We start from the raw sequence: 57,671 nt of genomic DNA, 5'->3' as shown, positions 1-57,671 counted from the left end.
TTTTCTTTAGGCAGCTGCTTTTTCATCATTACGCCCCCCGTATCTGAATATGGTGAAGCAAGTGTACCACGGAGCGCCGGAGGCCGGCAACGTTCACGGTCCCAAAAAGCCGGTGGAAGGATTTTTCATATTAAAGGAGGGTGCCTGTGTGAAAAAATGGCTGGCGGTGTTCGGTTCGGCTTGCGCAGTCTTTTTGGCTGCCGGATTCGCTTTTACGAATCTGATTATGTTTATGAAGAAAAAGACGGATGAAGATATCATGAAAAAAGAAACGGCGGACGGGCATGATAGATTTGATTCCTTTCAGGCCATGGAAAAAGAAGAGGCCGTCATCCTGTCACGCCACGGGTATGAAATCAAAGGCTTTTACGTCGCCCCGCATCATACGGCAAACACCATGATTATTTGTCACGGCGTTACCGTAAATTCGTTCAATTCATTGAAATACATGGATTTATTTTTAGATTTAGGCTGGAATGTGCTCGTATATGACCACCGCGGGCACGGAAAAAGCGGCGGCAGAACGACGAGCTACGGCTATTTTGAAAAAGATGATTTGGAAGAAGCCGTGAATTGGGTGAGACACAAAACCGGAGACGGCGGTCAAATCGGCATCCACGGGGAATCGATGGGAGCGGTGACGGCCTTATTATACGCGGGCGGGCATCAGGATGAAAACGGCGCTGATTTTTATATTGCGGACTGTCCGTTCGCAAGCTTTCGCGATCAGCTCGCCTACAGGCTGAAGCGGGAGTTCCGGCTGCCTCCGTGGCCGCTTCTGCCTTTGGCTGATTTCTTTTTGCGGATGAGAGAAGGATACCGTATCCGTGATGTATCTCCTCTATCGGTTATCAGCCGCATCCGGCAGCCCGTGCTGTTTATTCACAGTAAGGAAGATGATTATATACCTCCCGCTTCTTCCGGATTGCTGCACCGCAGAAAACGCGGCCCTAAGATGCTCTATCTGGCCGAATCGGGCGGGCATGCCATGTCGTACACCAAAAATCCGGAGAGCTACCGCAAAGCCGTTCAAACCTTTTTAGATACCATGACGCAAACGTAAAAAAGCGAAAGAACGTATGCTGGTTCTTTCGCTTTCCCGTCATAAAACGTCGGTAATCCCGTCCATATTTTCTCCGATCCAGTCAATGGCGAGGTCGATTGTCGTAAACTCCTGCGCTTTGAAGGTCATCTCATCCTGAAGCAGCCAGACATCCTTCTGAACGGATTCAGCGCCTCCGATGGACCAGTGCAGCAGACTGTACGGGTGGTTGTTGTTCAGAAAGGATACCCACGTTTTATGCTGTGCCGTCTGTTTAATGGCTTTCAGCTTTTGATTCACTTTCCGTTTCTCCCTGCTTTACTAATATGCTCATTCTCGGGCTCAGCATCTCTGCCGGGCTTTTTAAGACGAGCGTTTTTGCCTTTTCATTGTAATCGATTGTCATTTCCTCGTCAAAAAACACTTTTTGTGAGGTCTGGATGTAAAGCGGAAGTCCGTTGGTTTCAATAGCTTCGCATTGTCCCGTTAATTCGTCCGCCAGCCAGATGGCCGGCACGCCGCTCACCGCGCACCCGCAGCCTTCTGCGTCATAGCGGAGCTGCGCTTTTTTCCCCGGGTTGGCGTCCATCGCCTGCTGAAGTGTGTGTTTCGCCGCATCCGTCACATGTATTTGCATAGATGATCCTCCGTTTTTCATTTTCGCCATTGTAGCATACCGAGCCGCTGTATGCATTGTTTCTGCTTTCTTTACAGCAGCCCGCTCTCCCAGTCCTTTGCCTCTTGTTCAGCCGCCTTGATCCAGTCATTTTTCCCTTCACTATACTTTGCCATATCGTATGGGTATGTCTCAGCGAGGTGCCGTTTCAGTTCCATGTATTGAGCCGCTTTTTCAGGCTTTGCAGTGAGGTAATCCCGGAACAGCAGATGAGGCTTCACGTCCGGATGGCCTGTTTCGTATATGTGAACGTGGTGTGTGCGCTTGTTGCCGCCTTTTTGAAAGAAACGCCGGCCCTCTATCCCGTTTTCCCCTTTCGCCTCATAGCCGAGTGCTTCCAGCTGCGGACTGAATCGGTCGGCATCCAAAATATCTTTGACCTCCGCCAGTATATCGATGACGGGTTTGGCGGCCATCTGCGGGATGGAGGTGCTGCCGATGTGGCTGACAGAATGAAGTGCTGGGCCGAAAATTCGGATCAAGTCCGCCTTCTCTCTTTCAAACATTTCTTTCCATTCCGGCTTGTACGGAACAACTTCCGCTTTCCTCTTCGGATAAAGATGAAAAAACGAGAGGGTCAGCCCTTCCGGCGTCTCAATCTGTCCGGCTTCCGTGAACCCGGTTTTTAAATAGAGAGAGACTGCCGGAACGTTTTGGCTGGCGGTAGCCGCCTCTATTTTTTGGGCGTCCCGGTTCTCGTCTATCACAAATTGAAGAAGCGCCCGTCCGATCCCTTTCCGAAAGCCGGACGGATGCACCGTCAGCCTGCATATGACAAGGTCATATCCCCTTTTTTCATACGAAATGACGCCTGCAAGCTGATCTTTTTCCTTGAAACCGGCAAACGTCTCCCGTGACCGCTGTATATCATCGGGTGTTTCATGCAGGGCGGGAATGCCGAAAAAACCGATCAGCTCGGCTTCTTTTTGATAAGAGCAGCGCTGAACCGCCGCAATTTCCCGCGCGGTCTGTTCTTGTGTATGCTGTAAAAATGTAATCAATCTTCCGCCCCTTTTGACGCAAACATCCGCTGTGACTCCGTCTTCGTAATGCGGACCGCGTACGCTTCATACCAGGCGCTTTTTCCTTTTTGTTTTGCCGCCTGGTGGTCCGTATGATCTTTCCACCTTTTAATCGCCTCCAGGCTGTCCCAGTAGGAAACCGTGATGCCGCAGCCGTTTTCCTCCCGAACGCTTTCCGCGCCTAAAAAGCCCGGCTGTCCGCCTGCCAAATTCATCATGCGCTCTGCCGTATGTTCATATTCCTCATCATATTTTCCCTTTATTGATGAAAAAATGACCGCATAATAGGGCGGTTTGGGCGTGTCAGCTAAAAAACCCATATTCATCCCCCTCTACATATATTTCACAAACAGAATCCGGTCTTCTCCCGGGCCGTCATAATTCGCAAAAACAGGGATTCCGTTTACGGTTTTGGTTCCTTTTTCAGCTTCAAAGCCTAATTTTGTATGATAAGCGATTGATACTTTATTGACAGGCGCCGTCACGCAATTGACTTTTGTGCAGCCCCTTTTCTTCACCGTCTCCATAAATCGGTCGTAGAGCTGTTTTCCAATTTGCATTTTTCTGAAATCCGGATGCACACCCGAAAAATGAATGTAGGCTGTCTCAGGGTCTGATTGTGACTGAAAACCGATTAAAAAACCGGTCATTCCCTCCAGCCCGTACGTGATAAAGCTTGTGTCCTGAAAATGTTCAAAAAACAAGCGCGGCAGTTTGGCTTTCATCTGCCTGCCGCCCCACCATTCATTCAAAACAGACGTAACCATTTCATAGTCTTCAGAGGTAATTGTTCGAATATCCATTATCGATTGACTCTCCTTTTCGTCCGGCAAAATGAATGTCAGCTCTTCTCATTGGAATATAAAAAATTATATGTGGGTTGTTTGCAATTGTAAATGATTTCTTTTCAAGCAAACGAATCAGCACGCCTTCCAGCCGGGGAATGATTTACCAGTATAAACGTGATCATTGTTCGGGTACAATGAAAAACAGAACAAATGTTCCCGGAGGTTTTTTTATGGCTGATATTCTTCTTGTTGATATGCAATCGTTTTATGCGTCTGTGGAAAAAGCGGAAGCGCCTCATCTCAAAAGCCGGCCCGTGATTGTCTCGGGAGATCCCGAAAGACGCAGCGGCGTCGTGCTTGCGGCTTGTCCGCTCGCCAAACGATACGGCGTAAAAAATGCCGAACGGCTGTGGGAAGCGCAGGCCAAATGTCCCGACGCCGTTATTGTCCGTCCGCGGATGCAGCGGTATATTGATGTATCCGTCATGATTACCGAACTGTTTGAACGGTATACCGATCTTGTAGAACCCTACTCCATCGATGAGCAGTTTCTCGACGTGACCGGAAGCAGGCGGCTGTTCGGTGATCCTTTTACAATTGCCAAAAGCATTCAGCAAGCGATTATGCGTGAATTCGGAATTTATGCCCGTGTCGGCATCGGGCCGAATAAGGCGCTCGCGAAAATGGCTTGCGACCATTTTGCCAAAAAAAACGCATCCGGCATCCACAGATTGGATATGTCAAATATCAGGCAGGATTTGTGGCCGCTGCCGGTCGGAAAATTATTCGGCATCGGAAAACGGATGGAGCATCATTTAAGACGGATGGGCATCAGCACAATCGGCGGGCTTGCCGGACACCCCGCCGAATTGCTGAAAAAACGCTGGGGCATTAACGGCGAATTGCTTCAGCGGACAGCCCGCGGCATCGATCCCTCTCCGGTCACCGTCAACACGCACAGCCGGCAAAAAGCGATCGGCCATAACATGACCCTCCCGAGAGACTACAGCCGCTTTGAGGATATCAAAGTCGTGCTGCTGGAGTTAAGCGAAGAAGTGGCCCGCCGCGCCCGTTTCAAACAATACATCGGCCATACGGTTTCGGTCAGCATCAGAGGCGCTGATTTTGAATTCCCTTCAGGTTTTCACAGACAGAGAAAGCTGGTGTCTCCGACTAATTTCGGAATGGATATTTTCAAATCGGCGGTCAAGCTCTTCAAAGAGCATTGGAACGGTGAGCCCGTCCGCAGCGCCGGCGTCTCCCTTTCCCAGCTGGAGCCTTGTGATTATGTTCAGCTGAGCCTGTTCGATGCCCAGGAAAAAAAGATCAGTCTCGGCAAAGTATTGGATGATATTCATGAGCGGTACGGCCCTGCGTCGCTCCTCCATGCCGCTTCACTGACAGAGGCCGGCCAAGCCTTTCACCGGGCTGAAAAAATCGGCGGGCATTACAAATAATTTGAGGTGATATACATGAATCCGAACAAATTAACACCCGGGTATAATGTCATGTGGGAATCAAGCCGGATGATGCTGCCCGAACATCGGGAGCAGCTGCTTGCGAAAAAACGAAAAGAACGGGAATTCCGGCCTCCGGAACTGAGCGAAGAGCAACTGAACGACATGAACCGCATCATTGCGGCGTCAATTGAAGAAGACAGGGCCATTTCGGTCACCTACGCTTCCGCACACGGCCCCCGCCGCTTTTGGGGCTGGGTAAAACAAGTGATGCATGACGAAAAACGTTTAAAAATCATAAACGATGAAGATGCGTTAACGCTGCCGTTTCATCGTATTCTCTCAGCTGAATTGGAATAAAATTCCTACCCCGGCCTGACAGAAAATATGATAGAAGAGTGGGAGGATCACATGATATTTAGTAGAATAAAGATGAATGACAAGAATAGGAGAATATATGATGGATCAATTTATAGAAAAAATGCTGGGACAAGCCCTCCGCCAGTATGGACGGAATGTGTCGACAGATCCGCTGAGCCCCTATGAAAAACAGAGTTTAAAAAAAGCTTTAGAAGAAAGAAGGAATGAAGAACCCGATGAGGATCTCCATGCCCATGTAGAAGATATTATCTACGATTACGTCACCAATCAGGGGCAGTTTTCCTGACACGGACGTTTATGCACCGGGCGATAAGGGAAACGTCCGAGAGTAAACCCTTAAAGATTGCGTGGTGCAGGATATGCCTGTCGGGCCTTATTTCAGGATCGGCTATGCCGTTCTTCTGTTATTTCTCATCATTTATCTCGGAACATTAATAGACTTTTTGTTCCAGCCTGTTGTGATTACGGTTAAAACCTTGTTTCCGCCTATTGTATTATCGGGCGTCCTTTACTATTTGTGCCGCCCGCTCGTCAGAGTGCTGCATGCGAAATTAAAGCTGCCCGAAGGAATCGCGATTTTAGCGATTTATGCGGGAACAGCCGGCCTTTTTGTCCTCTTCCTTTATACGGCGGGCCCTGCCGTTCAAAAACAGTTTACAGCCTTCACAGATCATATTCCGGAGCTTTCCGCAAAAGCTGAAAATTGGATCGGGCATCTCCAGGACAGCAAATGGTTTTCCCAGCTTCAGCATGGGGATTCCTTCAAAAAATTAGCAGACAAAGCCGCAAATTATTCCGGTTCAATCGCTGATTCTCTCAGCAGCCTGGCCGGTACGGCTGCCAATGCCGCCATCACCGCCGCCATTATTCCGTTTGCGCTGTATTACATGTTAAAAGAAGGACACAAAGCCCCCCGGCGACTGCTACGGCTTCTTCCGGAAAAACATCAAAAAGAAGGAAAACAAATCCTTCGGGACATGGATGAAGCTCTCAGTTCATACATACAAGGACAGCTGCTCGTCAGTTTTTGTGTCGGCGTTCTCGTCACAATCGGCTATTTTATAATCGGGCTCGATTATCCGCTCGTTCTGGGCGCGTTCGCCATGGTGACAAACCTGATTCCGTTTATCGGGCCTTGGATCGGCACATTTCCCGGAGTCATTGTCGGATTGTTCGATTCACCGACCGAGGCGGTGCTGGTGATTACGGTCGTCGTCATTGTCCAGCAGCTTGAAAGCCAGCTGATTTCCCCGCAAATTATGGGACGGAAGCTGGACATTCACCCGCTGACCATTATTTTTCTTCTGCTTGCCGCCGGCAAATTCTCAGGAATTGCCGGGATGCTGCTGGCCATTCCGGGATATGCGGCCGCAAAAGTGGTCATAAGCCACATGCAGAAACTATTCATTCTCAGAAAAACACAAAGCTAGGACTGATTCATCCCCCATGTCTTCACATCGGTCAAAATGCAAAAACGGCGGGCTGAAGAAGCCCGCCGCACACGGAGGTAAAAAAGATGAACATCGGTGATGTCATTTTTCAATTGATTTCATTTATTGCAGCCGCGGTTTTCTTGTTTGCCGTGATATACGTATTCAGAAGCTTGAAGCAGCGCCGCATACAATTGGACAGAATCGAAAAGAAACTCGACGCGCTGCGCGAAGAAAAAAACGAAAAGTTATAGTTCATTCAGAAGCAGGAGCAACGAGCTCCACTTTTATCCGATCCGGGTCCTCCGTGTATACGGCGTAATGCGCGCTTCCGCCTGCATATGGATGGCGGTCCCTGTAAAGCACGGGGCATCCTCTGGCAAGCAGCTTTTCTGTCATCTCGTCAACCTGCTCTCTTGATGCAGCATGAAAAGCCAGATGGTTCAGCCCGACCCGGCATCTGTGGTACTCCGGTGTTAAAAAACGCTCCTCTGTCTGTACAAGCACAACATAAAATCCTGCGTTTTTCCAGCTGATGCCGGAGTCCCAATTTTGAAATTCCCTATAACCGAGCTCACCTAAAAACCATCCCCAAAACCGGGCGGAGGCTTTCAAGTCAGATACATACAACTCAATATGATGTATCATAATATTCGCTTCCTCCTCACATCACACCCGCCTTACCAGCACCTCTTCAACTTTATGGCCATCACCTTTTCTCAAAATCAAATCCGATCTGAATTTTGTCGGCAGGATATTTTCATACAGATTCGGACGGTTGACGCTCTCCCAAATGGAGGCGGCCATGGTATCCGCTTCTGCATCAGACAAATCCTTAAATTTATGAAAATAAGAAGCCGGATCCTGAAAAGCGGTTTCTCTTAAGAGGCGGAAACGCTCCAAATACCACGTGAAAATCCGGCTTTCTTCGGCATCCACATAGATCGAAAAATCAAAGAAATCGGATACAAAAATCCGCGGATCTTCCCTGTCGTCCTCTAAGGTCGGCGACTGCAGGACATTGATTCCTTCGATAATAACGATATCCGCACCTTCGACAACCTCGACGGCGCCCTCTTCCCTGTCATACGTAAGATGGGAGTATACGGGCGCCTCCACTCTCTCTTTCCCTGACTTTATATCGTTCAGAAATTCAAGCAGCGCTTTCACGTCGTAGCTTTCCGGGAATCCCTTTCTGGACAGAAGGTTTTTCCTTTTTAATTCCGCCGTCGGATACAAGAAACCGTCAGTTGTCACCAGGCTCACCTTCGGCCTGTCCGGCAGACGGGAAAGAAGCTTTTGCAAAATTCTCGCCGTCGTGCTTTTGCCGACGGCGACGCTGCCCGCGATTCCGATGATAAACGGGATTTTCGCTGAATGCGGATGCTTCAGAAACACATTGACATGCTGATTCCGTCTTGCGGCAGACATGACATGAAGATGGAGCAGGCGCACAAGCGGAATGTAAATCGTTTCCACTTCTTCCACCGACAGGTAGTCGTTCAGCCCCTCTACGGCCTTGGCTTCTTCCTCTGAAACGGCAATGGAAAGATGGCCGCCGAATCCGGCCCACGACTCGCGGCTGTGCTGCGTATACAATGTATGTAAGTTCAATTCTTTACTTTTCACAATTCACACCAATCTCTCTGTATGGCTTTCCGATAAAAAAACAAACGCTTACAAAGATTGTAACGGAAAACCGCTTCACTGTCTGCCCATTTTTTTCACAAATGAGGAACCGATCCGGCTGTACTCTTCCATTTCCTCCTCCGGAACCATGCTTCCGCCGGTGCTCCACACAAGGTGCACGGCATTTTCCATCTCAAGCCCCCGTTCTTTTATATAACGGTTTCCGGCTTCGGTCTGAACAAACTTGACGGCTCCGGCCATACCGGCGAGTGCAGAGGGTTCAAGGCTCTTATTCTCGGCCGCTCTCAATTGATAAAGCAGCGAAAAAAGCGTGCAGTCATCGGCGGTATAACAGCCGCTGAGTATAGGTTCCATCAGAGGGCCGGCCAGTCCGGACGGCCTTCCCACCGCAAGTCCGTCGGCGGCCGTTTGATTATCAAGACCGATATCCTGCACGCTGATTCCGTCATGCAAGCCGGAAAACAGTCCTAACAGCATACACGGTGAATGCGTCGGCTCACCGAAAAAAATATGGACATGCTCGCCATAGATCAGCTTTAGCGCAAGCGCGACGCCGCCCGGGCCTCCTCCGACCCCGCACGGCAAATAAACGAAAAGCGGTTCATCTGCATCAGGCTTTATGTTCATTTGATCGAGCTGCTTTTTCACACGGCTTCCCGCAACGGCATACCCCAAAAACAGATCCCGGGAATGCTCATCATCAATAAAATAACAATAAGGGTCCTGCTTCGCCTGCATGCGCCCCTCTTTGACAGCCAGACTGTAGTCTGCTTCATATTCGATGACGCGAACCCCCTTTTCCCGGAGCAGCTCCTTTTTCCACTGCTTTGCGTCACTGGACATATGAATGGTCACACAAAAGCCGAGCTTCGCGCCGATTATGCCGATACTCAGACCTAAATTGCCCGTAGAGCCGACGGCTATAGAGTATTTTGAGAAAAAAGCGGTAAACCGTTCTTCAGTCAATATGCTGTAATCGTCGTCTGCTGAGAGCATTCCCGCTTTCACCGCGAGATCTTCGGCATGCTTCAGCACTTCGTAAATCCCGCCGCGCGCTTTAATGGAACCGGAAATCGGAAGTTCGTCGTCGCATTTCAAAAGCAGACGCCCAGGGAAAGCCTGAGCGGCGCTGTGTTCCAGATGCTTCTTCATTTCATTAATCAAGATAAGCGGAGATTCAATGAGGCCTCCCTCCGCTTCCGTCTCCGGAAAAGCCGATGCGATATAAGGCGCAAACCGGCGCAGCCTTTCTTCCGCTTCGGCAATCTCCTGTTTCCATTCAGCACCATGCTTTACTGGATCATCGGTTTTATGCGGGTTGATCCAAAATACTTCACGCGCCTCCGCCATTTGCCTGACGAAAGGCTCTGCCATCAATGTCTTGTGTATATCCCGGTCGGACATTCCTTTTTCCCCCTTGTTACTTTTTCTTTAATGCGCGGCCGGCCAGTTTTTCTGTAAACGATGGGAAAAGCTGATACAGCTTCGTCCCGAGGCTCATCCATCGCGGAAGATTCATTTCCCGTTTATCCGTCAGAATCACGGATGTAATGCGCTCTGCCACATGGTCGGCATCAAGCATCCATCTGCCGACGCTTTTCACATAACCGCCCTCTTTATCTGCAATTGTAAAGAAGTCTGTTTTGATCGGACCGGGATTAACCGTTGTCACAGCTACACCCGTACCGGCCAGCTCAAGCCGCAGCGCATTGGAATACCCTAACACGGCGTGCTTCGTTGCAGAATAAAGGCTTGATTTCGGCGTCGCCAATTTGCCGGCCTGTGAGGCGATATTGATAATATGGCCGCTTTTCGCATGAAGCATCACAGGAAGACAGGCCTTCGTACAGGCGATTAATCCGAAGACGTTGACTTCAAACATTGCCTTCATATCATCCAAAGATGAATCAGCGGCCGTTTCAAAAATGCCGAAGCCGGCGTTGTTGATTAATACGTCAACATGACCGATCAAACGCCTTACGTTTTCAGCCTCTTCTGCATGCCGGACGTCAAACGGAATGACATCACACTGCCCGCCGCGCGCGGTAATCGTCTTTTTCACTTCCTGCAAGCGGTCCTCCCGCCTCGCGGATAAAAAAACATGAGCTCCTTCTGCCGCGCAGGAATATGCAAGCCGTTCTCCGAGTCCGCCGGATGCTCCGGTGATCCAAATCCGCTTATCCGTTAATCTGCCCATTTCTCCTTCACCCCTTCACAGCTTTAAACTTCAGAATATCTCCCGACTGAAAGGATACAGCCTTCCCTTCGGCGGCCAGCACGTCAAGATGGCCGATCGTTTCTGACATCGTTAAAAACATTTCATTTTCATAAACAGCCGGAAACAGCCGCCGGCATACCTGAAAAGCCGTCAGCGTTTCCTCTGACAACAGGCGCAGCACATATTCCGACCGGTTTCTCTGTTTTTCAAGCCGCCTGTCAAAAGCAGGCTTTACGTCTGTCAGCAGATCGCCGTGTCCCGGATATAAAAAGGACGGGTTTAAGTCATACAGCCGCTTCATTGAGTTCAAGTAGTCGAGCATCGGGGCCGCGCGCACGCCCCCCTTTTCCGGAGCTTCCAGAATCGGATTGGTGGAGCTGTTGGACAAAAGCAGATCGCCGCTGAACATTTCACCGCTTTTTTCATGGTAGAGCGCAATGTGAGAAGCGGCATGGCCCGGGATTTCGAGCACCGTCCAGCCGTTAAGCCCGTCAATTTTTCCGCCTTCTCCCACTGTTTTCGTTAACGGACGGTTTGCAGAAAATAAGTATGACAGCTTAACTGTTTTATGTATGTCTTCAGGCGTCAGGGGAACGTCCATTTCAGTCATAAGCGACAGAAAAAAGTCCTCCTGCCGGGCGATATACGACTGATCCTGAGTAATGTACCTGTCATTCAGCGGATGCCCGATCACTTCCGCATCCTCAGAAAAAAGGTGGAGCAGACCTGAATGATCTGCGTGATGATGAGTGAGCACCACCTGTTCTATATCCGCCGCAGAAACCCCGTGTTCCTTAAGCTGCAATGAGAGCGATTCAGCCGCTTCCTTTGTATTCGGGCCGCAATCAATAAGGGTTAAGGCTTCATCTTTTATTAAATAAACGATAACGTCGCCGACTGCAAACGGAGTCGGCACACGTATCGGAATGATCTTTCTCGCTGCCATGTTTACGCTCCTTCGTTCTTTTCATTCCTGAATAATCATATTTTAGCGTTTTCTTTTCACTGTGTCATTATCAGAAAAAAAGATTGACATCCCGCTCTTGCGCATAGCATAATGAACAACAAACTAGAAAACACGGAACGCGATGACGAGGAACTAGTATATAAACAACGGCAGCAGAGAGCAATGTCCCCGGCTGAAAGACATTGCGGCCCTCTTGTTTACAGAACCTGCCCTCAGAGCGGTTAGGAAAACCTAAACGTATCCCCTCGTTACGGGATTTGAGCTGAGCACGGCTGATTCGTGCTAATGTAAGGTGGTACCGCGAAACCTTTTCGTCCTTTTTGACGGGAAGGTTTTTTTGTGTTTTAAGAAGAAGGAGGATTTATATGAAGAAAATCGGTTTTATCGGGGCCGGATCAATGGCGGAAGCAATGGTGAACGGACTGCTGCAAAGCGGAATGACAGCCCCCGGACATATATATATGACAAACCGGTCAAATGACAGCCGGCTTGAAGAGCTCCAAAAAACGTACGGAGTGAAACCGTGCCGGGATAAAGAAGAGTTTTTCAGCAATACCGACATTATCGTTCTCGCCTTTAAACCGAAAGATGCGGCAGAAAGCATTGAGAACATTCGCGAATACGTGAAAGATCAGCTTGTGATTTCTGTCATCGCAGGGCTGACGATTCACACGATTCAGCAATATTTCGGCAGAAAGCTCACCATCATCCGGGCGATGCCGAATACATCCGCGGCCATTCAGCAATCGGCGACCGGTTTTTCCGCAAGCTCCGAGGCGAGTGAAGCTGAAATCCGGACGGCAAAAGAGCTTCTGGAAACAATCGGAGAAGCGACGCGCTTTGAAGAAAAACACCTTGATGCCGTCACAGCCATTGCCGGAAGCGGTCCCGCCTATGTGTATCGGTATGTCGAAGCAATGGAAAAGGCCGCCCTTCAAGCCGGCCTGCCGGAAGAAACGGCAAAAGAGCTGATTTTACAAACCATGGCCGGGGCGACGGAAATGCTCAGAACAAGCAGCAAACGGCCTGAACGCCTGCGCAAGGAAATCACAAGCCCGGGCGGCACGACTGAAGCAGGCCTTCGCGCATTAGACGAGCGCCGCTTTGAAGAAGCCATCATGCACTGCATCGCAGAAACCGCAGCCCGGAGCGCCGAAATTAAAGAACAATTCGCAGGCTCCGTTCTGCAAAAGACAGACCAGTCATAAAGCATGGGGCATCCCATGCTTTTTTCATTCTGTTTAACTGCCGTATAAACGGCTGATTCTCTCTTTTACTTCAGGAAGATGGAATGTGGCTTCGTGCATGTTTACCTCTTCCTCAACCGCTTTTGCCAGCTCTCTTTTGATGCGTGCGGTGACATTGGTTTTCAGCGCAACCAGTGAGGCTCTCGGTTTATCCGCCAGCAGCCGGGCCAATTCGCGGCCTCTTTGAAGGACGTCTTTTTTCGGCAGCACTTCAAACGGAACACCCCGTTTTTCCAGAGCGGCGCCGCTGAAGTTCGCGGCCGTAAACAGCATTTCTTCCCCGAGGACAATTCCCAGTTTTTCAGGCACAATATACGTCGCGCCCATTCCCGGTGTAAATCCGTACTTCATATAATTACAAGAATAAAAACTCTCTCTGCTTAAAATCACGAAATCCGAGCTCAGACCGATCGTAAAGCCGGCTCCGATCGCATGCCCCTGCATGACGGAAATCACAGGGATCCTGCAATCCAATAAAAGACTGTGAAGCTTTAAATCTGTAAATTGAAGCTTTCCGCTCTGAATGGTCAAAAGCCCCTCCTGCGTTCCTCCCGTGCAGAAATAATTTCCGTAACCCGTCAGAAGGACAGTTTTATAGGACGGATGGGCATTGATGTCTTGGAATACCCGGTGCAGCTCTCTTACAAACTCTTCTGACAGCCCGTTTTTCCCGGCCGTATCCTGCATTGTGACCTGCACAATGCCCGGTTCTGTTTCCTGTACATCAATCATTGGATTCATGTTTATTCTCCGTTTCTTTAAAAATACTCAAGTCTTTCCGGCTCTTATACTAGGTCGTCCATTCATACTTTCTGTGAAACTCTTTTATTTCAGTCAGCACCAATCGTGTTTTTCCTTGATGCGCATTCGGGATGTCTGCTGCGGGCGCGGCATTTCTTGTGCCGAATTTTACGATGCCGCTGTCTTGGAGCAGCCGGTCGTAATCAGCCATCGATAAACGGACGCGTTCATCCAAATGCCGGCTGATCTGAAATTGATTCTGCCGCGTCCGGCTTTGCGGCATAACGACACCGCTGTAAAATTCAGAGCAGCAGCCCGAACCGTATGAAAAACAGCCGACGCGTTTCGGCGTTTCAAAAGAGCCGTTATCAATCGTGCTGGCAAGTGATAAAAATACAGTGGCCCCCATGATGTTGCCGACGCGCTGACAGTATTGAATCCCAGGCAGCACGCGTTGCTGAAAATCCGCTTCAATGTCCTGCGGCTTAGCCTTTGCCAATTTTCTCATCATCGTCCGATGCGCTCCTTTTACCATTCCGCCAAACGGAGTATGAAAAGAAAGGTATTGAAATGTATTCTTATAATCCGCCCCGCTCACACGCTTTCGGTATTCCTGAAATGAATGTTCACAGCAATCCAAATAAGACATGAGCGACAGATCAGCATCCCCCGCTTCACTATCCGGAATCGGGCGGCAGGTATCCATGACTTCATACCCGTAATACCCGCTTGCACCTTGATCAAGCAAAAAGACATGAGGGGTGCTGCTGACTAAAAGCGCGACAGCTCCCGCCCCCGCACTCGGTTCGGCATAGGACCATTCCTCCGTCAACGCGTCACCGCCTTCAGCCACTAAAAAGCGGGAAATATCCGTTCCGATGATGAGCGCTTTCGCTCCCGGCGATGTTTGCGACAAGATGAAATTCACGCCCATTTGAAACCCGGCCGTTAAAGAATAGCAAGCCTGTTTCACCTCAAATAACCGGCAATTCCGCTTCAGCTGCAAATAATCATGGACATATGTACTGATGGATTTGCCAAAATCAATCCCGGATTCCGTACAGGTGATCACCATTTCAATCTGATTCCGTTCTTCTTCTGACAGAGAATCGATAATCGGTTTTGCGGCATTTACGGCGAACGTAATCGGATCTTCAAACGGAAGCGCCACCACTTTTTCTTTCATCAGCAGGTTCTCAAACCTTTTTTTATCCAGGTTCCGATGTTCCGCAAGCTCCATGACGTCTACATACGCGGTTCCGCCAAACACGTTCATTGCTTCGATTCCTACATTCATTTCTCCAAGCCCCCAGAGTAAAGAGGCTTCCCGTGAAGCCTCTTTTATTTTTTCGTTCAAAACTCAACAAGCAGCCGGTCAACGCCGTGAAATACAGGGCTCGGAACCAGATTCGGCTCTTGATCCTCAGTAAAACGCCATGCGGGCATCTGTTCAAAAAAGTGGGAAAGCGCGATTTTCGCTTCAAGCCGGGCCAGCGGCGCTCCTAAGCAATAATGGCTGCCCTGACCGAATGACAGATGCTGATTCGGCTTTCGTCCCAAGTCAATCTGATCGGCATTTTCAAACTTCTTTTCATCTCTGTTCGCCGATCCAATCCACGCATACACTTTTTCTCCGGCCGGAATCGTTTTTCCGCCAATCTCGCTCTCAACCGCGGTGTAGCGGGTTACCCGCTGAATGGAAGGTCTGAGGCGGATGACTTCCTCAATAAAGTCAGGAAGGAGCGCCTTATTTTCAAGCAGCCGGGGCAGAATATGCGGAAACTCCTTGAGACTGAGAAATGAATTTCCGATCACATTTTCCGTCGTTACGTGCCCCGCGACGATCAACAAGCCGCAAAAACCGATTAATTGCTTGTCTGACAGCGGCTCTCCGTCTAAATCAGCTGCAATTAAATGGCTGATTAAATCATTTTGCGGCTGTTTTCTCCGCTGTAAAATAAACTGCATGAAGTATCCGATCATCTGCTTTTGCACTTCATTCATTTTCTTTTCATCTTTTACATTCTGGCTTTGGTCGACCCAGCTTTTAAAGATATCCCTGTCTTTCGGAGGAAATCCTAAAAGCTCTGCGATCACGATAATCGGAAGCGGAAATGCGTAATCTTCAATAATGTCCATCCTGCCTTTTGAACGGACGGCCTGAAGCAGGTCATCAGCGATCGCGGCTATACGCGGTGCAAGAGACTCAACCGATTTCGGCATGAACGGCTGATTGACCAATTTTCTGAAGACGGTGTGTTCAGGCGGGTCCATTTTCAAAAGGCTGTCTTTGTTAATATGCCGGATCATTTTTTCCTGCTTGTCCGCACTTAAGTATTTATGATCGGAAGAAAAATGACTGTAGTCAGAAATCACCCGCTTCACTTCATCATAGGTGAAGATTTCCCAGCAATCTTCCTTTTCATTGTAATGAACGGGAGAGGTTTCTCTCATCGTTTGGTACCACTTGTACGGCTGCTGCTGTCTGATTTTTGTTAAACTGGTCATTTTCATTCCTCCAAGATGTGTCCAAGATTTGAAATGACCCGCCAAAGCTTACGAGTAAACCCGGCGGGCGGATATGTGAATTTACGGTCTTGTTTTGGCGGGCTGCTTCAGCATCTCACCATGCACGTTCAGTATCTTTTCCTGCAGCTGCAGAAAGCTGTGTTCTGTCATTCCGTCTGCCGAATATAAAACGCCGCAAAATTCAGAAATCGTTTCAGCTGCGCTGTCTTCAGCCAATAACGTCATATGGTTGGATACCGCCACATCCATGATGGCGATGTTTGTCATATGCTCTTGCCACTGGCTCCAGTAGTTGACGAAATCAGCGGATAAAATATCGGCCCTGATCGTAAAATACGGATCAAGCTCACCCAAGAAAATACCGTTTTTATTTCGGAAATAATAGCATGTCACCCCGTTCGGATCAGGAAGCGGCAGGAGTTCGTAATCAGTGATTTCGTAAGCGTCCTGAACGTTTATATTCTGCCTGATCAGATTTTTCACCAACGCGTCCGTCTTCGTTAACCCCCGCTGTTTGGCTTTTGCTATTAATTGCTCTAAAAATATCTCTTCATGAAGATCGGCATCTAGTTCATCACGGTGAATCAAGGTTTCAGAAATGCGTTCCGGATGTTGATAAATTGGTGCAAATAAAGCCATGTTCACCGTCTGCAGCATCATATTTTTATCAAATAATTCATCAGGAATGTTTATTTCCCGTGCGCCCGCCGAGTCAAAGGAGTCAAGCATGACGATTGACTCAACGGTTTCTCCAGCCAGCTGCAATTGCCGGGTGACTTCATAAGCGAGCATGCCCCCTAATGAATAGCCGCCTACATCGTAAGGACCCCGGGGCTGCACGGTACGTATGAGCTTAACGTAATATTCCGCCATGTTTTTAATGCCGCGGATCGGTTCCCGGTCTGTCACCCATCCTCTTGCCTGAATTCCGTAAAAAGGACGCCCGGTCCGTTCGGCAACAGGCTGGTACAGCTCCACTGCCCCCAGCGCGGAATGAAACCAGAAAATCGGTCTTCCCTTTCCCCCCGGGTTAAGACAGATCAGTTCGGGCGGTTCTTGATCATCTGTCTCTTCTGATATATCGTTTTGTTTCGTATGTTCCTCATGTACTTCCTCGGTGTCTTTTTGGACAGAACCGGTCAGATACCCGGCTAATGTTGCGATTGTCGGATATTCATAGACCAGATTTGCCGTAATAGACGCTTGATAGGTTTTATTAATGGACTGAACCCATTCCACACCGATAATAGAATCCAGCCCCATCTCAATGAATGCCTCATGCTCATCAATATCTTCCGGCTTCAGAAACAGGATGTCCGCAAGGCTTTCTTTGAGCTCTTTGCGCAAAGTGCCGTCAGAGATGCCGGCAAGGAGCGTTTCTGCTTCCGGAATTTGCGGACGTACCGCTGTTTCCTCCGCTTCAGCATACTCGGGTTTCTTTATTTGGCCCGCTATATATTCCGCAAGCTCCTTAAGCGTCGGGTGTTCATACACCTTATTGGCAGTAACCTCAGTGTGGTGCGTTTTATTTACTGTTTGTATCCATTCAACCCCGATAATGGAGTCAAGCCCCATGTCGATGAAAGGCTCATCAGCATCAATATCTTCCGGTGACAAAAATAAAATATCTGCCAGGCTTATCCTCAATTCTTCAAGCAATGTTCTATTGTCTTCGAAAACGGCTTTTTCTGGCTGCCGGACAGAAACAGTACCATCCAAAGGCTGTAACACGATCGGTTTTTGCAATGTCTCCGGTTCAAACGCTGTCATTTCAATCTCAGTTAAAGGGCTCAGAGAAATCAGCCCTTCATGTTCAGGCTGCGGCGAAGACGGGAGAACGGTTTGCGTTTCAGACTTTTTCATGGCCTGGCCTGGTAAAGAACTGTTTACATCAGCCGCCCAATACCTTTCTTTTAAAAATGGGTAGGCAGGCAGCGGCGTTTTATAATATTGCCCTCCGTCAAAAAGCCGTGTAAAAGGAAGATCATATCCTCTGCAAAAAAGGTCAGCGATATGTGCCAGGCTTTCTCTGTACTGTGCTGGCGAAGCCGCCGAGCGGCACTGTTCAATGCATTCTATTCCGAATGTTTTCATTCCGGCTTCTTCTGCCGGCTTCTGATCCTTCAAATTGGACACAAACACATCCGGAAGCTCTCTTTTTACAAGCCACTCCGATAATACCCGCTTCAGTTCGTCCGCACTGCTTACGATACAGGCAAACCGGTGATGTAAATGCTTTCTGCCGAGCAGGAGCGTATAACTTATATTTCCCAGATCGCTGTCTTTGTTCTTGCTGAGTGAATCCAGCAGGCGTTCTGCCTGAATTTCCAGCTGACGCTCCGTCCGCGCAGATAAAGGAATGAGGCAGGCCGGTTTTGCCGGTGACCGGCGCACGGTTTGCGGTGCCTCTTCAATCACAAGATGGGCATTTGTTCCGCTGAATCCGAATGAACTGATGGCTGCTCTGCGCGGTGCATCCGGATTCCGTTCCCACGGTATCAGCTTTTCATTCACAAAAAACGGGCTGTCCGCAAATTGAATATGCTGATTGGCTTGGTGAAAATGCAGGGAAGCCGGAATCTGCCGATGCTTCAGCGACAGCAGGATTTTAAACAGTCCGGCCATCCCTGCGGCCGCAGCGGCATGTCCGAGATTGGTTTTCACAGAGCCGATGGCGCAATATCCTTTTTTATCCGTATAGCGGCGGAAAGCGCGCGTTAAGGCGCCGAATTCGATCGGGTCGCCCAGTGCAGTGCCCGTTCCGTGAGCTTCCACCATTTGAATGGTTTCCGGATCAATGTGAAAAGTGTCATAGACATGCCGTTCCAATCGTTCTTGAGATAGCGCGCTTGGAGCGGTGATTCCGTTTGTAGCGCCGTCCTGATTCATTGCAGAGCCTTTTATGACGCCGTACACATGATCTCCGTCACTAACGGCGTCGCTAAGACGTTTCAGCACCACCGCTCCCACGCCTTCACCCGGCACGAACCCGTCTGCGCTTTGATCAAACGTATGGCAGCGTCCGGTCGGTGACAGCATATTCGCCTTATTTGACGACTGATAAAAAGCGGGAGTGGATTGAATGAAAACCCCGCCCGCCACCGCCATTTCCGTTTCTTTCGTCCAAAGCCCCTGACATGCCAAATGAATGGCTGTCAGCGAACTGGAACATGCTGTATCAACAGTGATCGCCGGACCTTGTAAATTAAGGTGATAGGCGATCCTTGCCGGAGTGACGGAATTATGATTGCCCCAAAACGCCTGCGCGGGCCCCTGCTGTTTAAAAATGGCCTGGTAATCTCCGCCGCAGGAGCCGGCATACACGCCGCATTCCCGGCCTCTTACCGAGTCTCCCGCATATCCCGCATCTTCAAGCGCTTTCCATGATTCTTCCAAAAACAGCCGCTGCTGAGGGTCCATATAGGTCGCTTCACGTCCCGATATATGAAAGAAAACGGGGTCAAAACATTCAATGTCCTCTATAAAACTGCCATACTGGCATTGGCTGTCAGAGACATCCCATCTGTCTGCTTTTTTAATCAGATCCCGTCCGGCGGCTAAGTGTTCCCAAAACTCATGGAGATTCTCCGATTCAGCAAACCGCCCGCTCATCCCGATAATCGCGATCGGTTCTTTTTCAGGTAACACAGCTGCTGATTTTACTGTATCGGCCGGATCCTTTTGTTCGGGGTGGTACGTCATTTGATACGGCTCAGAAACGCTGATGACGATTTTCCCGATATTTCCGCGGTCATCCAAACAGTGATACGCTTCTTTTATGTCTTCAAAGGAAAAGATTTTTGAGATGACAGGCTGAATGACTCCCTCTTCCGCCAGCCGCTGCAGTTCCAATTGATAGTCCTTGACCTGATCCGGATTTTGAAGGGACAGCTTCCGCAAATCCACGCTGTGAAACGATTGATTGTTATGAAGGACGGACAAGTCGACTGATTTAGCGGATTTCAGCGCAGTCATGGCAATTTCGATATATCTTCCGCCCGGCGCCAGACAATTCATTCCTTTTTGCATGGCATCACCGGCCAGGGTATTAATGACAACATCCACCCCACGGCCGCCGGTCATTCGCATGATTTCCGTTTCAAAATCTTCTTCTAAATAGCAAATGGTATTGTGGACCCCGAGCGAATGCAAATACTCAATTTTTTTCTGTGATCCGGCCGTGGCATATATTTCCGCGCCGATATGCCGGGCCATTTGCACCGCGATCAGCCCCGTTCCTCCCGTCGCGGTCTGAATTAATATTTTTTCGCCTTTTTTAAGTCCGGCTTTCCGGAAGGCGTCTATCATTGTCACCGCCACGGTGGGAAGAGCGCATGCTTCTTCAAAGGTCAGCCGGGCCGGTTTATGATAGACTTGATGTTCTTTACATGTGATGAGATTCGCCTGAGATCCAAATTCCTCTCCCATGCCGACAATCACTTCATCACCTGGAATGACGGATGTTACATGCCTCCCTGTCTTGATCACGACGCCGCTTGCTTCAAATCCCGGAGTGAACGGATAAGGCGGCATCGTCGGGTACAGCCCTCTGACACAAAGCAAGTCTCCGAAATTTAAAGAAAAGGCGCGGACGGCTATTTGAACTTCGTCATCTTTTGTCTCGGGCACTTCACTGCGGGCAATCATCAGATCTTCAATGCCGCCCGGACGGTCAATCACAACCCGGAACATTCCCGAGTCATCGGACTTTGCGAAAGAAGGCGGCATACGTTCTTGTTTCGGTTTCTGATAACCGTTTTCCTTTCTTTCCGTCTGCAGAGGTTTTTCAGCAGGCCGTTCTTCCTGAAGCGCCGGGCGGATTTTCGCTCTTTCGGTCTCCAGAGAAGAGGCTATGATGGTTTCGTATTCTTCCGAGATATAACCGGTCAGCAGTTTCACATGATAGTAATCAAATAAAATCGTTGTCTGCAGTGTAAGATTCAAACGCTTATTAATCTCATTAATCACATTGACGGCCAAAATGGAATCAATGCCGTATTCAGAGAAATTCAGTTCTTCCTGAATATCCTCTTCTTTCATTTTTAATACATCGGCAATACTTGTTTTGATGACTGAGCGGACATGGGAAGCGACCGATTCCCCATCAGCCTTAACAGCTTGATGCTCCTCTGGGGCGCGGCTGCGGGAAACAGGCTGTGCGGGCTTTCGGAAAACTTCGGCCGGGGCGGCGTATGGCTTTCTGCCGTCTCTGATCCCTTGCATCCGGACGAGTCCGTCACTCTCAGCTGCGATAATCTGCTGACCTAAATCATGAGCCGTTTCAGCAGGGAAACAAACCGCTCTGTATCCTTCCGAATGCAGCACATGCTCCCACGATTTTGGATATAAGCCGGGACTTCCCGGAATCCGAAGCTCAGCATCCTCATAGGACCACCAGCCGTCAAGCAGCCCGAAGGTTAAATGGGTAAAAACAGAACGATCGCTGATTTCGTTTATCAGAATCATCCCGTTGTATTTCAGGAGCGCTTTCAGACGGCGCAGTGTCAAACCGATATTTTTTGTGGCGTGAAGCACATTGGCGGCGATGACAATATCGTAAACACCCGTTTTGATATTTTGTGATTCGCAAGGCTCCTCCGCATTAAACAAGGCTGTTGTCAAATACGGCACATCAGGTCCGTATTCCTGTTCGGCATGCATTAAAAAAGCTTTAGAAACGTCCGTATAACAATATTCCGCAATCTGTTTTGCAAATGGTTGCAGTTTTGTAAACAGCATGGCGCTCGTTCCGCCCGTCCCGGCCCCTACTTCTATCAGCCTGATACGGGCATCGGGGTGTTCCGTAAGATAGGCTTTCAGGTAAGCGGCCGCGGAATCTGCCAACACTTCATTAAAATAATCCGCAACGGGATTATGCTTATAAACACCTTCAACGAGCCGCATTGATGAATCGGGAAATACGATATCCGTAGCCGGACGTTCTCCTTTTAAAATGGAAGGCATCGCTTTTATCGTCGCCTCGGCCAATTCAGCTTGCGCAAGCTCCCCATTGGGAAGCAGGCGTTTATGGGCATTCCACTCATTCCAGACTGTGCGGCCGTCCGGGCGCTGATCCGTGAGAAGAGTGATCGTGTATCCGTCATACGCGATATATCCGTTTTCTTTTAATAGATTCAAGCTTTCTTCCAGCCATCTGCCGTATGTGCCGATCACGCCGGCGCTCCGCATGGATGCTGCAGGTGTGGTGACAGGCTCGCTGAAAAACCCGATTGACTGTAATTGGTAAAAGAGCAGTTTGCAAAGAAGGCTGTTCATATGCGCAACTCCATTTCTCGTTTTAAAGTCTCAAGCCGTTCATTCCGATCCGGATTTTGCCGCTTGACGCTTTCCATAAATGAAGGCTTCGGGCCGGATACAACCGATATTGCATCTTGATCCGTCAGCGCGGCTAAGCCGTGCGGAGCAGCTTTGATGAATGCCGCTTGGCTGAACGGTTCTGATAGTAAGACTTCCAGCGCCTCCATTGCTTCATCGGGTTCAATAGAACCGATCCCTGACGCCTCCATCCGTTTTCTGTAAGACGGGTCTGATACAACGCCCAGACTGCCCCAATATCCCCAATTCATGACTTTCACTTCACAATCAAGCAAGGAAGCGATATGCCGGGCAAAGGCGTCTTGAAATGTACACCCTGCCGCATAGTTGCTTTGCCCGGCATTTTTTGTGAAAGAATTAACGGATGAGAAAAACAGCACAAAATCAAGCGGTTCTCCCTTAAAAGCTTCGATCATTCGGACGCTCGTATTCACCTTAGCTGAATAAGCGTTTCTGAAAGAAGCTTCATCCATATTCGCCATACTTTTGTCGGCAAGCGTTATCGCGGAATGAATGACTCCCGTTATATTGCCGTATTGCTCTCTTACGGAACAGACGGCCGCTTTAAGCGCTGCGGCATCTTGAGCATCAGCCTGTATATAATGCGGCGCGGGGCCTGATAGCGCCAGCCTGTCTATTTTGCTCTGAATCTCCTGATCCTTCGGCCGCCTGCCGATCCATATCATCCGTGCCTTGTAACGGGTGATCATGTATTTGCTCCATGCTTCCCCGATGCCGCCCGCTCCGCCGATGACAGCATAAACGCCGCCTTCTCTGTACGACATACGCGGAGCGGAACTTGTCAGCACCCGGACTGTTTTTTGCTTGTGCCAAGCTCCGTTACGGTACGCAGCAGCATTTCCGTCCGGATCTGGAGGAAGGCGCCAGATGTTTTTCATCTCAGACGAATCACTGCCTTCTTCTGTATCAATCAGCCTGATGTCCCAGTTCGGATATTCTTTTGCCAATGAACCGATCAAACCGTGTACGCCCGCATGCTCAGGCTGCGGCAGATCACCCGGATACACGGACTGTGTCTGCCGAGTGACCGCCGTAAAGCTGATGTTTCGGTTTCCATACCCGAGTGACAGCAGCGCTTTGATGAAACGGAAACATTGAATCACCCCATTCTCCTGCTCATCAAGCATTTCCTGACTGACGGATACGGGTGCGAAACGATCCGGCGCAATCCATAAGAAATGGCGGATATCCTGATACCCGGCTGTCAATTCACGTAATGTTTGCTCGCTTGAATGATCCGGCGTCTCCGCCAGATGGGCGCGGGGCCACATTTTTGCAGCAGCCTTTATGGTATTTCCCGGCTTTCCGATGATCAGCAATTGTTCCTGATCAACCGCTCGATTTTCTTCCAGGGAAAAGAAAGTTTTGTCCCAAACAGGGGCAAGCATCGCTGTCTGAACTTCCTGCCGCTTGCTTTCGGTTTGGTTTGTCTGCCGGACAGCCCGGCAGGAGAAGCCTGTCAATCTCATACAAACAGCGCCGTTTTCATCACATAAATCAATATCCAGCGTCAGCGCTCCGTTATCTGACCGATCGCTCTGTTTGCGGACAAGCGCCCACATCGTTTTCTGAGTCGGCTGAAATATTTCTGCCTGCCTCAGGGAAAACGGCAGCATCGGAGTGTCTCCGGCAGTATCTGAACCGGCACCCAGTGACGCCTGAAACGCGGCATCTAAAAGACTCGGGTGGATGACAAACTGATCGGCGGTACTGTCTGCCGATTCCGGCAGCGACAGCCGGGCTGCAGCGCCCCTCTCTCCGATCATCAGCTGATCAATTCCTTGATGGCTCGGTCCGTATATCATACCCGCATGCCGGAAAGCCTGATAAACCTCATCAGACGTCATAACCGATTGGCTGCAGCCGGACAGCCAGCCCTCTAAGTGAACTGACGGAACCGCTGCTATCTCTCCTGATACCGCGATGCCTTTACTGTATAAAATCCGTTCTCCCCCGGGTTCTTCCGATAGGCTGTAAATCGTAAATTCAATGTCTTCATTTTCCTTAAGGATAAGGCTGATATGGACTTCTACATCCGTCCCCTTATGAACAACAGGCCTCATCCATATGAGATCTTTTAAATACATTCCTTTACGTCCGTCCGGCACAGCATATGCGGCACGCTCAACGGCCGCCCTGGCCATTTCGATCACGGCGGCTCCCGGGAGCACTTTCTCCCCATTGACTGTGTGATCAGTGAAAAAGAATTCCCGTCCGGTAAAAACAGAAGTGAATTTCAGCTCCCACAGATCGGATGTGTTTTCATGAAGCAGCGGATGGATCACCGTTTTGCCGTCATCCCGTTTTGAAACCGCCTCGGCTTCATCTTGAATCCAGCATCTGACCTTTGCAAACGGATAGGCGGGAAGGCTGATTCTCCGGGGTTTTTGTCCCGAATATAACAAGTTCCAGTCCACATCGACTCCCTGCACCCACATGTTCAGCAAATGACCGTACTTTCTCTTTTTCAGCCATTTGCCCATGGCTTCCTGCAAATCTTCATCAGATTCAAACACAGCCACTGTCTCATGATTTCGCTTCGCCCGCCCCCTGTAAAGATGCGGTGCGTTTTCATTTTCCAAGTACGATCTGAGCTTGTCCTCCAGCTCCTTAAGGGAGTCCGCAATGAAAGCCAGCCGCTCATCCATCGCTTCCCGCCCCGCTTGTAAAGTGTATGCGACATCAAATAAGTCCGGCTTATCCGTATGCTTCTTTTGAAGAAAAGCAAGAAGGCGCTCCGCATATTCTGTCAGACGCTCCCCATTTTTCGCAGACAGCAGAATGACAGCCGGCTCTTGGCTGCTGATTGCTTGTTTTACAGGAGCCTCATATTCTTCAATAATGATATGCGCGTTAGAACCGCCCGCACCAAAGCTGCTGATCCCCGCCCTGAGCGGCTGTTCTTCTCCGTCTGCTGCAATCCGTTTCCAATCTGTTAATTCCCGGCAGACGGAAAACGGCCCTTCGTCAAATTGGATATTCGGATTTAAAACATCCGCATGCAAAGATGGGGCGATTTGTTTGTGCTTCATCTGCAGCAGCACTTTTGTGACAGCGGCGATGCCTGCTGCCGATTCCCCATGTCCGATATTTGATTTGACAGACCCGATGAGACATGTTTCAGGAACATCACCGAATGCATCGGTTAAAGCCCGGATTTCAATCGGATCGCCTAATTTCGTCCCTGTCCCGTGCGCTTCCACATAGCTGATCTGGCCCGGAGATACCCCCGCTTCCTGTAAAGCTTGAGAAATGACTTCGCTTTGCGCCTTGGGGTTCGGTACGGTGTAACCGCTCGCTCTCCCGCCGTGATTAATGGCAGCTCCTTTAATGACGCCGTAAATCCGATCTCCGTCTTGTACGGCGTCTTCTAAACGTTTAAGAAGCAGCACCCCGACCCCTTCTGCCGGAATATAGCCGTCACCCCCGGCGCCGAAACTCCCGCAGTGTCCTTTAGATGAGATGAACTGCCCCTGGCTCAGCATGAAGTACTTGTTAGGATGAACGGTGAGATTCACTCCGCCGGCAAGCGCCGCGCGAATCCGATGATCCCGCAGATCCCGGCACGCCATGTACAATGAAGTCAGCGAACCCGAACACATCGTATCGACCGAAATGCTCGGCCCTTGAAAATCGCAATAATAGGAGACACGGTTAGCAATGGATGAAATCCCGCCGGGGAGCCCGATATGCCGTCCTTTCACTCCCGCTTCAGCCGCGAATAACGGGTATTCCTGATACATGACTCCGGCATACACACCTACCTGACGGCCCAGTTCAGGTGATGTCCTCGTATATCCCGCATCCTCCATCGCCATCCACGCATGCATTAAAAACAGCCGTTCCTGAGGATCAAGGTGTTCCGCTTCACGGGGGGAAATCTTAAAGAACTCAGGATCAAAATCGGCGATCCCGTCAATGAATCCGCCCCATTTGCTGTAAATCGCTCCCGGCGCCGTACGGTCCTCGGAAAAGTAATGTTCCCATTTCCAGCGGTCTTTCGGAATTTCGGTAATACAATCCTTTCCTTGTTTGAGATTTTCCCAAAACGCATCGATATCATCGGCCTGCGGATACTTGCCGGAAATTCCGACAATGGCAATATCCAGCGGGTTTCCTTTCGTTTTCTGACGGCTTTGATTCCCAGACGGGGCAAAAGACGCATTTTCAAGCCGATTTGGCTGAAGCACTTCTTTCACAGACGCGTTTTTCAATTCCGCCAGCTGTTCTCCGGTATGGCTGAGGACTGCGGCGTCAAATGAGAGAAATCCGTCTTTTTTATGTTTGATTGTATTCACCACATAGACGGTATCAGACATGACAGGTCCGTAAAGCGTCAGCCTCTCAATCATGAGCGGAATGTGAATCCGCTTTTTCAGCTGCAATTCTTCTTCACCGAGCGACATATAACATGAATTCAATATAAGCGGGTCAAATGCAAAGTGATGCAGATCGCCTTTTTCTTTTTTTCCTGATAAGTCCAGCTGCAATAAAAAGGAGCTCTCACTCATTTTGTATCCCGCCGTTACCGTTTTCAGCATCGGGCCTATCGTGAAGTCGGCAACCGAATCGTACAGACGGGAAATGACATCCGGCGCTACCTTTTGTGCATGCGCCTTCATTTGTTCAACGTCATATGATTTTTTTACGGGTGCCTCTATACCTCTGCTTATTTCTCCTTCGGCACACGTCTTCCGGCTTTCTTTACCGGAGACAGTGTAGCTTGCGGTAAAGCGTTCGGCACTCTTTTCTGCCGCAAATGAAATGTCAACATGTGCGGCCTCTCCCGGCTCCAGTGTGACGGGCCCGCCCGTAAAACGGATATCTTTCAGCCCGGCGGGATACGTGCCGGAATGAGCCGCTCCGGATGCTTCAAGCACCAGACACGGATACACTACACCCATCAGTGCCGGTTTGCCGAAAACCAGATGATCCTGAAGGAATGCTTCATGTTCATAGAAAGTAAATGTCTGACTGCCTGATTGCGTTTCAGAGACCGGTGCTGCATCCGCGACAAGGCCGGATGATTCATCTGTTCCTTTTGTTTTTATGTCTTCAAGCAGTTCGGATATGCTGCTGCATTCAAATAAAAGAGTCGGATTCAGCCGCAGATCAAACGCCTCTTCGATGTCTTTAATAATGGCCAGAAGCTGTGACGATTCAAGGCCTAATTCAAAAAACACGGTGTGCGCATCATTTCTTGTGACAGGACGGCCTACGTATGTTGAGAAAATGCGGTATAAGGTTTCCTCCATCTGCTGAACGCCTGGTATCAGCTGCCGGTCTGTCCGCACCTTTTTGGCTGTCAGGCCGAGCAGTGAAGCAATATGCGCACCGCTGAGGTTGTAAAAGTCAATATCCATTTTTACCATTTCAGAAGGCGTGCCGGACTTTTTCGAAATCACCGCGTAACAGCGCTCCGTAACGGTCTCAGCGGCAATAAACGAATCATAATAAATCGGTAAAAACAAACCGGCGCCTGCAGCTGTCTGCAATACGCCGGAGGCCATGGCGGCACCGTCCATCAGCGCGGGATGAAAGAGAGCGCCAGGGAGATTTTCCTGGCATGAATCAGACTGCCGAATATCAAGGAAACATTCCTCTTCATTTGCATAGATCTCTCCCTCCGGCTTCATCAGCCCGTCATGCGACAGTCCGCGGCTTCTCGCGTCTTCGTAAACCGTATGCAAAGAGACTGATGGAAGTGCGGCTTGTTGTTTTTTCTCCTCTGCGTCAAGGCGCCTATCTGATGAGAAGACTCCTTCATGCACCTCCGCTGATAAGAAAACCGTCCCGGAATCCGCCCCGCAAATCGAGGCTGTCCAGAACTCCTTTTCTTTACTGAATATGACACTCACATCAAGCCGCTCTGACCGCTTCACTGATAAAGGATGATAAACGGTCACCCGTTTCAGACAGATGGAACGGAATGAAAGATCGAGGCTTTGCTTTGCCAGCTGATACAGCATATCAATATAGGCCAGACCAGGCATGACAGATTCGCCGTGAACAAGATGGTTTTTCATAATGGGATGTTCTGCCGTCAGGCGCAGATTCACTGTTTTTTTCATGGTTAGTCCCCTTTTAAAAACGTCACGTTGTCACCTGCCAAAACGAGTCCGCAGGTGCAGTGCTTGTCTCTGCTTTTTTCTCATATTTCTTTAAAAGATCCGCAATGTCCGTTTTTTCATTACTTGTTTTTTCCGCTTCATTCTCCGTGCTGTTCCAGCCGCCCAAAAGGGGGTAGTGTTTTTTTCTGAATTCCGGCGGCTGAGGCGCCCGGTGATGTTCCCGCTGCCTTTCACCTCTGTATTCTTCAACGAGGATATGAGCATTTGTCCCGCCGTCAGGAAATGAACTCTGAGCTGCGACGCGGGGTTTCTTCTCTGAATGCCAATCAACGGGTTCACGATTAAAATGAATACGCGACGCTTCAAAGTCATAATGTTCAAATGGCTCACGCGCTGATAAGAAAGGCGGAATCCGCTTATGATAGACGCTCAGCACACATCGGATGAAGCCCGCAAGACCTGAAGACAGAAGCAAATGCCCTACATTCGGTTTCACCGATCCGATCCGGCAGGGCAGAAGCGTTTTCCGGTTCAGCTGATAGACATCTGAGAGCGCCTTGATTTCCACCGAATCAACGATTGGGGAACCGCCTCCGTTCACTTCTATATATCCAATGTCTTCGGGCGACTTTTCCGCCATGTCAAGCGCAGTTTGAATGGCGTCTCTCTGCGCTCTTATATTCGGTGAACCGGGACCGAGCGTCCGGCCGTCATTGTTTACCGAGACGGCTTTTATGACGCCGTAAATACGGTCTCCGTCCCGCACCGCATCGCTCAATCGTTTGATAAAAACCGCCCCCGCTCCTTCTCCGAGCACTTCTCCCGCTGATTCACGGTCGAATATATGAAACACGCCGTTCTCATTTAAAATATGACGTGCTCCGAATAACCGGTGCGCGGACGGAGATAAGAGCAGACTCACCGAACCGACTAAGGCCGCGTCAATCCTTCCGGCCAAAAGGGCGTCTTTTGCAAAGGACAGCCCGATCAGCCCTGAGGAACATGCTGTATCCACGACAAGGCTCGGTCCTGTGACATTCAAAAATCGTGAAATGTTGGCCGCCAAATAGTTTTGCCCCGCCCCCAAAATCGGGTTAGGCGCCTGCAGGATATGTTCCATACCGGCTGAAGGCTGCGCCCTGCCGCCAATGTACACGCCGACTTTCCGGCCCGACAAATCCTTTTGGCCGTACCCGGCATCATAAACGGAATGAACCGCTTCTTCTAATATGATCCGCGCCTGCGGGTCCATAATTGCCGCGTCTTTTTCAGAGATGCCAAAAAAGCCCGCATCAAACATGTCGATATCATCAATCCACCCCGCATAATCCTTTGCATGTGCTGTTGCATGCCAGCGCGTTGCGGGGACAGGCCGGATGGCGGTGTTTCCTTTCATCAGCAGCTCCCAAAAAGCATCCGTTCCGCCCGCCCCCGGAAAACGGCAGGACATGCCGACGACGGCAATATCGTCTTCGGTATCCGCTTTCGGCTTCATGGATGTTCTCTCTTCAGCGGCGGCAGTTAAATCAGGCTGGACGTCCCTGTCGTGAACGAAACCATTTTCTTTTGTCACAAAATCGGCTTCATGATGCGCTGCGAAATAGTCAACCATTTCTGTAATCGTTTGATATTGAAGCATTAAGGACGGTGTTAACTTTATGCTGATCCGTTTTTGCAGTGATTGAACCAATTCCGCAAAGAGTATTGAGTCAATCCCGTATTCATCAAACGGCATATCATCTTTTATCTGCTCATCCATCATTTTCAGTTCTTCACTGAAGACGGTGCGCACCCATTGACGAATCGTATCCTTCACCTTTTGGTCACCGGCAGTGCTTTTTTTCACGGGAGCTTCAGCTTTCTTCACCCTTAGAAGATCACCAAAATCAGCCTCACTGTCTTCTGGAACACAAGGAATTCCGCAGCTTTGTCCGTTTAAAATGATGTAATCTAAAAACTTCAGTCCGTCTTCGGCAGACAGCCTGGAAAGTCCTGATTTTTGATAAGCAGGTGTTTCCGGCAGGCCTTCAGCCATGCCGGTTTCTTTCCAGACGGGCCATTGAACGGCTTTAACAAACACGTTTCCTTTACCTGCTTGATGATTTGCAAAAGAGTCCATAAATGAATTAGCCATTGCGTAGTCACTTTGCCCCGCAGCAAGCGAAGGGATCAGACCCGAAACGGATGAGAACAAAATAAAAAACGACAGCGGCTCATTCTGAACGGCTTCATAGAGACCGCGAAGCCCTGTTACTTTCGGCGTGCAAACGCTTTCGATTTCAGTTTCGGTTTTGTTATAAAAAGCGGGGTGTTCTCCCATTGCACCTGCGCAATGAAAAACGCCGGTAATCGGTCCCATCGTGCCGCGGATGCTGTCCGTCATGTTCCGGAGCCCCTTTTGATTCGTAAGAGAAACGCTGTAATAACGGATCTCCGCGCCCCGCTCGGCTAACTTCTGCATCCGCTCGGCTTTTTCCGGGAGAATGCCGTCCTTTTTCATGTCTGCCCACTCTGAGGAATCGGGAAGCGGCTCCCGCCCCATGATGACCAGTTTCCTGCATCCGCGTGAAACGGCATGCTCCGCCGCAATTGCGCCGATCCCGCGCGATCCGCCCGTTATTAACAGCACATCATCAGACGAATAGGAAAGCTCAGGCGCCGCCGAAACATTCATACCCTGCTTCAGAAACGGCACATAACGGCGATTCAGCCTGTAGCAGCATTCACTGCCGCTTTTGGCCCGCGGCTGTAAAAATTCAGTCTCAATCTGTCTGCTTAATTCTTCTGTATGCTCAATCGCACAATCGCTATCTATCGTAAAAGAATGAATGTTGGCATACTCAGCGCCCAGCATCCGGTACAGCCCCGCCGTTTTCGCCCCTTGCATCAGAGGTTTACTTTCCTTGAAAGGCTGGAGGCGGTGTGTCACTTGGCTGAACACAGCGCCTCTATGACGGAATGATTCAAGAGCCTGCTGTAAAAAGGCAAGCTTTCCGTGTTCTATCTCTTCCTGCCGTTCATATTCCGCATCATATGCGGTTATGTCGACGACCCCGAGTATCTGTTTGTTTTGAAGAGACTCCCGCACTCTGCCGTAAAGGTTTCGCCCCGATGCGGCGGCGTAATAATCGGCGCCGTCTTTTGCCTGATGGATGAAGCAGATCGTTTCAATATGGCCGTTTCCTTTAAAAAGAGCATCGGCCAATCGGCGCGTCTTATCAGTTGCAAGTATCATTACTGTTCCTGATAGTGCTTCAGATTCCGCCGGATCTTGCTGCTTCCAGTCTTTTTGAAGAATGATCTTTTGGTTTTCCGCCGGTTCGTCTGTCTGTTTCCGGATATCCGCAGGCACAGGCACCCAATACCGCTCCTTCGCGAACGGATATACAGGAAGGCTGACCCGTTTCGGCTTCTCTCCTTCGTATAACAGGCTCCAGTCAACGGCGGCTCCTTTTGCCCACTCAGTGAGCAATCTGGAATATTGCTTGTTTTTCAGCAGCTCGGCCATTCCACTTGATGAAATATCATCTTGAGCACGTCCGCGGAAACATCCTTCAATTTCTGTTTTCCGTTCAAGCACATCCTTCAGTTTCGCTTGCAGACCGCAAACGGATGTAACGATAAATGCCAGCCGTTCAGGCATCGCTTCTCTGCCAGATTGAAGCGTGTAGGCCAGGTCTTTAAGGTTGACTTCTTTTTCCCGTAAAAAGCGGTCATACCGTTTGACATATTCTAATAGGCGTTCTTCATTTTTTGCCGAAAGCAGAAACAGAACCGGCTCGTCTTCCCGTATATTTACCGATTTCTTTTCAGTCTGCGGCGGCAGATATTCTTCTATGACAAAATGGGCATTGCTCCCGCTGGCGCCAAAAGAACTTAAACCCGCTCTTCTCGGCTGGTCAGAATGTAACGGCCGTTCCCATTCTTCCAGCCGGTCCGCCACATAAAACGGCGTGTCCGGAAACGGAATATGGGGATTCAGCGTGTCCGCGTGCAATGACGGAAAGATTTCTCCATGCTTCAGCTGCAAAAGCACCTTTGTTAATCCGGCGATCCCGGCGGCTCCTTCTAAATGGCCGATATTTGATTTGGCAGAGCCGATGGCGCAAAACCGCTTCTTGTTTGTCCATTTGCGGAAAGCGCGGCTCAGCCCTTCAATTTCAATCGGATCACCCAAAGACGTGCCTGTTCCGTGGGCTTCAATATAGCTCAATGTCTCCGGATCAATGCCGGCACTCTGAAAAGAATCTGTAATGACTTCCGCCTGTGATGCCGGATCAGGCACGGTCAAACCGGATGTTTTTCCGACATGGTTTAAAGCGGAGCCTTTTATGACGCCATATATCGGACAGCCCATTCTTTCCGCTTCTTGAACGGTTGTCAGTAACACCGCGCCGACGCCTTCTCCCGGCACATAACCGTCACCGCCGTCGGCGAAGCTTTTGCAGACGCCTTCTGAAGACAGAAATCCGGCATTCGCCAAAAACGCATATTTATGCGGGTGTGTGACCGCATTCACACCGCCGGCAATGGCGAATTCGCACTCCCCCCTTTTAATGCTTTCACATGCCAAATGTATGGATGTGAGCGAAGAAGAGCACATCGTATCAACAGCCATTGACGGCCCTGTAAAGTTCAGGCAGTGAGACACGATATTCGGAACAGAGGCAGGCGTCACGCCCATAGACAGCGGTGTGCCCCGCTGTGTGATTTCAGCCCCGAACAGCTCATAATGGCTCCAAAACACACCTGCGAATACCCCGACGCGTTTTCTTTTTTGTGAAGATGGCCCGCGCGCCGTTCTGTCCTGATAAAAACCGGCATCTTCACAAGCTTCCCAAGCCGTCTCTAAAAACAGCCGCGCCTGCGGGTCCATCATTTCAGCCTGGCGCGGAGTCAGATTGAAAAACAGCGGGTCAAAGCTGTCTATGCGATCTAAAAATCCTCCGTAACGGTAGAACTGATCTGCTTCATATGAGAAAGAATAACCTTTCCATCTGTCTTTCGGCATTGTTGTAATGCAGTCTTTACCTGAGCGCAGATTTTGGTAAAATTCATCAATGCTTCCCGCCTGCGGGTATCTTCCCGCCAATCCGATTACGGCAATATCGTGCTCTTCTGTATGTCTCTCTTGTTTTCGGCTTCTTCTCTTGACAGCTGCGTTGGATAATGAAGATCCGTTCTTGTCTCCCTTTGGACCCAATCGGCCCATGCTTTCAGTTACAGTGGGCTCTTTCCCGTATAAAATAACGGATTGCAGCTTGCCGAGTCGCAGCATATATTCAAGTGCAGCCATCCCTTCCCCGGCCGGTAGCGGGCTGGTGCCTGTTGCATCATTCATGATCTCTTTCATCAGGCTGTCAACCTGCATGCCGCCATCTTCCCAAAGCGGCCAGTTGATCGTCATAGAAGCCCCGTTCCGTTCGCCTTTTTCCGCTTTGCAATCGCGATATTTCATATATTCATCCATAAAAGCGTTCGCTGCGGCATAATCTGTCTGGCCCGCATTTCCGGCCAACGCCGAGAATGAGGAAAAAACGGCGAAAAATTCAAGCGGTTCATGCCGTGAAGCTTCGTCCGCATGAATCAGGCCGCTGATTTTCGGCAGGAACACCTGCTTCAAGTCAGAACTGTCTTTTTGGATGATAAATTGATCTTTTAAAACACCGGCGCAATGAAAAATGCCCGTCAGCCGGCCGAAAGTTTCTCTAATCTGAGCAAATGCCCGCTCTGTTTCGGCTTTATTGCCGATGTCCGCTTGAACGTAAAGAACTTCTGCGCCCAATGCTTTCAGTCTGCTGATCTTCTCAGACTGTTCCGGCGAACGGCCGATGAGTGCGAGCTTCACCTTTTCTTTTTCTGCAAGGTGACGGGCAAGCAGAAATCCAAGACCGCCGAGGCCTCCTGTAATAACATATACGCCGTTTTGTTTCCAAGGAGACTGTGTCTGCCCGTCCAGTTTCTCAATACGTTCGAACAATCTGATCTGCCGCATATTGTCTTTATACCGAATGTCTGTGCAGCCTGCATAAGAGCAGTCTGCTTCGGTTCTAATGATTGCGGCCGTCTCACTTGGCAATCTCTCATTCTTGTCAAAGAAGGTGATCACCTGAGTGCGAAGAGCCGGATTTTCCAGATGTGCCGTTTTCAGCATAGCCCCGAGAGCGGAAGACAATGCCGCTCCATTCTCAACGGCGCATACAAGCTGAATCAATGTATGTTCTTTCGGATAGTCTGTCAGTTCCCGTTTGAGCATACGAAATATACGCTCGGCATCTGCTCCAAACTGCTCATCTGCAGCCTCATGCTCCCTTTTCAGTTCTATCACTTCCGCTTCCGGGCAATGTATGCCGAGTTCACCGGTGAGACGGGGTTCTGCATCGGCAGCGATAATGAGATGACGGGTGTGTTTTTGCCCGTTCTGCACCGCCGTTTCCAGCGGCTGATCTTTCCAGGCGGGTTCAAAAAACAGAACCTCATCAGCGATGTCAGCATCTGATGTATGCCGTTCTTCGGCCGAATCTTTCAGCACACAGCCCGCTTCATTGATAAGGTAATCCGCAAGGCGGCGGACAGATGAATATTCAAAAAGCAGTGTCGGATAAAACTGCTGCTGAAAAGTCTGCTCTAGTATCTTTACAAGCTTCAGCAAATGCGCCGAGTCAAGCCCCATATCATAAAAGCCTTTCCGCACATCAATATCCTGTGCCGGACGATTGATCAGCCTGGCGATTTCCGACTTTATGTAAGTCACCATGTTTTGTTCCGGCGTTTGCTGTTCAGACACGTCTTCTGCGGCCACAGGACTTTCGGGCTCTCCACGGCCGCTTCTGTTCTGCTGAGGCGGCTTCTCTTTGTCTATCAGATGGGTAATCATATTCGCTTGTCTGACCCTTTTCACTGTCAGTTTCTCACATTCGGCCAATACGTTCCCTGCCCTGTCATAAATCGTGAAGTCGGCCGAATAAACATCAGGTTCGCTGTCTGATACGCCGCTTTCAGTGCGGCTGTTTTTCACAGAATAAGTGTAAATCGTTTTCGGAAACGGCTGATACATGCAAAAACGATTGATCATAAAAGGAATATAAGGTGTGTCATTTTGCTTTTGGGCCGACAATGCAAAGGAAGAGCCGGCAAGGGTGGACGCATCTAAAAAAGCCGGATGCGCCTTAAACTTCTCCCGGAATCCTTCAGCCAAATCACTCAGAGTGAGCTCCATTAATTCTTCTTTATCCTGAAGCTGATAAACGGCCCCTTCATTTTTCATAAACTCGCCATGCTCAATATGGCTTCTTCTTGCAATTCCGTAAATGTCATGCATGTCCCATTTTCGGCTTGCGTTTTTCATGAACGCTTCAATATTCAGTTCTTTTGCCCAGGGCGTGTCTTCTTGCAAATAAAGCTGGCATTCCATATTCTCATCCCGGTTTCCGCCAAGCGGTGTGCCGTTTTTTGCTTTTTCGCTAGTGATCTCAACTTTCCAGCTGTCACGTGCCGGCGTAAAGGTGACATACAGGTGTTTATCAAACTCTTCAGATGTTACAACAGGCTGCTTAAAAATAATCTGTCTTAATTCTATAGGCCGTTCACCGAGATACCCGGCGGCGAGCCGATACAGCATATCTATTAAAGTCACGCCCGGGAGGACGCGGATTTGATGAACGCGATGATCCCGGACGATATAATTCGTATGGCTGATTTTCTGCAGGAACGTTTTGACTTGATCGGTGGCAACTGCCAATCTATCACACCTCGCTTATTTCAAACATTGCTTCTGTGCCCGCCTCATTTACTTCCGCTTCGGACAACTGTGCTTTTTCAGGCCAATACCGCTGTTTCCGGTATACTGTCTGGCCGCCTTTCGGTTCCATGGCCGCTTTTCGCTCTTTCGGAATTCCTTCGTTGCTGACAATGATATGGGCGTTATTCCCGCCCAAACCGAACGCGCTGACCCCGGCCCTGAGTATCTCTTTTTTTCCGTTCCACCGCTTCAGCTCAAGCACAGGATAAAGCGGAGAATCATTAAATTGAAAGCGGGGGTTCGGTTTATGGCAATGCAAAGTCGGCGGCAGTTCTTCATTGGCAATCGCCAGCAAAACTTTGATGATTCCCGCCGCGCCCGCCGCACTCAGCAAGTGGCCGATATTGCTTTTGACGCTTCCTACACCGCAAAATTGTTTTTCATCGGAATAAGCAGACAAGACATTGGTTAATCCTTTTAATTCAATCGGGTCGCCGATCAATGTACCGGTTCCGTGCGTCTCTACGTATGTCATGGTGTCAGGCTCGATTTCCGCTGATTGAACCGCCTGCTCAATCAAGTCCTGCTGCGCCCGGGGATTCGGCGTCGTCACGCCCATTGTGCTGCCGTCATTATTTATCGCAGAGCCGTCAATAACGCCGTATATTTTATCTTCGTCTTCTATCGCTTTTTCGAGCGGCTTCAGCATCAGCACACCGCAGCCCTCTCCGATTCCTGTTCCGTCCGCACCGGCATCGAAAGATTTTGAACGGCCGTTTGGCGATAAGATTCTCGCCGCGCTCATTGTGAGAAAAGGTTTTTCATCAAGCAAAATGTCAACCCCGCCCGCAAAGGCCGCTTCCGCTTCTCCATTTTGAATAGCCTGCACGGCCAAATGAATTGCCGTTAGCGAACTGGAGCAGGCCGTATCTACGACCAGGTTGGGCCCTGTAAAGTTATAAATGTGCGCCATGTGTGCGGTAATAAAATTTTGCCCCGCGCCAATAATCGCGTCTTTTTGCAGATATTGAAATTTCTGATGAAACGCACCTGCCCTTGCACCGGCAAAAACGCCGATACGGCGGCCCCAGAGATCCTCTTTTTGATAACCGGCATCGGCCAAAGCTTCCGCGCTCACCTCGAGCCACTGCCTTTGCAGCGGGTCTATCATCGGTGCCAGCGTTTCTGAAATATTAAAATACTCCGGGTCAAATTGGTCAATATCGTGTATAAAACCGCCCCATTTACTGATGCTTTTTCCTTCTTGATATTCACCCGGCTGATAGTGTTCCCCGGTGTCCCATCTGTCCGGCGGAACTTCAGTGACGGCATCCGTTCCGCTGCGGAGATTCTTCCAAAATTCTTTTATATCCCCCGCTTTCGGAAAATGGCAGGCCATGCCGATGATCGCAACCTTTCCCCGTTTCCCGGGCTTATCTGCCGTTTTTTTGCTCCGTTTCGGCGTCTTCTGCAAAGGGACCTTCTCCGCGGAAACTGCTGCATCTGCCGAAAAAGCTTCCGGACAATGTGCGGCTAAATAATCCGCGAGCTGTTCAATGGTAGGATGCTCTAGAAGGACAGTCGGATCAATTGAAACGGATGGCAGTTTTTGATCAATCTTTGTCAGCACTTGCGCCAGAAAGATAGAATCCATTCCGTATTCCTGAAAAGGCACATCGATATCCATATGCGTTTCATCGATACTCAGCTCTTTTGCCAAAAGCGACCTCAGCCAAGATTGAATATCAGTCCGGTTATGGTCCCGTTTTTTTGTTTCAGGAGGTTTGGAAGCTGCTTTCATTCCTTTATGGGCGGCTGGCTTGGCGTTTTCCAGCGCTTTGATGTCCCAATCATGTTTCACTTGTGCCGGCAGCACGACAGCTCCGGGTCTTTCTCTTAAAATGTAATCAAGCATCTTGAGACCTTCCGCGTCAGAGTGCCGCAGCAATCCCGTTTGCTCATAAATCCCGCTTTTTATATCCCTGCTCATGCCCGTCTCATCCCATGCCGGCCATTGTATGCTGATGATGCCGCTCTCATTGTTTTCTGCAAAATAGTCCATGTAAGAATTCGCCATCGCATAATCGCTCTGTCCCGCCGCAAGAATCGGGACGGCTGCCGAGACAGATGAAAACAGGACGAAAAATGCCGGCGCACCATCCTTTACACTCTCATACAGACTGTGAAGGCCGTCTGCTTTCGGGGCGAGCACCCGCGCAATACTGTCTTTGGATTTGCGGAGAAAAGCAGGGTTTTCACGGTCCGCAATTCCCGCGCAATGCAGAATGCCTCCGACAGGTCCGAGCGTTGAGGTTACCTCTTTTATAAGCCGTCCGACGGCCTGCTTATCCGTCAGATCAACTGCTGAGACGCACACTTTTACGCCTTGTGATTCCAGCTGCCGGATAAGCTGTATTTTTTCCGAAACGACAGGGTCTGTTTGCTCAAGATCCCACTCGGTTTTCGGCGGCAGCTCCTTTCTGCCTGTCAAAAGCAGTTTCTTCACACCATACGCTGAAACGAAATGCTTGGCGCATAAAGCGCCGAGACCGCGCGTGCCTCCGGTTATCATCAGGACGGCGTCTTTTGGAAACACAGTCCGGTCTGTTTGCACGGCTTCAGGTTCAATCTGATCAGTCTGCCGAAGAACATAACTGAAGCGCATACCCTCCCTATAGCAAACAGCAGACTCCGTTAAGTCTGATTCAATTTCTTGTTTAATAAAAGCAGCTGTCTGCTCCAGCGGCCCTTCAGGATCAATATCGGCGTGACAGGTGAGAATATGGCTGTATTCATGTCGCAGCATGCGATAAAGCCCCGCTTTTTCAATACCGTGCATAGCGGCCGCCTTATTTTTGAAGGATTCAAGCCCTTTTGTAAGATAAAGCATTTTTATGTTTTCTTGTCCGCGGCCGTATTCAATCAGCTGCTGCAGCGATGCCACCCAGCTGATGTCCTGCCGCTTTTGTCGGGAGCCGCAGCCGGTGAAGTCAATAAACCCCGAATAGATGGCCGCATTCGCATCCTGTAAGAAAGAGATGAGCTGATTTTCCTGCACAATGTCAGCATCATTCAGCTGTTTTTTCACCTCGGCGGCAAGGTCTTTTGTATCTTCAGAGACGATGAGCGCTATTTTGCTGAATGGCTCGGATGAAGACACTGCCTCGCAAGGCTCCCATGTTTTCTGCAATACTACTGTTTTTTGATTCGAAAGCGGCAGCTGCTCCCGTTTCGGCACCCAATAGCGGTCTGCTCTGAACGGATAGGAGGGCAGGCTGATGCGGCGCGGCTTACTGTCCGTATACAGCTGCTCCCAATCTGTGTCAAATCCGTTTGCCCAGAGCCGCAGCACTTTCTTGTATTTCTTTTTCTCAAGCCAGGCGCTGACGAGGTCAGCGGCATCTTCATCGTCTGAGAACATGGAAATCGTGTTATTCTCGCGTTTTTTACGGCCGCTGATGATATCTTCGCTGTTTTTTCCCAACAGAAACGCGTTCAGTTTTTCAGTCAGTTCCTCTGCGGAGCCTGCAATGATTCCCAGCCTCGCTTCCATCGCATCCCGTCCGGTCTGCATTGTGTATGCGGCATCTGCAAGATCGATATGGCGGAATGATCCGTTTTGGATAAAATCGCGAAGGAGACGCGCTCTTTCTTTCAGCCGCTCTTCATTTTTAGCTGACAAAACAAAAAGAGATGACGCTTTCTCACGGGTTTCCTGCTGTTCCGTCTCACTTCTGCCCATGTATTCTTCAATAACGATATGCGCATTGACGCCTCCGAAACCGAATGAGCTTACACCCGCCCGGCGGGGCAGGACCCGGCCGTTTTCATCACGCAGCGCTTCCCACTCCTTTGTTTCTGTCACAATGTAAAACGGGCTGTCCTTCAATTTGATATGGGGATTGATGTTCTCGCAATGCAGACTTTTGGCGAGCGTCCGATGTTTCAGCTGCATCAATACTTTGATAACGCCCGCAATGCCTGCTGCGAGCTCCAAATGTCCGATATTTGTCTTCACTGAGCCTATCCCGCAATATCCGCCCGGAGCCCCGTCTGTTTGGAAAGCTTTTTTCAATGCATTGATTTCAATCGGGTCTCCGAGTGCCGTTCCTGTTCCGTGCGCTTCTATATAAGTGATCGTTGACGGGTGAATACCGGCTTTTTGATAAGCGCTTTTCAGTACATCCGTCTGAGCCTGCGGATTCGGCGCAGTAAGTGACGCTGAGCGTCCGCCGTGATTTTCCGCTGTACCGCGGATGAGGCCGTAGATGTGATCCCTGTCACGCTCAGCCTCTGAAAGCTTTTTCAAGACAATCATGCCGGCACCTTCTCCTCTGACATAACCGTCAGCCTGATCAGAAAATGTTTTGCAGCGCCCGTCTTCACTGAGCATGCCTGCTTTTTGAAAACCGATATGCCCTTCAGGCGTGACGATCGTGTTGACGCCCCCTGCGACCGCCATATCACAATCTCCCGTTTCAATGGCTTTTACCGCGCGGTGAATGGCGACTAAAGAGCTTGAACAAGCGGTTTCTACCGGCTCGCTCGGCCCGTGGATATCAAGAAAATAACTCATCCGGTTCGGCCCGACGGACGGCACGATTCCGGTCATCGTATACCCCTCGACAGGAAGACCCACCTTATTGATTAAGGTTTGATATCCGCTTCCCAATGTGCCGGTGAAAATGCCGGTTTTTGTTCCGGCAATCCGTTTTGCTGAGTACCCCGCGTCTTCAATGGCTTTCCACACATACATCATTAATAGACGCTGCTGAGGATCCATCATTTCAGCTTCTTTCGGAGATATCCCGAAAAACAGCGGGTCAAACCCGGCGATTCCATCTATAAAACCGCCCCATTTAATTGACGTTTTATTTGCATCCGCTGCCGGATCGCCGAAATATTCGCGCCAATCCCAGCGATCTCGTGGAATTTCTGTAATGCAATGCTCCCCTTTTGATAAACGTGTCCAGAATTCATCTATGTCTTTCGCTTGCGGAAAAATACCGCTGATTCCGATAATGGCTATCGGTTCGGTTTTTTCTTCTGATTTTCCTTTTACGGATACGGGCGTTTCCCGCTTGACATGAACGGCCGCCGGAGCTTCAGCTTTTCTTATTCCGGCTTTTGGAGCGGTTTTTAAACTCTCTCTTTCTAAGCCGCTGAATGCTTCTTTCCATTCAGATATCAAATGGCCGCTCAGTTTGCGCAATGTCGGAAATTCAAAGAAGATAGTCGGGCTGAGCTCAAGCTGATAAGACCGATTTAATAGATTTGTAAATTCAGTGAAAATGATCGAATCAAATCCGTATTCCGTCAGTTCGCTGTCAGCCTCAATATCTTTCATGCTTACCTTTAAAAGATCTGATACATGCCGCTTTAGTTTCTCTTGAACCTGATCTTTCAGATCTCTTGCATCTGCCACTGCCGGAGCTTTTCCGGAGGCGCTTTGTTCTTCGCCCAGATCGAAAATATGGCTGCGAATCCGTTTTTCGTCGCCTTCTGCCACCATGACCTGGTGTTCTCCGGAGGCAAAAGCGGCGTAAAGTGCTTGGATGCCTGAGGCCGATCGCATGGCTTTCATTCCGGTCTGTTCATACATCAGCCGTTCTGTCTCTTTGTCCACGCGCATACCGCCTTCTTCCCAAAGCGGCCAGTTGACGGACAGGGTCTGCCCGCTCCGCTTGTTGTCCCGCACGAGACGGTTTCGGCGGGCTGCATAAACATCCATAAATGCGTTGGCTGCCGCATAACCGGCCTGCCCCGGATTTCCCATGCCTCCCGCCAAGGAAGAAAACAGAATGAAAAAGTCCAGCCGCACATCTTTCGCTGCTTCATCAAGATTGATAAGCCCTTTCACCTTCGGCGCCATGACGGTCTTCCGTTCGTTTTCTGTCTGGTTCAGAATGTAGTTGTCAGCGATCACGCCTGCGCCGTGAATGATCCCGTCGAGTGTTCCGTGCTCCTCCTGTATGCCGCGGACGAGGGCGATGACCGCCGCCCTGTCTGTCACGTCAACCGGTTGATAAAATACGCGGGCACCCGACGCTTCCAAGCGCCGTAAGCGGGCGGAGCGGTCTTCATCAAGCGCTTCCGCCCTCCCCGTTAATACGAGGACGGCGTTTTTGACGCGGGAGGCTATTTCTTCAGCGAAAATCAGTCCGATGCCGCCCGCTCCCCCGGTGAGGAGGTAAACCCCTTCGTCTTTCCACGGAATGGCGCCGCTTTGAGAGGCCGGCAGATGACGCCAGTTTCTGACGAGACGTTTGCCGTCTTCATAACGGATTTCCGCTTGTTCAGGATGGGCCCGGTTTTCTTTCAGCTTGGCAAGAAGCGCTGATGCTGACTCGTCCGGATCGGCTTGGATGACTTGGCCGTACAGCTTCGGATGTTCAAGGTGAGCCGTTTTCAGAAAAGCGGCCAGCCCCGCCAATACATTGTCTTCCCCCCTGTCGGGGACAAGAAGCTGGATCAGCGTTTTTTTCTTCTGTTTTTCTTTGATAAGACGCGTGACGATCGCTGACAGCTCCGCCGCGCAGGCGTCATAACGGTCTTCAATCGGACCTTCGCCGTCAGCCGCACATACGGCGCCGCTTATGTCCTCAGCGTTCATTCCGCCATACAGCGTCACGTATCTGAAAGACTCTTCTTGTCCGCCGCCTTCATCCGGCGGTGATTCCTGCCACTTTGACTGAAGCAAGAGCGGTTTTTCCTCCGTTCCCTCTTCCAGAAAACGGGCGGTGAGTCCCGTCAATCGGACACATACCGCGCCGTTTTCGTCACACAGCTCAATATGATAGGCGCCGGCCGCTGAGGAAAGCACCGCCCACATCGTCTCACGGCACGCAGAAAACACCTGCATATCCTGGAGGGCAAACGGCAGAAACGGCCGTCCGGACGCAGAACCGTCCGAGAGCACGAGACCGATAGAAGCCTGAAGGGCGGCGTCCAGCATGCTCGGATGCAGGATGAACGGCTCCTTTTCCTCGCGGGCGGACGGCGGAAGAGTGAGCTTCGCGAGCACTTCTCCGTTTCCGGCATAGACGGCGTCAAGCGCCTGATGCGACGGTCCGTAGGTGATGCCGAGGCTGTCGAACGCTTCATAGCACTCAGCCTTTGACATACGCCGGCCGCCGCAGCGCGCCTGAACCGCTTCCACATCGAGAACAGGAGCACGCTCCGTCTCTTCGAGCACGGCCTTTCCCTGGAAAAAGACAAGCGGCTCTTCCCCTTCGGCATACGCTTCAAAAGCGATGTCTCCGTTTTCTTCCGGCTGAAGCTTTACATGAAGCGTCACTCCTTCAGAAAGCGCCGTCACCGGACGGAGCCAAACGATCTGTTTGAGCCTTACACCCGTTTTCCCGCCCGGCAAGTCTTCGGCGGCAAATGTAACGGCGGCCCGGGCCATTTCTAAAGCAGCCGCGCCCGGAAGCACCGGTTTTCCATTGACGATATGATCCGCAAAAAACGGTTCATGCCCTGAAAAAACAGAAGTAAAACGCTGGGCGGTAAAGGTCGATGTATTCGCATGGAGCAGCGGGTGAAGCTTTTCACGTTCAGCTGAATTCCGGCTTCCAATCTCTCTCTGAAGACGATCGGACGCCCAATACGTCTGCCTGGCAAACGGGTAGCCCGGCAGATTGCCGATTCGCGGCAAAGGTCCGCCATAAAGCAAGTCCCCTTCGATTTCATAACCTTGACAATAAAAATCTGCCAGCACGCATAACAGCTCCTGATATTTTCTATGGTCAGAATATGAGGCGCTGCACTTGCCGAGCACTTCTATTATGTGCTCCTGAATATGCTGACGCCCTGCAAAGTGCTGCGGTACTTTTCCCGAAAACACATAAGGATGATGTTCATTAAGCTTTGCCTGCTTCCATACATACACTGCGTCATCAGCATCTTGCACTACTATGGCGGCGCGATGGTTAAAGTGATGCCGTCCTTTTAACAACGTATAGCTGAGCTGGGCTAGATCATTTTCTTTCAGTCCGCCATTTTCCGCCCAAGTGATCATATCTTCGATTTTTTCCTGAAGGGCCTCCTCTGTTTTTGCAGACAAAGTAAGTAAATATGCAGGGGCATCACGATGAGGTGAAGCGCTGCGCTTATAGTTTTCCATAACGACATGGGCGTTTGTTCCGCTCATCCCGAATGCGCTGACTGCCCCCATTCGGTTTTTACCCGGCAGAGAAGGCCACGGTTTACCCGTTTTATTCACATAAAAAGGACTCTTCTCCCAGTTGATATAGCGGTTTTCCCCGCTGCAATGCAGACTGGCGGGAATCATTTCACGGGAGAACGCCTGTAAAAGACTGATCAAACTGACAATGCCTGATGCGGCAAACGTGTGGCCGATATTGGTTTTAATTGATGTGAGTGCGCAAAAAGCTTCTTCGTTTGTATAGGCAGAAAATGCGTCATAAAGCGCGTTAATTTCCACCGGATCACCGAGTTTTGTACCTGTGCCGTGTGTGACGATATATTCGATATCTTCAGGGTTGATACGGCCCCGGTCATAAACGGAAGTAAGCAGCCGGGTCTGGGCTACGCCGCTCGGAGCGGTAATTCCGTTTGTTTTCCCATCATAATTGATGCCGCTCGCCCGAATCACCCCGTAAATCGGATCACCATCTTTTTCCGCCTCTCTCAGCGGCTTCAGAACAACCGCCGCGGCTGCTTCCCCCGGAACCATGCCGTCAGCCCTTTTATCAAACGCGAAGCATTTTCCGTTTTCCGACAGCATTCCGGCTTTATCTATCGTTTCAAAAAAGTCCGGGGTATTCATGATATTCACCCCGGCCGCAACAGCTGTTGTGCACTCTTTATTCTGCAGGCTTAATACCGCCTGATGGACAGAAACGAGCCCCGAAGAACATGCTGTATTTATCGCCATCACAGGACCGGATAAATTCAAGTGATAAGCCAGCCGCGCCGCCAAAATACCGTTATGATGAGACGTGACATTGCCTTTGTCCCGTGTTAAAAGGTGATAATCTCCTTCTTCCGCCCCCACAAACATACCGATCGTCTGCTGCTTGATGTGACTGGCGCCGTAGCCGGCGTCCTCAAGGGCCCTCCACGCTTCCTGAAGAAGCAGCCGCTGTTTCGGATCCATCGTTTCAGCTTCCCTCGGCGATATTTCAAAAAATAAAGGGTCGAATTCGTCCGCCCCCGGAACAGCGCCGAGTTTCCATTTTGAACTTGTGAAGCCTTTTTTTGCGACCGGTGCGACAACGTCCTTTTCCTGAAACAGAATGTCCCACAGCTCGTCCGCCGTGCGCGCCTGAGGAAATCGGCCGCTCATGCCGATAATGGCAATGGAATCAGCTGCCTGACTGCCCTCGGTTCCGGCGTTCAGCTTATTTCTTCCCCTCTGCTTCTTTCGCTTTTCCGTTCCTGCCTTTTCAAAGACAGATTGATCTGCGGATTCAGGTTTCTTTTCTTCATAGACATGCTCCATGACGGACTGGTGTTCCGTCAGAAAATAGCAGACGACCTTCTCCAGTGTGGAATGTCCGAAAAACAGGGCCGGTGTCACTTCAATTCCGTAATGGGCGGACAAAGAAGAGGCGAATTCCGCCAAACTGATAGAATCAAAGCCGAAATCAGCCAGATTGTCAGCGTCCGTCAGTCTGTTCTTGTCTATTTTCAAAAGCCCCGCCGCCAGTTCTTTCACATCCCAGCTTACGCATTCTTCCAGTGTAAAGCCTTTCATTTCACTCCGCCTTCCTGAAAACGGGACGTTCCTGTTTACAGAACCCGAAATCGGCCGTTCGTCTTGATCTATCTGCAGGAAGCGTTTGGCCCTCGACGAAAAACCGACCAGGACGAGATACTGGCTGGACGGCTGTACTAACAATGTCTCAAAAGCTTCGAGTCCTTCCTCAGTGTATAAATAACGCTGTCCGCTTGATTTTAAATACATATCGGTGCTTTCCGCCGTGCCGACATGCATCCCCCCTTCTTTCCAAAGCGGCCAATTGATTGCAAGTGACTTGCCGCTTCTGAGCCCGAGGCTCACAAGTTTATCCCGGTGACGGACAAAAGCCATTTGGAAGCGGTTCCCCATCGCGTAGTCACAAGAACCGAAGTCTCCTAAAATCGCTGAAGAAGAAGAGAAACAACAGAAGAAGTCAAGCGGCTCCCGTGACAGAACCTGATCTAACACCGCGGTGCCGTCCGCTTTTGGCGATAAGACTTGCTGAAAGGTTTGCAGATCTTTCTCCAGAATGCTTTCAGTGCCTTGAAGACCTGCAGCGTGAATGACACCGTGAATCGGCCCGCATCCTTTCTCTTTCACTTCTTGCAAACCTTTCTCCATCTGAGCCTGATCTGCGGCATCCGCCTGCACGTAAAACACCTTGGCGCCTGATGCTTCCAATCTCTTTATCTTGTTCAGCACCGGGCCGGCTGCCGCTGATCTCCCCGTCAAAATGAGCGTAACCGGTCCTTTTTCAGCGAAATATCCGGCAAATAACAAGCCTAACCCCCCGCATCCGCCGGTAATCAAGTACGTTTTCCCGCTCTTTATCACACGCTTCTCGCCAGGGGCAATATCCGTCTGCTTCATTTCCATGACGCGACGGATTTCCCCACTGTACATGACACTGCGGAACGACTCGCTGTGAAGTTCTTCACATACGTTATGGATCAGTTTTTCTAACGGTCCTTTTTGTTCAAAATAAACCGCGGCCGTATCCGTCTCCGGCAAGATCAGTTTCAGCGACCGTTCCAGCCCGATCCATGACTCAGCGTAACTGATATCGGTATCGGTCCCGCACTGAGCGGAAAGAAGGATCCGCCTCGGTTTAGAACGCAAAGAAGCAGCTGCGCGGATCACATGATACAGAATGGAATAGTCTTTCACGGCCTTTTCATCTTCAAGCGGCCATCCATATAAAACGGCATCCGCTTTGCCTGCAGCCGTTTCAATATGCCGAAACGTTTCTTGATATGCTTGTCCGTCAGTGATTTTAATTTGATAATGCGTGTTTGAAAGCTTTTGAGTTTCCTCACCCTGTGAAATAAAAAACACGCCGGCTCCCGGATAAAGGGTTTGTAAAGACTGATAAGCATGCTTTCTGGCAGCTTCTCCCGTAAGAAAACAGATGACCGTTTTCAGCTCTTCATGAATAGATTTCTTCAGAGGCTGCTGCTTCCACATTTCTTCAAATATCATCATCTCGGATTGTTCCTCTTGCCCGTGATCCTGCTGAGACGGCTGTCTCATTCTTATCCCTTTGATTTCTGCGCAGACAGTGCCGGTTTCGTCACAAAATTGAATGTCACAGCCGGTTTGATTCTTTTTATTAATATACATCCACATGCCGGATGAGCACGGACGCATGACGCGCAGTTCTTCAACCGCTTCAGGCACGATATGGACTGACGGCTCCGTTTTGGCCAGGACATGAAAAGCTGCGTCCAGAAATTCCGGCGGCAGATGATATCCCGGATTACAGCCGCTTTCATCTGTAAGAGCAAGCTTCGCCCAAACCGCACTTTCTCCCGCATAAAGCTTTTCAACGGTGCGGAACTCCTTACTGATCGTTACACCTGATGTGCCTGGTGTTTCATAATCGAATGACAGCGGGCGGCAGTCTTTTTGTAAGGAGGCAATATCAAGCACGCGGGATGGCTGTATGTTCCCTTGTCCGATGATTCCATAATGATGCAGCTTCTCTTCGTCACTGTATATTTCATAATGGATGCCTTCCTCGTCTTCAGACAGAAGGGAGAGATTGACGCCCGCACCGTGAAGTCCGCCGGTAATCGGGTCAGTCCATGCCGCTGTTCGGATCCATATCTCTTTTTCTTCAGAGCTGTCTGCCGCATGATGAAAAGCCGCAAGCGCCATTTCTAAATAAACGGCTGCCGATAAAACCCGCTCCCCGCTCACATCCTGGAAAACGTGTTCCCGGCCTGTAAAAGATGTATGATAGCTTTGCTCCGCCAAGGTTGACGTATTTTCATGCAGAAAAGGATGCACATATTCAGTTGTTCCTGTTTTTGGTTCTTCCCGCTTCATCCAGTAGCTTTCTTTTGCAAATGGATAAGACGGCAGACTGATACGATGCGGCAGCGCGCCTTTATATAAAGATGCCCAATCGACGGGCGTCCCGTGAACCCAGGTATTCAAAAGACTGTCAAATTGACGTTTTTCCGTCCAATCACTGACTGTGCCTGCCGTCTTTGTGACAGCACTATCACCCCGGCCTGTAAACACCCCGCTTACGGAACCAGCATTATTCAGAAAAGCAGTCAGCTTCTGTTCCAATTCAGAAACAGAGCCCACTGTCATCGCCAGCCGTTCTTCCATCGGGACCCTGCCGACTTGAAGGGTAAATGCCGCGTCAAGCAGGTTCGCATCTGTAATTGTTCCGTTTCCGGCGGCATCCGACAGCAACAGAGCCCGCTCGCGCAAGCGGTCTTTATCTTTTGCCGATAAAACAAAAAGCGCCGGACGGCCGGTGTCTGTCGAAGTCATTTCAGCCGGTTCATACTCTTCTATCAGCAGGTGGGCATTTGCACCGCCCGCTCCGAAAGAAGATGTACCCGCGAGTCTCGGATATTCCCGTGTTACTCCTTCAGATTCTATGACCGGCCGTCTCCATTCCGCCGTTTCCTGCTGCACGATAAAAGGAGAAGTTTCAAAATCAATTTCCGGGTTCAGCTGCTTTGAATGCAGCGACGGCACCAGATATCCGTGTTTCATCTGAAGAAGAATTTTGGTGACCGCAGCAATGCCCGCCGCACTTTCCAGGTGTCCGATATTGGATTTAACAGAACCGATGGAACAAAATTGCTTTGCATCCGTGTAGCGTCGGAAAGCCTTGGTTAACCCTGCGATTTCAATCGGATCTCCCAAGGAAGTGCCGGTGCCGTGGGCTTCCAGATAGCTGATCGCTCTCGGATCAATCCCTGCCCGCTCCATCGCCTCTGCGATCACTTCTCCTTGTGCATTCGGATTCGGAACGGTGAACCCGTTCGTTTTGCCGCCGGCGTTCAGAGCGCTTCCTTTAATGACACCGTATATATGATCATGATCTTCAACAGCCTTTTTCAACGGCTTTAACACGATACAGCCGACGCCCTCTCCGTCAACAAACCCGTCAGCCTTATCACCGAACGCTTTGCACGCATTTGACGGTGACAGCATTCTCATAGAAGAAAGTCCGATATAATGAACCGGATCTGTAATCAGGTTTACGCCGCCGGCAATCGCGCATTCAGATGCACCTGTTCTGATGCTTTCTGCGGCGAGATGAATGGCGGTTAAGGATGAGGAGCATGCAGTATCGACCGCGATGCTCGGACCGTGAAAATCAAACACATAGGATACGCGGTTCGGGATAAAGTGGTAGTGGGCCCCTGTCGGATAGTTGCCGTTCATGACACCCGCAAAGACACCAACCTTTTTACCGGCGCATAGTGAATCAGGGGTATATCCGGCATCCTCAAGGGCCGCATAAGCGGTTTCCAGAAACAGTCTCTCCTGCGGGTCCATGCGCTCCGCTTCTTTCGGGGAGATTTTAAAAAACAGCGGATCAAATTTATCAATATCTGTTAAAAAGCCGCCCCACTTTGTATACATCCGGCCTTCCTTACCTTTTGTCTCATCATAGTAGTCCTGCCAATCCCAGCGGTCTTTCGGAATTTCGGTGATTCCGTGTTCACCGGTCTTTAACCGTTCCCAGAACTCATTAACATTTTCAGCTCCGGGATACCGTCCGGCAAGACCGACAATGGCCACTTCAAGGTGTTTTGACGGCGGTTCGGAAGCGGGCGGCGCTTTTTCAGAAAAAGATGCCGCTTGGCGCTTCGCCAATCCGGCGCTTTTTTTGCGGCTTTGCTTTTTCTGTAATGTGTGCGGCGCTTTTTCGGCTTCTTTATTTGTCTTGAAAATCCCAGCCATATCATCCTGTCTTGAGCTGACGAGATATTCCGCTAATCCGCCGATTGTCGGATACTCGAAGAACAAAGTGCTGCTGATATCAGGGATGTCTTCCCGCACGCGGTTGGTCAGCTGTACGATTAAGATGGAATCGATTCCGTATTCTTCAAGGGGCGTATGGGCTTGAACGTCCTCAATCGGCATCTTTAAGATGGCGCTGACGATCTGTTTCAGATACTCTGTGCTTTTTTCAAGCAAAGAGCCGGATGATACCGCTTCAATATGACGGACTTCTTCAGAAAATCGCGCATGCAGTTCGCGCTCCTTCGTTTCAGCCAAGTATGCGGCAAGCTCTTCTATCGTCCGGTATTCAAAAAACAGCGTGCTGCTGATATCTGGGACGAGATCCCGCAGCTCATTCGTCAGCTGAACGATCAGAATAGAGTCAATGCCGTATTCATCCAGAGGAGCCAGCGGATTTATCTCTTCTGCCGGCATTTTTAATACGTTTGCCGCAGCCTTTATCAGAAAAGCCGCTGTCTTTTCCGAAAGCCCCTCTCCCGCTTGTTTGATGGGGAGCTGACGATCAGAGGATGTTTGCGGTACGTTTGATTGGCGCTTTTGCGCGGTGTAAGCTTCCCTGCTCTGCCTGATGACTCCGTTGCTTTTCGCCGTGATAATCTGCTGGGTGTGCAGACGTTCGTTTTCAGCCGGAAATTGAACGGAATGAAAGCCTTCAGCCATTAAAACGGATTTCCATGTTTCCGGATAAAGACCGGGGCACCCCGGAATCCGCAGCGCCTCGTCTTCGTACAGCCACCAGCCCTCTAATAAGCCGAATGTAACATGTGTAAACGGCGTATGCCCGCCCAGTTCATTAACAAGCAGCAAACCCTCCTTTTTCAATACGGCTTTTGCCGTCCGTAATGTTTTCCGGATATTTTTGGTGGCATGCAGCACGTTTGCGGCAATAGCGATATCGTAGGTTCTCAGATGTAATCCCTGGCCCGCCGCAGGCTGCTCCACATTAAACAGCTGATACGTCAAATACGGATTGTACGCGCCGTATTCCTTTTCGGCATGCATTAAAAAAGCTTTTGACAAGTCGGTATAACAGTATTCCTGAATATGGTTTTGATAGGGGCGGAGCTTTTTAAACAGTGTGCTGCTCGTTCCGCCGGTGCCCGCTCCGATCTCCAGCAGACGGATGTTTGCCTCAGGATTGTTTTTAATTACATTTTCCACATAAATACACGCTTCATTTGCCAGCACATCGTTGTAATAATCAGCGAGAATATTATGCTTATAGATTCCTTCAACAAGCTCCATTGAGGAATCGGGAAACATCACGTCCGTGGCTTTTATTTTGCCTGTTAAAATGTCAGGCAAAGCTTGAATGACGGTATCCGCCAGCAGAGCCTGCGCTTTCATATCCGGATCTTTCAGCCATTCGTTTTTCTTCTTATGCCACTCTTCCCAAACCGCGGCCGTTTCACCGCTTTTAAAATCGCTGTTTAAAAGACGGATGCTTTCTTCCAGCCAGCGCTCATATAAAGGCAGACAGGAAGCCGCCGGCGCTTCGCCGGTCAGACCCATTGAACGCAGCGTCACCCGCAATACTTGCAGCAAAAGCCGATTCAATTCTTTCATTTGATTGCTTATTTCTGTTCTTAAGGATAACTGTGTACGGTCTTTTTGTTTGTCTCCCTTACCCAAAACCTTATCCTCCTAAGAAAATTAAATTTGCTCCGTCATTTTGACAGGCAATCAGATAGTCACAAATTCATGAGGGTTCATTCCCTCGATCGGAATCGGCTTGGTCAGCTTCATCAGCCCCATACGGGAGATCGGCTGCGTCAGCAGAGTTTCCAGCGACTGCATCCCTTCCGCCCGGCTGATCAGCCCGAGACCGATTGCACTCAGTCTGTCAAACTCTTCAGAAATGTGATTGTCAGCCCGCTCCCAATAACCCCAGTTCATCACTTTGACCGGGCATGACAGCCGTCCGGAAAGCTCATGGGCAAATGCGTCTTTAAATGCGCACCCCGCCGCATAATGACTTTGATTCGGATTCTTAATATATGAAATAACCGAAGAGAAAAAGAGAATAAAGTCCAAAGACTCTTTCGCAAATACTTCGGCAATGTTGACGGAAATATCCACTTTCGCCGCAAGACCGGCGTGAAACTGTGATTCTTCCATATCTTTTACGCTTTCATTCGCAAATACCATCGCTGAATGAACGACGCCGCTGATGGTGCCGTATGTGTTTTTAATCTGTTCATAGGCGCGCTGAAGCGATGGAAGATCAGAAGCATCTGCGGCTATATATTCGGGAGCCGGGCCTGATGGCCGGTACCGGTCTATTTTTTGGCGTATCCGGCTGTCCAGCGGCCGCCTCCCGATCCAGACGACTCGGGCTTTATACGTCGTCACTATATAATCTGTCCAAACCTCGCCGATGCCTCCCGCACCGCCGATGATGACATATACGCCTCCATAGCGGTAAGGAACACTTTCAGACGGCCCGCTTTGGACCGGAAGCAATTGAGGCCTGTACCATTCCTGATGTCTGCGCACCCATGCTTTACCCGTACGGTCGCGGGGCAGGCTGAATATGTCTTCTGCGGGGAAATCCCCCCCGTCTTCAAGATCGGCCAGACGGATGTGCCAGCTCGGATGCTCTTTAGCGAGAGACCCGACGAAACCGTGCACACTGGAATGAGCGGGACGCACCTCATCATATTGGGTGATAGGCTGTGCTTGGTGCGTAATCACCGTCATCCCGAGCTGCTCTTTTCCATATCCGAGACCGATAAGAGCTTTGGCCGCTCTGAAAATTTGCAGCACCCCGCATTTTTGATCATGGCTGTCAGAATCAGCCGGCTGAGGGGCAAACCAGATCATATGCTGAATCTCACCGAGACGGCGGAGCCGATCAGATATCACTTCAACGGAAGCACTTTGGCCGATATCAAATCGCACAGCTTTAGGAAACAATCGTAAAACCGCGTCCGCCTGCCCATCTGTACCGCCTATGATGACAGCTTTTGCTTCAGAAATGGGGAAGCCGGTTTGGTTGTCTATCGGTTCCGCGTCCCATACCTGCATCAGTTTGACGGCTCCGGTAAGGTTACCCGGCAGATCGTATTGCTTATTATCGGTTACGGCCGGCGCACTTTCGGCCATCCGGGCAGAAAATCCTTTTATCCTTACACACACATTGCCGCGTTCATCACATATATCAATGTCCATTCTTCGCACGGCCGGTGTTTCATGCGTCACAAACACGGCCGCCCACATGTTTGGACTGCACGGATGAAAAACGGTCAGTTCATGCAATTCAAAAGGCATTAACGGCTGCTCCGGATAACCCGCTTGATCTTCATTCATAACGCCGATGGCCGCCTGAAAAGCGGAATCAATCAGACTCGGATGGAGCACAAACTGTTCGGCTTCATCAGAAACGGAAGCAGGGAGCACCAATTTAGCCAAGGCTTCTTTTTCCCCGCAATAAATGTGATCAATTCCTTGATGTGAAGGTCCGTATACAATTTCCGCCTTTGCAAACGCCGCATAGCAGTCTTCTTTTGACAGCACTTTTTTGCGGCAACGCGCTTTCAGTTGTTCAATATGCAAAAACGGCGCCTCAGACAGCGGCTCAATCACAGCACTGCCTTCACAATAAATGTCTGAATCATTTTCATTGCTGTACACTTGAAATGAAACATTGCCGTTATCCTCCAAGGAAAGCCCTGTCGTCATACCCAGCGGCTCTTTTTTATGAACGGCCTGGCGTATCCAGCTGATATACCGCAGCGAAATGCCGGTTTTAGCCGTGTATTCAGCGGCTAACGGCGCGGCAGCCAGTTCAGCCGCGGCTCTCGCCATTTCAAGATAAGCCGCCCCGGGGAGAACACGCTTGTTTCGGACGATATGATCGGCTAAGAAGAATTCATCTCCGTTCAGTATCGTACTGAATTTTTGTTCTAACAAATCTGATGTATTGCGGTGAAGCAGCGGGTGAAGCCTGCTTTCTGTATTTACGGAAGTGACGGGATGATCGGTCTCCGGTATCCAATATCGTTCCTTTGCAAACGGATACGTCGGCAGACTCATCCTGCGCGGTTTCTCCTCCCGATACAGCCGCGTCCAGTCTACCTCAAATCCTTTTGACCACAGCTCCGCAAGTTTTTTGTAAGTGCCGCTGTCCATCCATTTTCGGATCAGCTCCTCCGTATCCTGATCATCGTTCAGGAAACCCCTGATTTCCGTTCCGCTATCAGACCGCCCTTGAAAGCAGCCGTCAATCTGCCGTTTTCGTTCTGTAAATTCGGTTAATTTCCTGATCAGGTCCGCTTGATCGTTCACTAAAAAAACAAGCCGTTCTTCCATTGCCAGCCGTCCCGTTTGCAGCGTATACGCCAGTGACCGCAGGGAAAAAGGTTCATCAGGCTGCTTATCTAAGCCCGACTGGCCAAAAAGACCGGAAAGAATATCCTTATGTTTCTCATCGTTTGTAAGACATTCTGCTAAAGTCCGGACGGAAGTATGCTGTATGAGATCAGTCATGTCTATTGCCAGCCCGTATTGATCCGTCATCAGCTCAGAAAACTGTGTCAGCTGCATGACATCCAAGCCGAATTCCTTCCAATCCTGTTCATCATCTACCGAGCCGGCCTCTACATGCAGAACATCCGCCAGAACACTGCGCAACGCATTCTCCAGCTGATTTTGCATTGTAACTCTTTTGTCATGAAGCGGCCCGCTTCCTTCAAGCGCTTTATCTTTGAGAAACATCAGCAGCCGGGCAGCGTATTCCTTGAGCCGCTCCGGATTTTTCGCTGATAGAGGCACGATATACGGTCTCTCTTGATTCTCCGTAATGCCGGGGTTTTTGGGCCTGTACTCTTCTAAAATGAGATGAACGTTTGAACCCGTCGCCCCGAATGAACTGATGCCTGCGCGTCTCGGGCAGGCATGTTCACGGCCGTTCTCTGTATACGCCGGCCTTTTCCATGACTCGGTTTTTTGCTGCACGTAAAATGGCGAGTCCTCTAAACGGAGATACGGATTAATCGTCTCTGAGTGCAAAGAAGGGACAAGCGTTTTGTGAAACAGCTGCAAAACCGTTTTATGAAGCCCGCTGATCCCGGCGGCTGATTCCGCATGTCCGATATTCGATTTAACGGAACCGATCGCACAAAATTGCCGATCCTCCGTAAACGTGCGGTAAGCTTTAACAAGACCTTGTATTTCAATCGGATCTCCTAAAGAAGTTCCGGTTCCGTGCGCTTCCACATAAGAAATCGTCCGGGGATCGATCCCCGTCTTTTCAAGACATTCAGCTATCATATCCCCCTGCGCCACGGGGCTCGGCACGGTAATCCCGCTGACGGTCCCCACGTGATTGACGGCGCTGCCTTTTATCACCGCATAAATATGATCCTTATCTTCTTCGGCTTTGTGGAGCGGCTTCAGCAGCACGGCTCCGATGCCGTCAGCTGAGACATAGCCTGTGCCTCCTTCGCCGAACGTGCGGCACAGCCCGTCACTCGAATGCATATCCATCAAGCCGTATGTGATATATTTTGTCGGGTGCAATGATAAATTGACGCCGCCGGCAAGAGCTGCTTCACATTCACCGCGTCTCAGACTTTCCGCCGCCATATGAACGGCCGTCAAAGATGACGAACACACCGTGTCAACCGCCATGCTCGGCCCGTGAAAATTGCAAAAATATGAAACCCGGTTTGCGATCGGCGCATAGTTCAAGGGATAAGGAAAGACCAGCCCTTTAGCAGCAGCTTCAGCGCCGGCGAGAGAATAATCCATATGCATCACCCCGGCAAACACACCGACGTTCATTCTCTTATTCGGCCCTTTCGGCTGAACGATTGTTTCCGGGGTGTAGCCCGCATCCTCAATCGTTTCCCAGCATGTTTCTAAAAACAATCGTTCTTGCGGATCTTTAGCTTCTGCCTCCCGCGGAGAAATCCGAAAAAATTTCGCGTCAAAACAATCCGGATCGTCTATAAAACCGCCCCATTTGGAAATCGGCTTGCCGGACGGCGATCGCAAATGCTCATATGTCCTCGTATCCCAGCGGGAACGAGGCACTTCCGTTACGCTGTTTTCTCCATTTTTTAAATTTGTCCAAAATTCACGAAGATTTTTGGCGCCGGGGTACCGTCCCGCCATCCCGACGATCGCAATATCTCCATTCTGCGTTCCGGCTGACGCCGACTTTTTCACGCGGATTTGGGTCGTCCTCTTTTTTTCCCGGGGCAAAGGCTCAGCACTTGAATGCCCGCTTTGAGCATGGCCGAAACCGGCTCCGTAATGTTCGCACAAATATCCCGCCAATTCCGCGATTGTCGTGTATTCAAATAACAGCGTCGGCAGTAGCTGCGTTCCGATTTTTTGTTCAATTTCCTTCACCATGTCCAACAGCCCCGGAGAATCCAGCCCCATTTCATAGTAGCCGATATCCGGGTCAATCTCTTTCACAGGTTTGTTCAATCGGGCGGCAAGCAATTCTTTTAAATAAAGGATGCACTGTTCAGTAAGGACGGCGGAAGCCTCCGCACGGCGGGGCTCAGAAGGCGCCGGTTCCGCTTGCGGGGCCGGGACGGCATTCCGCCCGTCAGGTTCTTTCTTTTGCCGTTTCTGATTGATCAGTTCCGGGTCCCTCACCAGTTTATTGGCGAAGTTTTTCAGTTCGCCGACTTTTCTGCCTTCCTCATTGAAAAACTCCATTGTCACGTAAACGAGATCTTTCTTACGGGTGACGGATTCTTTTTTTATCTTGGTGATACATGTTGTCTGCAGCAATTCGGCGCAATAAAACGATTCATAAAACAGCGGCAGAAATAATTGCCCCTCCTCCCTCGTCAAAGGAGCGAGATATACATTGGAGCCGATACTGCTCGCATCTATCAATGCGGGATGAAACATCGCCTCTTCTGCATGTTCCAGCTGACCCTTTTGCACCGACAGATCAATATAAATCTCTTTTTCAGTTTGGTAGACGCTTCCGCAGCCTTTCATCATTCCTGAATGAACCAGTTCTTGATCCCTGCATTCCGCGTAAATGTCCTCAAGCGGTATTTCTGCCGCCGTTTGTTTTACGGCATCCATCCGGACGCTCTCTTGGAAGCCGGCGGGCTTGACGGAATGCATTTGCGCCGCGGCATATACCTTTGTCTCTGCTGCTTCGTCACCTTGTTTTTGCCCTTTCACCTCCACCTTCCACTGCCCTTCGCCGTTCTCTGTACAATCAACGGAAAGCAGGATTGATTCTCCCTGTTCAGGAGCTAAAGGGTGAAAAATCGATAAGTGCCTGAGTTCAAGGCCGGCATGAAAAAAACCGTTTTCTCTGAAAGTCTGATAGATCAGGTCAATATAAGCCAGACCCGGCAGCAGTTCCTTTCCATAGGCTTTATGATGTTTCA

At 50.0% G+C, this 57,671-nt stretch carries 26 protein-coding genes (2 of these 26 only partly in view); 7 read left to right on the top strand and 19 right to left on the bottom strand.

Features of this window, described 5'->3' with window-relative positions:
* Positions 1 to 26, bottom strand: the 5' portion of a protein-coding gene (locus ACNFN4_RS03850; RefSeq protein WP_007409396.1) for a YqkE family protein. 199 nt of this gene lie to the left of the window's left edge; the window shows 26 of its 225 coding nt (coding positions 1–26); it begins with the start codon at positions 24 to 26; the stop codon falls past the left edge of the window.
* Between the two features lie 122 nt (positions 27 to 148).
* Between ACNFN4_RS03850 and ACNFN4_RS03845 the strand changes: the two genes are divergently transcribed.
* Positions 149 to 1,063, top strand: a complete 915-nt coding sequence (locus ACNFN4_RS03845; protein WP_448200005.1) for an alpha/beta hydrolase — start codon at positions 149 to 151, stop codon at positions 1,061 to 1,063.
* A gap of 39 nt (positions 1,064 to 1,102) precedes the next feature.
* On the opposite strand, the gene ACNFN4_RS03840 is transcribed toward ACNFN4_RS03845, so the two are convergent.
* The 5 genes from ACNFN4_RS03840 to ACNFN4_RS03820 form a co-directional block, all read right to left on the bottom strand.
* The gene (locus ACNFN4_RS03840; protein WP_003153307.1) at positions 1,103 to 1,342 is read right to left on the bottom strand and encodes a DUF2552 family protein; all 240 of its coding nucleotides are present in this window, start codon (positions 1,340 to 1,342) and stop codon (positions 1,103 to 1,105) included.
* On the bottom strand, positions 1,317 to 1,679 hold the full coding sequence (locus ACNFN4_RS03835; RefSeq protein ID WP_025649817.1) for an iron-sulfur cluster biosynthesis family protein: 363 nt from the start codon (positions 1,677 to 1,679) through the stop codon (positions 1,317 to 1,319). Before ACNFN4_RS03835 ends, ACNFN4_RS03840 begins: the two co-directional genes overlap by 26 nt.
* 71 nt (positions 1,680 to 1,750) lie before the next feature.
* On the bottom strand, positions 1,751 to 2,719 hold the full coding sequence (locus ACNFN4_RS03830; RefSeq protein ID WP_022553008.1) for a GNAT family N-acetyltransferase: 969 nt from the start codon (positions 2,717 to 2,719) through the stop codon (positions 1,751 to 1,753).
* Positions 2,716 to 3,060 (bottom strand): antibiotic biosynthesis monooxygenase family protein, encoded by a 345-nt coding sequence (locus ACNFN4_RS03825; protein WP_007409393.1) that lies wholly within the window; start codon positions 3,058 to 3,060, stop codon positions 2,716 to 2,718. Before ACNFN4_RS03825 ends, ACNFN4_RS03830 begins: the two co-directional genes overlap by 4 nt.
* A gap of 12 nt (positions 3,061 to 3,072) precedes the next feature.
* Entirely contained in the window at positions 3,073 to 3,543 is a 471-nt protein-coding gene (locus ACNFN4_RS03820; RefSeq protein ID WP_448200004.1) for a GNAT family N-acetyltransferase, read from the bottom strand.
* Between the two features lie 215 nt (positions 3,544 to 3,758).
* Between ACNFN4_RS03820 and ACNFN4_RS03815 the strand changes: the two genes are divergently transcribed.
* The 5 genes from ACNFN4_RS03815 to ACNFN4_RS03795 all read left to right on the top strand — a co-directional run bounded on the left by ACNFN4_RS03815 (position 3,759) and on the right by ACNFN4_RS03795 (position 7,050).
* Positions 3,759 to 4,985: a DNA polymerase IV gene (locus ACNFN4_RS03815; RefSeq protein ID WP_065180570.1), complete on the top strand. Its 1,227-nt coding sequence runs from the start codon at positions 3,759 to 3,761 to the stop codon at positions 4,983 to 4,985.
* Positions 4,986 to 5,000: 15 nt separating this feature from the next.
* Entirely contained in the window at positions 5,001 to 5,345 is a 345-nt protein-coding gene (locus ACNFN4_RS03810) for a YolD-like family protein (RefSeq protein WP_017418082.1), read from the top strand.
* A 100-nt stretch (positions 5,346 to 5,445) separates the two neighbouring features.
* Positions 5,446 to 5,652, top strand: a complete 207-nt coding sequence (locus tag ACNFN4_RS03805; RefSeq protein WP_003153294.1) for a YqzH family protein — start codon at positions 5,446 to 5,448, stop codon at positions 5,650 to 5,652.
* Between the two features lie 73 nt (positions 5,653 to 5,725).
* Positions 5,726 to 6,796, top strand: a complete 1,071-nt coding sequence (locus ACNFN4_RS03800) for an AI-2E family transporter (protein ID WP_448200003.1) — start codon at positions 5,726 to 5,728, stop codon at positions 6,794 to 6,796.
* Between the two features lie 86 nt (positions 6,797 to 6,882).
* Positions 6,883 to 7,050 (top strand): DUF4083 family protein, encoded by a 168-nt coding sequence (locus tag ACNFN4_RS03795; RefSeq protein WP_007612383.1) that lies wholly within the window; start codon positions 6,883 to 6,885, stop codon positions 7,048 to 7,050.
* Between the two features lies 1 nt (position 7,051).
* Here the strand turns inward: ACNFN4_RS03795 and ACNFN4_RS03790 are convergent, their stop codons facing one another.
* The 5 genes from ACNFN4_RS03790 to ACNFN4_RS03770 all read right to left on the bottom strand — a co-directional run bounded on the left by ACNFN4_RS03790 (position 7,052) and on the right by ACNFN4_RS03770 (position 11,610).
* Entirely contained in the window at positions 7,052 to 7,441 is a 390-nt protein-coding gene (locus ACNFN4_RS03790; protein ID WP_025649819.1) for a VOC family protein, read from the bottom strand.
* A gap of 24 nt (positions 7,442 to 7,465) precedes the next feature.
* A complete protein-coding gene (gene coaA / locus ACNFN4_RS03785) occupies positions 7,466 to 8,425 on the bottom strand; it encodes a type I pantothenate kinase (RefSeq protein WP_045926982.1) in 960 nt (319 codons plus the stop codon).
* A 75-nt stretch (positions 8,426 to 8,500) separates the two neighbouring features.
* Positions 8,501 to 9,850 (bottom strand): D-serine ammonia-lyase, encoded by a 1,350-nt coding sequence (gene dsdA, locus ACNFN4_RS03780; RefSeq protein WP_448200002.1) that lies wholly within the window; start codon positions 9,848 to 9,850, stop codon positions 8,501 to 8,503.
* Positions 9,851 to 9,866: 16 nt separating this feature from the next.
* Positions 9,867 to 10,643, bottom strand: a complete 777-nt coding sequence (locus ACNFN4_RS03775; protein WP_017418085.1) for an SDR family NAD(P)-dependent oxidoreductase — start codon at positions 10,641 to 10,643, stop codon at positions 9,867 to 9,869.
* Between the two features lie 7 nt (positions 10,644 to 10,650).
* Positions 10,651 to 11,610 carry an MBL fold metallo-hydrolase gene (locus ACNFN4_RS03770; RefSeq protein ID WP_191389077.1) on the bottom strand — a complete coding sequence of 320 codons (960 nt, stop codon included), beginning with the start codon at positions 11,608 to 11,610 and terminating at the stop codon, positions 10,651 to 10,653.
* 386 nt (positions 11,611 to 11,996) lie between these two features.
* On the opposite strand from ACNFN4_RS03770, the gene proC reads away from it, so the two are divergent.
* Positions 11,997 to 12,839 (top strand): pyrroline-5-carboxylate reductase, encoded by an 843-nt coding sequence (proC, locus tag ACNFN4_RS03765; RefSeq protein WP_072177705.1) that lies wholly within the window; start codon positions 11,997 to 11,999, stop codon positions 12,837 to 12,839.
* Positions 12,840 to 12,872: 33 nt separating this feature from the next.
* Here the strand turns inward: proC and ACNFN4_RS03760 are convergent, their stop codons facing one another.
* The 8 genes from ACNFN4_RS03760 to ACNFN4_RS03725 form a co-directional block, all read right to left on the bottom strand.
* A complete protein-coding gene (locus tag ACNFN4_RS03760) occupies positions 12,873 to 13,619 on the bottom strand; it encodes a polyketide synthase (protein WP_077722557.1) in 747 nt (248 codons plus the stop codon).
* A gap of 49 nt (positions 13,620 to 13,668) precedes the next feature.
* The gene (locus ACNFN4_RS03755) at positions 13,669 to 14,916 is read right to left on the bottom strand and encodes a hydroxymethylglutaryl-CoA synthase family protein (RefSeq protein ID WP_376936018.1); all 1,248 of its coding nucleotides are present in this window, start codon (positions 14,914 to 14,916) and stop codon (positions 13,669 to 13,671) included.
* Between the two features lie 56 nt (positions 14,917 to 14,972).
* Positions 14,973 to 16,127, bottom strand: a complete 1,155-nt coding sequence (locus tag ACNFN4_RS03750; RefSeq protein WP_077722559.1) for a cytochrome P450 — start codon at positions 16,125 to 16,127, stop codon at positions 14,973 to 14,975.
* Between the two features lie 81 nt (positions 16,128 to 16,208).
* Positions 16,209 to 22,424 carry a beta-ketoacyl synthase N-terminal-like domain-containing protein gene (locus ACNFN4_RS03745; RefSeq protein WP_448200001.1) on the bottom strand — a complete coding sequence of 2,072 codons (6,216 nt, stop codon included), beginning with the start codon at positions 22,422 to 22,424 and terminating at the stop codon, positions 16,209 to 16,211.
* On the bottom strand, positions 22,421 to 28,576 hold the full coding sequence (locus tag ACNFN4_RS03740) for an SDR family NAD(P)-dependent oxidoreductase (RefSeq protein ID WP_448200000.1): 6,156 nt from the start codon (positions 28,574 to 28,576) through the stop codon (positions 22,421 to 22,423). Before ACNFN4_RS03740 ends, ACNFN4_RS03745 begins: the two co-directional genes overlap by 4 nt.
* A gap of 22 nt (positions 28,577 to 28,598) precedes the next feature.
* On the bottom strand, positions 28,599 to 36,317 hold the full coding sequence (locus tag ACNFN4_RS03735; protein WP_448199999.1) for an SDR family NAD(P)-dependent oxidoreductase: 7,719 nt from the start codon (positions 36,315 to 36,317) through the stop codon (positions 28,599 to 28,601).
* 4 nt (positions 36,318 to 36,321) lie between these two features.
* Positions 36,322 to 51,933, bottom strand: a complete 15,612-nt coding sequence (locus ACNFN4_RS03730; protein ID WP_448199998.1) for an SDR family NAD(P)-dependent oxidoreductase — start codon at positions 51,931 to 51,933, stop codon at positions 36,322 to 36,324.
* 51 nt (positions 51,934 to 51,984) lie between these two features.
* Positions 51,985 to 57,671: the 3' portion of an SDR family NAD(P)-dependent oxidoreductase gene (locus ACNFN4_RS03725; RefSeq protein WP_448199997.1), read on the bottom strand. 40 nt of this gene lie beyond the right edge of the window; only the last 5,687 of its 5,727 coding nucleotides appear in the window; its start codon lies beyond the right edge, outside the window; the stop codon is at positions 51,985 to 51,987.

Source organism: Bacillus sp. N1(2025) (genome assembly GCF_053470005.1).
Note: the sequence above shows the minus strand (reverse complement) of the source record. Positions and strands in the feature narration are given on the sequence as shown.

Excerpts from the sequence above, each read along its gene's own strand:
- ACNFN4_RS03810 (WP_017418082.1), top strand. The coding sequence starts at position 5,001 with ATGAATCCGAACAAATTAACACCCGGGTATAATGTCATGTGGGAATCA.
- ACNFN4_RS03775 (WP_017418085.1), bottom strand. The coding sequence starts at position 10,643 with ATGGGCAGATTAACGGATAAGCGGATTTGGATCACCGGAGCATCCGGC.
- ACNFN4_RS03745 (WP_448200001.1), bottom strand. The coding sequence starts at position 22,424 with ATGAACAGCCTTCTTTGCAAACTGCTCTTTTACCAATTACAGTCAATC.
- ACNFN4_RS03815 (WP_065180570.1), top strand. The coding sequence starts at position 3,759 with ATGGCTGATATTCTTCTTGTTGATATGCAATCGTTTTATGCGTCTGTG.
- ACNFN4_RS03760 (WP_077722557.1), bottom strand. The coding sequence starts at position 13,619 with ATGAATCCAATGATTGATGTACAGGAAACAGAACCGGGCATTGTGCAG.
- ACNFN4_RS03800 (WP_448200003.1), top strand. The coding sequence starts at position 5,726 with ATGCCTGTCGGGCCTTATTTCAGGATCGGCTATGCCGTTCTTCTGTTA.
- ACNFN4_RS03795 (WP_007612383.1), top strand. The coding sequence starts at position 6,883 with ATGAACATCGGTGATGTCATTTTTCAATTGATTTCATTTATTGCAGCC.
- ACNFN4_RS03825 (WP_007409393.1), bottom strand. The coding sequence starts at position 3,060 with ATGGGTTTTTTAGCTGACACGCCCAAACCGCCCTATTATGCGGTCATT.
- ACNFN4_RS03740 (WP_448200000.1), bottom strand. The coding sequence starts at position 28,576 with ATGAAAAAAACAGTGAATCTGCGCCTGACGGCAGAACATCCCATTATG.
- ACNFN4_RS03755 (WP_376936018.1), bottom strand. The coding sequence starts at position 14,916 with ATGAATGTAGGAATCGAAGCAATGAACGTGTTTGGCGGAACCGCGTAT.
- dsdA (WP_448200002.1), bottom strand. The coding sequence starts at position 9,850 with ATGTCCGACCGGGATATACACAAGACATTGATGGCAGAGCCTTTCGTC.
- ACNFN4_RS03835 (WP_025649817.1), bottom strand. The coding sequence starts at position 1,679 with ATGCAAATACATGTGACGGATGCGGCGAAACACACACTTCAGCAGGCG.
- ACNFN4_RS03805 (WP_003153294.1), top strand. The coding sequence starts at position 5,446 with ATGGATCAATTTATAGAAAAAATGCTGGGACAAGCCCTCCGCCAGTAT.
- proC (WP_072177705.1), top strand. The coding sequence starts at position 11,997 with ATGAAGAAAATCGGTTTTATCGGGGCCGGATCAATGGCGGAAGCAATG.
- ACNFN4_RS03820 (WP_448200004.1), bottom strand. The coding sequence starts at position 3,543 with ATGGATATTCGAACAATTACCTCTGAAGACTATGAAATGGTTACGTCT.
- ACNFN4_RS03770 (WP_191389077.1), bottom strand. The coding sequence starts at position 11,610 with ATGGCAGCGAGAAAGATCATTCCGATACGTGTGCCGACTCCGTTTGCA.
- ACNFN4_RS03750 (WP_077722559.1), bottom strand. The coding sequence starts at position 16,127 with ATGACCAGTTTAACAAAAATCAGACAGCAGCAGCCGTACAAGTGGTAC.